Here is a 56,767-nt window from a genome sequence, read left to right as displayed (position 1 = left end):
GCCTATGTTGCGCAACCCGTCACGATAGACGCATGAGAAGACAGGGCCTAGCCGCGGCGCTTCATCTTCTTGCCGCCCTCGCCAGGCATGATGCGGCGAGCGTCATACACGCTATCGACGCGGCTGATGGCGGCAAGCAGGGGATCCAGGCCGCTCGCATCGGAAATCTCAACCAAGAAGCGCAACGTGGCTATACCCTCGCGGCTGGTCGCCGTGGCGGCGGAGAGGATGTTTCCACCCGCATCGCCAATAGCGATGGTGACGTCTTTGAGCAAGCCCATGCGGTCGAGGCACTCGACCACGATCTCCACCTGGAATAGGGCGTCCGCAGCTCCGTCCCACTCGACCTCGATCATACGCTCCGGATGCTCCATCAAGCCCTTGACGTTGGGGCAGGTGGCGCGATGCACGGAGACGCCACGGCCGCGCGTGATGAAGCCCACGATGTCATCGCCCGCCACCGGGTTGCAGCAGTGAGCCAGACGCACCAACAGGTCATCCCCGCTTGAACCCACCACGCTCACGCCGGAGCTGGCGCGGCGCTGGGGACGCGTCGCGGGGCCGCGGGAGCCATGGGTGCGCTTGGCGGCCTCTACCACCGCCTCCTCGCGCTTTTTCTTGGCGCTCTCTTCCACGGGCTTGGGATCGAGAATGGCCTGCACGCGATTGCCCACCATACGCGGGGCGACCTTACCGGCGCCGATGGCGGCGAACAGGTCCTCCAGATGCTTGTAGTTCATCTGCTCCGCCACGGCGCCCAGCGCCTTGGTAGATCGCTGCGTGGAGATGCCGTAGCCGCGCTTGCGCAGGTCCTTGGCAAGGATGTCGCGGCCAGCCGTCGCGTCCTCGTCCTTGGTCGCCGCCGCAAAATACCGGCGGATCTTGGACTTAGCAGACGGGGTCTTAACGATGTTGAGCCAGTCGCGAGAGGGCTTGGACGCCTTGTTGGTAAGGATCTCGATGCGATCGCCCATGTTGAGCTCATGGGTAAGCGGGGCAACCGCGCCGTTGACCTTCGCGCCCACGCAATGGTTGCCCACCTCCGTGTGCACGGCGTAGGCGAAGTCCAGCGGCGTGGCGCCGGCGCGCAGGCTCATCACCTCGCCCTTGGGCGTGAAGACGAAGATCTCCTGGTCGAAAAGGTCGACCTTGAGCGAATGCAGAAACTCCTTGGGATCGTCTATCTCGTCGGACACCGCCCAGTCGAGCGAGCGCTTGAGCCAGCTGATCTGGTCATCCAGGCGCTGGGCATCGGAGGTCTTGGTGGCGCTCGAGCCGCCGCTGCGCTTGTAGAGCCAATGCGCCGCGATGCCGTACTCTGCCTGCTCATGCATCTCAAAGGTGCGGATCTGGATCTCGAGCGGGCGCGCCGTGGGACCGATGACCGTGGTGTGCAGCGACTGGTAGTTGTTGAGCTTGGGCATGGCGATATAGTCCTTGAAGCGACCCGGCATGGGGTGCCACAGGGAGTGGACCGCGCCCAGAGCTGAATAACAATCGCCCACGGTCTGGGTGATGACGCGCAGCGCCACCAGATCGTAGATCTCGGAGAACTCCTTGCCCTTGCGCTTCATCTTCTGGTAGATGGACCAATAATGCTTGGAGCGTCCCTTGATCTGGAAGTCTTTCAGACCCACGCGCTTGAGTTCATCGGTCAGCGTCTTGATGGTCTCGGTCAGATAACGCTCGCGAACCTCGCGGCTCTCGGACACCATGCGGGCGATGCGCTGATACGCCTCGGGCTCCAAATAGAAGAACGAAAGGTCTTCGAGCTCCCATTTTATGGACGAGATGCCCAGGCGATCCGCCAGCGGAGCGTAGACGTCCATGGTCTCGCGCGCCTTGAACAGGCGGCGGTCCTCTCGAAGCGCCGCCAGCGTTCGCATGTTGTGCAGGCGGTCTGCCAGCTTGACGATAACCACGCGAATGTCACGGCTCATAGCAAGGAACATCTTTCGCAGGTTGAGCGCCTGCTTCTCGTCCATGCTGTCGACTTCGATGTTGGTGAGCTTGGTCACGCCGTCGACCAACTCGGCCACGGTGGCACCGAACAGGTCGGTCACGTCGGCAAGCGATGTCTGCGTGTCCTCGACCGTGTCATGCAGCAGCGCAGCGCACACCACGTCGCAATCCATCTTGAGCTCCGCCAGGATGATGGCGACCTCTACGGGATGGTTGATATACAGCTCGCCGCTGCGGCGCTTTTGATCGGAATGCTTCTCCGCCGCAAAGCAGTAGGCGCGCTCCGCCTTCGCGGCGTCCTCGTCGCCCATATATCTCCTGCAGAGCGACGAGAGCTTGCTCCAATTGTCCGCGGAGATCTCCGAGGGCAGGTCATCCGCCGTGGCGTAATGCACCATCTTTTCAGTGGGAACCAACGGGACGCCCTGGATGCTGCTGCGCACCTTGGCTATCGGGGCGCTCTCCTTATGCTGGGCGTGTCGCTGCGACGAAGTATCCATTGTTCGTCCCCCTATCGAACCCGGGGTGTGATCGGTCGGTTAACGTTGGCAAGCATATCATGTGCGGACGCCGAGAGCGCCCACCCACGGAAAGCCGAGAACTCCACGCGCGCCCGGATACCCTCCAGATAGCGTATGGACTGGGAAAGGTCCACCTTACCCGGGCTTTGCACCATCTCGATTGATCGGGCGCTGTCGAAGCCCGAAATCGTTAGGAAACCAAGCTCTTCAAAAATCGCCAGCGCGCAGGGCACCATGCGTTCCTCTACAGGGGTTCGAGCATCGATTGCCAGGCACATCTGCGAGATATCGATATCGCTTGCGCTGATGCGCCTGTCGCCCGTCTGCCCCTGCTGGCGGCGAGCCATGGTCTGCAGGGCGCGATACAGCGTCACCAGCTCGTCGCGCTGGGGCGCCGCGGCATCGAGCAATCGCTCGTTGATGCGCGCGTCCCTGGACGAGTACAGCAGGTGTATCCGCGCCAGGGACCCGTCGCGACCGGCGCGTCCGCTCATCTGGTTGAACTCCGTCGCGCAGAACGGCATATGGTACAAGACCACGTGGCGCACGTCGGGCAGGTTCACCCCCTCGCCAAATGCCGAGGTGGAAACCACGCAGGTCACCTCGCCGGCACGAAACGCCTCCTCCACCCGCGCGCGCTGGGCAGGGGTAAGCCCCGCGTTGTAAAAAGCGATCGACTGCCCAAGCTCTGGAATACGGCGACGCAGCGTGCGCGCAAGCGAGATGGACTGGTCGCGCGAATTAACGTAGACCAGGCATTTCTCCCCCTCGGCGACAATGGAGACCAGGCGGTTTTCGCGCGATGAAAGGTCGCGCTCATCATCCAGGCGCAAATTATCTCGCACGGCATCGTCCACGACCACGTTTTCTATGCCCAGCAACTCGCCGACCTGACGGACGGTGCGATCGGTCGCAGTCGCGGTAGCGGCGAGCACGCAAGGGGACCCGAGCTCTCGCAGCACGCGGGAAAACTCCAGATAAGCGCTTCTGGTACCGCCCAGGCCCTCCTCCACATGATGGGCCTCGTCAACCACCGCAAACCCCACGCGGCCCGTCGCCGCAAAGCGCCCCGCGTGGATGGCGAGGAATTCGGGCGTGGTGAGGACGATATCGATGGATCCGCGGGCGATACCGCTAAACACGCGGTCGCGCTCCGCCCGGTCCGTGGCTCCGGTGAGGACGGCGACCCCTATGCCCAGTTTGGCGAAAAACGAACGCAGGTGGAACGATTGGTCCGCCACGAGCGCGCGCAGGGGATACACAAACACGCTGGCGCGGCCGCGCAGCACGGCCTCGCGCGCGGCGTGAACGTGGAAGACCATGGATTTGCCGCGACCGGTTCCCATGACGATAAGGGTGTTTTCGCCGGCGGCAAGGGCATCGAGCGCCTGCATCTGGGCGCGGTGCGGGCGAGCGGACCCGATGCACGCGTGGATGAGGGAGCGGGTGAGCTCCTCATAGGAAAGCCCGGACAGGCGCGCCCGGCGGTCGCGCTGGGGCTCGAGCACCGTTCGAGCCATGGAGTCCGCACCCGAGGAGACCGATGACGGCAGGGGCTCCTCGTCCAAAGAACCCGCACCGCCCGCGGCAGGCGCTTGATCGGAAGGGACCCGGGGTGGCCGCTGGCAAGTGCGGCAAAGGATATCTTTGACCATGAGCTTGGGCTTGACGCGGCCCTGCCAGCGCTCGGCGACAGCCTCTACCACCAAATCGACCACCGAATCGCAGTTGACCAGCTCATCGATGTGAGAGACGCGGAACATGATAGCGGGCACGCTGGAGGACCCGTCCGTAGCCGTGAAGCGCATATGGTCGCCCGTCTTGCCCACTGCGGCGCGATCGCACATGGTGACGCCGGAGATGCCCAGCAACGGAACCTTGTTTCCCTGGCCAAACGGCTCGAGAAGGGAAAGTTGCTCGACCGTCTCTATATTCAGCTCCGCCAGGCTCACCATGGCGGCGACCTCGCCGGTGTCGACGAAAGCATCGTCCGGAAGGTCCGAGAGCACGGCGTCCAGGCGCTCGCGCAGAGCCGGCAGGTTCTCTGCCGCGCACGTCACGCCCACCGCTCCGGCGTGCCCGCCGAATCGCATGAGGAGGTCGCCGCACTTCTCGACCGCCTCGAACAAATTGACGGAGCCCACGGAGCGGCCCGAGCCTCGCGCGACGCCGTCCTCGATGGAGAACAAAAGCGAAGGAACGTGGTAGCGATTCACCAGTCGGCTGGCGACAATGCCCTTAACGCCCTCATGCCAACCCTCGCCGCCCACTACGATGACACGGCCGCCATCATAGGTTGACTCGACCATGGCGAGCGCTTCCTCGGTAAGAGCGGCCTCGATATCGCGACGCTGCCGGTTGGTCTCTTCAAGCTGGGCGGCGAGCCTGCCCGCCTCCACGGGGTCTTGCGCGAGCAGTAGATTGAGCGCCAGGCTGGGATCTGACATGCGGCCCGCGGCGTTAAGGCGCGGAATCAGCGAGAACGAGAGCGAATCTGCCGTAATGCTCGAGAGGTCCGTCTTCGTAAGGGCCGCCAGGGCCACATAGCCCGGTCGCGCGGTCGCGCGCATATGCGCGATGCCGTCAGCGACCAGGGCGCGGTTTTCCGGCGTGAGAGGCATCATATCCGATACGGTACCGAGCGCCGCGACCTCGGTGTAGGCGCGCCAAAGCCCCGGCTTACCCAGGCGCTCGCCTAGAATCTGCACAAGCTTGAGCGCCACGCCGGCGCCGGCGAGCTCACGAGAAGGACCTTCCGCGGCAAGTTTGGGATCGGTGAGGGGAACATCCCGCGGGACCATGTCCGCCGGCTCGTGATGGTCGGTCACCACCAAATCGATACCGCGTTGCACCAGGTAGGCAACCTCGTCCCGAGCGGCGATGCCGTTGTCGACCGTCACCACCAGCGAAGGCGTGCACTCCGCCACCACGCGATCGAGCGCGTTTTGGCTGATGCCGTAACCCTCTTCGAACCTATGGGGAATGAACGGGTGGACGTTTGCGCCAAGCTCGCGCAACGCCTCGGTGAGAAGGCAGGTCGAGGTGATGCCGTCGACGTCGAAGTCACCAAAAACCGCTATGGACTCGCGTTCCTCGATCGCGCGCTGAACGCGGTCTGCGACCTCGCGCATGCCCGGGATGATCAACGGGTCGCACCAATCCCGCTCAAGCGAGGGGGTAAGGAACAGCCTGCCCTCGTCCACGGACGAAATACCGCGAGCGGCCATGATGCGGGCGACGAGCGGGGCGACCTGCAGGCCGTCTGCAAGCTGCTTCTCCATAGCGGGGTCGCTTTTTGCAACCTCCCAGCGAGGCGTGGTCTTAAGAGAGCTCATGGCGCACCCCGTATCCAAGGACGGGCGCGTCGGCGCGGGAGCTTGCAAGAGAGAGGTTGCCGTCGACTAGGCGGCGGCACGCAATATGGACACCAAACATGGCGATCAAATCCTTACGGAAGGCCCGCTGCGGCGAGCCGAGCTGTTGTTCGCCATCCATTATATGCATCGTTTGGACATCGAAGTGCCACGCGCTCGGCTAACGGTGCCGACCGCGGACCTGCGATAGCGCGGACCCGGGGCACCCCGAGATATCTTAGCCGCCCGATGAATCACCAAAGGGCAGCTAGGGGCTGCAGAGACGCCGGTGCAAAATCGCGCCCCAAGCGGCGGCGCCGTTTCAGAAGCACAATGTTTCAACTTGAAGCTCGACCCCAAGGTCGGCTTGTCCTAGGGGTGTGCGCCTATACTGGAACGTTGAATAGAAAGGATGATCGCAATGATGGAACGCTGGACCGCCCTTGGAAACGGCATAGCGAAGAGAATGCCCTACCTTGTCCTCGTGTGCCTGGCAACGGGCGTCCTTCTTCCGGATGTCTTCTCCCCTTTTAAGGGAATCGTCCCCGTGCTCTTTGCGTTCATGACGTTTCAGGGCGCGCTAAGCAACACCTTCCACCAAATAATCGAGGTATTTCGCCGCCCCGTCCAGCTGCTCGTCATCCTCGGCATAGCCAGCGTCGCCATGCCCGTCGCCGCATCCGCCCTGGCCCACCTGTTCTTTGCTCACAACATGCAGATCGTCTGCGGCATCATTATTGAATACTGCATGCCGGTTGCCGTAGTGAGCATCATGTGGGTGGGAATGTTCGCTGGAAACGGCGCGCTGGGACTCGCAGCGGTACTGGTGTCGACGGTTATCTCGCCCTTCACCATACCTTTAACCCTTCAGTTGCTGCTGGGAGCGTCTGTGCAGATCGACGTTGCGGGAATGATGACGCAGATGATCTTTATGATCGCCCTGCCGGCGCTTGCGGGAACCGCACTCAACGACGTCACGCGCGGCTGGGGCCACAAGAGGCTATCGCCCGCAATCAACCCCGCGTGCCGCCTGCTGTTGCTGCTTATCATCACCACCAATTCAACGTCCATGAGCCCGTATGTGCTGCATATGACATGGGAGCGCGTTGCCGCGATGCTCTTCATCCTGCTATTCACAACGTCCGGGTTCTTCTGGGGCCTTATCGCAGCGCGCGTCTGCGGAGAGCCCTATCGCAACCTCATCACCATGAGCTTCTGCTGCGGGCTGCGCAACATCTCTTCCGGCACGGTCATCGCCGTGCAGTTCTTCCCAGGCGAAGCGGTCTTTCCGGTAATGTGCGGCACCATTTTTCAGCAAGTGCTCGCCTCCGCTTTTGGAAACGTGTTAGAGAAGCTCACTGCAAAAGAACGACAGCCTGAATCGCGACGAGTCGAGCAGGCTGCCGAGGGCTTCGCAAAGCTAGGCCCGACGCAAGAGGGAGACGGACGCCGGGCCTAAACGGCAGATAAGCCCGGCGGGTTCAACGATTCAAATCAACGATCTTGGTTCCGTGCGCCTCTTTAACGCCCAGCTCCTTCGCGATGCGCTTGACATTCTCATAGGTCACGCCGCCGCCCGGCAGAATGACCAGCTTTCCTTTAGCGTGCCGCGCCAGATCTGCCAAATGGGAAAGGTTCTCCTCGATGGGCGTTCCCGACCGTCCTCCATGGGTGAGGATATGGTCCACGCCCATATCCGCGAGCACATCGATCGCTTGAAGCTGGGCTTGGGGACCGAGCTCGTCAAATGCCATGTGGAAGGTGATACCGAGCTCGCGCCCGCGCATCTCGCCCACGCTGCACGCAACCGATATCAAGCGCCGGGTGCCCTCGGAATCAAGTTCAAAACCATCGCCACCGCGCTTGAGGCATCCCAGCACCACGCCGTCCGCTCCATTGGCGGCCGCGTAGCGGATATCGGTCTCCATGGCCTTGAATTCACTTTTACTGTATACAAAGTCTCCGCCGCGAGGACGAATGATGACGCGCACGCTCGCCCCCTCGTAGGCGTGGACGAGTGCGATCGCCTGCTCTATCACGCCGGCGGAGGGAGTTGTACCGCCGCACGCCAAGTTGTCGCACAACTCAATGCGGCGAGCGCCCGCATTGAGCGCGGCCTCGATATCGGTAAGATTTTCAGCGCAGAATTCTCGTAACACGGATCCGTCCTCCATTTTGCCGGCTACCTTCTAAGCGCGCGGCACGCTTTTGTCTCCGCGCGCTTCGCTGCGCAACAGCATAGCGCAGGCGTCGCCCGGAGTCGCCTGGAGTCGCTGCGACCGCCCGCGCTTTCATGCTCGAGGTCTTATCGAGGCGCCGTGAGCCCTCGCGTTCCGGTTTTTCCGCCGCGCCCCTCTTGCCGCACGGGGCCGGCGGGCAGCGGAAAGCACGCGGGACCAAATAATGCGTTAGTGCGGAATCGAGGTGTGCCAAATAATGGCTTAGTGCGGAGATTAGGACAAATAGTCGCTTAGTGCGGTCCCGTGAGTGACAAATAATGAGTTAGTGCGGAAAGGACGAGATATAGCAAGGGTACCTTATGAATAGGGCGTTTGCATCACCCAAGCTAGATGGCTCGGGCGATGATGATCGATGCATACAGAAGTCGCGCCTGGCCGCCTCCAGTCCGCACTAACGCACTATTTGACCAAACCTCCGCACTAACTCGTTTTTTGACACTCCTTCGGGCAGGGTGCGGACCGCCTCCAGGGCGCGGGCAAGCTCCTCGCGCGAGGGGCGCTTTGACTCAAGGCCCAGCTGGGAGCCGGTCAGCAAGCGCGCGCGGCAGGACCTGGCGCCCACAGCCACATGCCACTCGTCGCCCCAGTACGCAGCGGCAACGTTGACCACGGGAAAATCGGTTGCCTGGCGGCGCAAGCATTTGCACGAGGCCTGATAGGGTCGCCGATGGACCACGACGCGCTCCAACACGTCGCGGGGATACCCCTCTTCGCACAAATCAGCAAGGCTCATGCGGCCCGCGCCGGTGAACTTGACCTCGCATTCCAGGGCAAGCAGGGCGCAGAGCACGTCGGAAAAGCCAAAACGTCCGTACAGGCTACCGCCCACGGTCGCGAGGTTGCGAAACTGGGCCCCACGATATCGCGCACCACCGCCGTGAAGACGCCGTTGGTGGCGCGGGCAAAATCAGCATGCGACTCAAGCACGGAGAGCGGCGTCATGGCGCCGATCACAAAAGCGTCGTCGCTTTCCTCTATCTGGTCCAAGCCGCAAGCGGACAGATCGATGGCGCACGGGATGGTGCGATGCTGCAGACGCATCCACAACCCGCCCCCCCATAACGCACGCGGTCTTGCTCGACCGCAGCAGCTCGTACGCCTCGCGCGGCGTAGACGGCCGCTCGATCTTGGTGAACTTGGGCATTACTCCCCCTTCAAGCTTCTCATGCCGGCCCCCGTGGGCAAACGCACCCCAAGCGCCGGTGGCGCGCAACGGATGCCCATGCGACAATTAGCAGTTAACTATACGATAGTTGAACAGCTCTTATTTAGATGAGAGGTGCAAGAGCACCACGATAGGATGTTTATGATCGACCGTTCCCTTTTCAGCCTACCCGGCATACGCGCGGCCCTCGCCCAGCTCGCCGCCATCAACGCGGCGCTCGGCGCGCTCGCCGTCGCGCAGGCATGGGCGCTGGCACTCGCCATCTCCCGCCTCTGGGCAGGCGGCGCCCTCGCGAGCTCCCTTGTACCGGCGACCGTCTTTCTCGCCTGCTACGTGCTTCGCCAGGCCACGCGGACGCTGCAGGATTCCCGCATGGAGCGCTACGCGGGCGAGCGGGCGGGCGAGCTGCGCCGCAACCTGCTCGAACGCATCTACGATGAAGGCCCCGCCCTGGTGCAGAAGACGGGCTCCGGAGGCATCTCCGCGCTCGCGCTCGAGGGTATCTCCCAGGTAGAAACGTACCTAGAGCTCATACTGCCCAAGATGGTCGGCGTCGTGGCCATACCCGTCGTCATCCTCATCGCCATCTTCGCCACCGACTGGACCTCCGGCATCATCGCCCTTGCCTGCTACCCCATCACGGTCTTGTATATGGTCATGCTGGGCAAAACCGCGCAGGAGCGCGCGGCGCGGCGCCATGCGGAGTTCATGCGCCTTTCCAACCACTTCATCGACTCGCTGCGAGGCATCGAGACCCTGCGCCTCTTCGGCCGCAGCCGCGCGCACGCCGGCCGCATCTATTCGGTAAGCGAGCGCTTCCGCGAGGCCACCATGAAAACCATCGCCGTGGCGACCCTCTCCTCCGCCGTGCTCGACCTCATCGCCACCTTTGGCCTGGCGGGCATCGCCATCCTGTTGGGCTTTCGCCTGTCAGACGGCGAGGTCGCCCTGCTGCCAGCCCTCTTTGTCCTCATCATGGTGCCGGACTACTTCGCCCCGCTGCGCGCCTTCGCATCGGACTTCCACGCATCGCTGGACGGCAAAAACGCGCTCGCCGCCATCACGGGCGTCGTCTCCGGTGCGCGCGCCCATTCAACCAATCGCTCCTCGGGCACCGCGGCGGACGCGGATCCTTCGCAGGCGTCTGTGGACGATGACTTCTCTTGGGGGCCCCGCTCAACCCTGGAACTTAGCGGAGTCTGCTACTCATACGACAGCGGTCAGCGGGCACTCAGCGACATCAGCATCGTGCTACGCGGCGGCATGCGCGTGGGGCTGGTCGGCCTCTCGGGCGCCGGCAAATCGACCCTGGCCTCGCTTCTCGCGGGATTCATCGCCCCCAGCGCGGGCGGCATCCGCCTAGACGGCGCGGCGGTGTCCAACCTGTGCTCCCAGGGCTGGCGCCACCAGGTGGCCTACATTCCGCAGGCCCCCTACATCTTCCACGCCACGCTGGCGCAAAATATCGCCTTCTATCGACCGGACGCCACGCGAGAGCAGATAGAGGATGCCGCGCGCGCCATGGGCCTCATGGATTTGGTGGGCGATCTGCCCCAAGGCCTGCATACCGTCATCGGCGAGGCGGGCAGGCCGCTTTCGGGAGGCGAATCCCACCGCGTGGCGCTTGCCCGCGCGTTCTTAGACCCCTCGCGACGCGTTCTCATTTTGGACGAACCCACCGCGCATCTGGATATCGAAACCGAGATGGAACTCAAAGAGACCCTGCTGCCACTGTTTAGCGACCGGCTGGTCGTTTTCGCCACCCACCGCCTGCACTGGGTCGACCAGATGGATTTGGTGCTGGTAATGGAATCCGGGCGCCTGGTACAGGCCGGCAGTCCCGCCCATCTCAAAGGCACGCAAGGCTACCTGGCCCTTGCCGGCGCCATCAACGGAAGCGAAACGGAGACGCACCATGCCTAGCAAAGCCGATCGACGCCATGCCGGCGAGCGCCGGGCGTTCAAAACCTGGGTCGCCCCCTATCTTGCTCGCCATCGGCTGCAACTTGGCGTAGCAATCATCTTGGGCATCACCGCCGGCGCCTTCGCTTGCGCGCTCATGGTCACGTCCGGCTACCTCGTCAGCGCGTCCGCCGCCCATCCCGACTCCATACTGCTGCTCTTCGTCCCCCTTATCTTGGTCCGCGTCTTTGGCGTGGGCAAACCCGTCATCGCCTACATCGAGAGGCTCGCCAGCCATGACTGGGTCCTGCGCATGACCTCTGATTTGCGCCGCCGCCTGTACCTCTCGCTCGAGCGCACCGCAGGCGCTAGCCGCCAGGTGGGCGACGTCATGGGCGCGCTGTCAGAAGACATCGGACATCTGCAAAACCTCTATCTGCGGTCCGTCTTCCCCCTCATCGTGGGAGGGGCGCTCTATCTCATGGCCGCCGTCTGCCTGGGCGCGATAGACCTGCGCATGGGCCTGTTCTTCGCCGCGGGCTGCGGCGTCGCCGCCATCATTGCGCCCGCGGTATCGCTGTGGGCGGGAGCCGAGCGCGAGCGCGACCGCAAGCAGGCGAAGCGAGATCTGTATACCGAACTCGCAGACAACGTGCTGGGCATCGCGGACTGGACCTGTTCCGGCAGGCGCCAAGATTACCTTGCCCGCCACCTGGATCTTCAACAACGCTCATCCGCCTGCGAAATAGCCGCCAGGCGCTTCGACCGCCGGCGAGACCTGCTGGTGCAGGCGTCCTTTGGCTGCGTCGCCTTTGCCATCCTCCTATGGGCGGCCGGCCGCTTTGGAGGGCAGCCCGCCGCCGTAAGCGATGCGGCCAACTGGATCGCCGCGTTCTGCCTTGGCTTCTTCCCGTTGACGGACGAGTTCTCGCAGCTGCCCGGCGCCGCCGTCGAGGGCGCGGGGCACCTGGGCGCCCTCGAACATCTCGCGAGCGTCGCCTCAACAAGCGACGCTCCGGCAGACAGGGCACCCATGCAAGAAGCCGCCCCGTGCGCCCCAGTTGGCAGCAAGCCCGCGATCGCCCTGCAAGACGCGGCTTTTCGCTACCCGGACGCCCCTGCAGACGCACTCGACGCCATCGGCCTCTCCATTCCCTATGGGCAGCACATCGCGATTCTGGGCAGAAGCGGCGCCGGCAAAAGCACGCTTAAGGCCCTTATCCACGGCGACCTCTCGCCCACGCGCGGGTCGATCGAGATCGACGGCGCACCGTCTTGCTCCCTTGGAGAGCAGATGCCGAGAATCATGAGCGTCGTGCATCAAGACCCCTACCTGTTTGGAACGACGCTCTACGACAACCTCTGCGTTGGCCGCGCGTCCGCTACGCGAGAAGAAGCCCTGGATGCCCTGGATAAGGTCGGCCTATCGAATCTGGTCTCCTCGCTCCCCCAAGGCATCGATACCATGGTGGACGAGGGCGGCCTGCGATTCTCCGGCGGCGAGCGCCACCGCATCGCACTTGCGCGCATCCTGCTAGCGGACGCCCCCATCGTCATGCTGGACGAGCCCTTCGCGGGCCTGGACCCGGTGACGGAATCCAAGTTGCTCGCGACCCTTCTTGATGTGTTCGCGGATAAGACCCTCATCATGATCACCCACCACCTCAAGGGGATCGAGCATATGGACCGCGTCGTCTTCCTGGAAAACGGAAGCATCGCCCTTGATGGCGCGCCGGCAGACCTAAAGCGCACCAGCGCGCGCTACCGCGATCTCGTCGCCTTTGACCAAGGGCTCTAGCGCAAGACCGCTTTGCGCCCCAATAACACACTCGGACATACTCGGCTCATAAGAAACGCCTCCGCGGGGAATCCCCATCGGAGGCGTTCTATTTATACATCGCCCCGTGTCCCGACGACCGGAGCGCTGTACCCGTGGTTGCTAGCCGCCCAGATATGCCTTGCGCACCTCGTCGTTATGCAGCAGCTCATCGCCCGTGCCGGAAAGCGTGATCTTGCCGGTCTCCATAACGTAGGCGCGGCTCGCAATCGAGAGCGCCATCTGCGCGTTCTGCTCGACCAGCAGGATGGTGGTGCCCGCGGCGTGCAGCTCACGGACGATGTCGAAGATCTGCTCGATCAAGATGGGCGCCAGGCCCATGGAGGGCTCGTCGAGCATGAGGAGCTTGGGGCTGCTCATAAGCGCGCGGCCCATGGCAAGCATCTGCTGCTCGCCGCCCGAAAGCGTGCCGGCGACCTGGCGGCGGCGCTCCTTCAAGCGGGGGAAGTGCGCGTAGACGCGCTCCAGGCCGGGCTCGATCTCTGAGTTTGGACGGGTAAAGGCGCCCATCTCAAGATTCTCCTCGACGCTCATCTGCGCAAATACGCGGCGACCCTCGGGCACGTGCGCCAGGCCGGCGGCGACCAGCTTATCGGCGGGCATATGCATGATGTTTTGGCCGAGGAACTCGATCGTGCCAGTCTGAGAACGCAGAAGGCCCGACATGGTCTTGAGCGTGGTGGACTTGCCGGCGCCGTTGGCGCCGATCAACGCGACCACCTCGCCCTCGTTCACCTCGAAGGAAACGTTCTTGATGGCGTGGATGGCGCCGTAGTAGACGTTAATGTCGGATACGGTCAGCATGCGTTCGCTCATAGCCGCTACGCCTCCTTCTGCTTGCCGAGGTAGGCCTCGATAACGGTTTCGTTGCTCTGAATCTCTTCAGGCGTACCCTTGGCGATGACCTTGCCAAAGTTAAGCACGCAGATGCCCTCGCAAATGTTCATGACCAGGTTCATATCGTGCTCGATGAGCATGATGGCGATGTTGAACGTGTCGCGGATCTTGACGATGTTCTCCATCAGCTCGGCGGTCTCGGAGGGGTTCATGCCGGCGGCGGGCTCGTCCAGCAGAAGCAGGCTGGGGTTGGTGGCGAGCGCGCGCACGATCTCCAGGCGGCGCTGGGCTCCATAGGGCAGGCTGCCGGCCTGGTGGTTGGCCAGGCCCTCCATGCCAAAGATGTGCAGCAGCTCCATGGCGCGCTCGTGCGCCTCGGCCTCGCGACGCCAGTAGGCGGGCGTGCGCAGGATGCCGGAGAGCGTGGAGTAGGCCTTGGTGTTGTGCAGGCCCACCTTGACGTTGTCCTCGACCGTCATGGTGTTGAACAGGCGGATGTTCTGGAACGTGCGGGCGATGCCCATGCGGTTGACCTGGTAGACGGTCTTGCCGCTGGTGTCGTTGCCGTTGAGCAGGATGGTGCCGCGCGTGGGCGCGTACACCTTGGTGAGCAGATTGAAGACCGTGGTCTTGCCGGCGCCGTTAGGGCCGATAAGACCCGCGATCTCGGTCTTGCCGATGGTGAGGTTGAAATCGTCGACCGCCTTGAGGCCGCCGAAATCGATGCCCAGGTGCAGCGCCTCCAAAACGGGAGCCTGCTCGACGTCGCGCTCGGGGACAATGGAGTGGCTGGGAACCGGCACCATCTTGCCGCGTTCGAATTCAAACTTAGGCATCGGCGCCCACCTCCTTTTCGGCTGCGTCATCGGACTTGCGCTTGGGATTGAAGCGCGCGAAGAAGTTCTTGATAGTGGGGTTGTTGCCAACGATCATCACCAAGATAAGGACGATGGCGTAGACCAGCATGCGGTAGTCGGAGAACTGGCGCAGCGCCTCGGGCAGAATGGTGAGCAGCGTTGCGGCGATGATGGAGCCGCGCATGTTGCCAAGGCCGCCAAGAACCACGAACACCAGGACGAGGATGGACGTGTTGAAGTCGAACTTGGTAGCGGACAGTTGCGAGAAGGCGTTGCCGAACAGAGCGCCCGCTGCGCCGGCAAGGGCGGCAGAGACCACAAAGGCGATCATGCGGTAGCGCACGGTGGAGATGCCCACGCTCTCTGCCGCGATGCGGTTATCGCGAACAGCCAGGATCGCGCGGCCGGTGCGGCTGCGGACCAGGTTGAGAACGATGACGAGGGCGACCATGACCAGCAGGAAGCCAGCGAAGAAGGACGAGATGGTATCGGTACCCGAAGCTCCCTGCGCGCCCTTGATGATAGCGGTGCCCGCCTCGGTAAGGCCCAGGTCGTCAACGGTAAGCTTGCCGGTGAGGTTGAACAGCACGTGGATGCCGTTCTCGTCCACGCCCACGATGAGGCAATTGACGACTTCCTTTATGATCTCGCCAAACGCGAGGGTCACGATGGCAAGGTAGTCGCCGGACAGGCGAAGGACCGGGATACCGATCAGGAAGCCCGCAAGGGCGGCGGACGCAGCTCCGACGAGCAGGGCGATGACGAGGCGAACGGCATCGTTGGGAACCGCCTCGGCCAGGCTCATGGCGGCGACGATGCCCGTGTAGGCGCCGACGCTCATAAAGCCGGCGTGGCCGAGCGACAGGTCGCCCGCGACGCCAACCACCAGGTTGAGCGAGATGGCCATGACCACGTAGGCGCAGATGGGAACCAGCTGGCCTACGATCATGCGCGGAATCATGCCGTTGGCGCGCATGAAGCTGACGACGATAAAGGCGAGGATGACCAGGGCGTACGTCACGAAATCATGACGGGTCTGCTTGTTCTTGAGAAACTTGAACATAGGGCACCTACACCTTCTCCGGGACGTACTTGCCAAACAGGCCGGCGGGTTTGACCAGAAGGACCACGATCAGAACGCCGAACACGATGGAGTTGGCAAGGCTGGTGGAGATATAGGCCTGGGCCATTGCCTCGATGATGCCGAGCAGGATGCCGCCGACGAAGGCGCCGGGAATGGACCCGATGCCGCCGAAGACCGCGGCGGTGAACGCTTTGATACCGGGCATGGAACCGGTGGTGGGCTGCAAGACCGGCGAGTAGGAGCACAGCAGCACGCCGGCGATAGCCGCGAGCGCCGAGCCGATGGCGAACGTCATGGAAATAGTGCGGTTCACGTTGATACCCATGAGCTGGGCCGCCGCCTTGTCCTCTGACACGGCACGCATGGCCTTGCCCATCTTGGTGTGGCCGGTAAACCACATGAGCGCCGCCATGATGAGCAGGCACGCCAAAACGGTCACGATGGCGACCGAAGAAATGTTGTAGGCGCGCAGGGCCTCGGGCACGGGGAAGTTCACGATCGAGGTGAAGTTCTTAGGCGTAGCGCCCCAGATGAGCTGCGCTGCATTCTGCAGAAAATAGGAGACGCCGATAGCGGTGATGAGGACCGCGAGCGGGCCGGCTTGACGCAGGGGCTTGTAGGCCAAGCCCTCGATGATCACGCCCAACGCCGTGCAAACCGCCATGGCGGCGATGACGGAAACCCAAGCGGGAAGACCGAGATAGGCTGTCGTGCAAAACGAGATATACGCACCGACCATGATGACGTCGCCGTGGGCGAAGTTGAGCATCTTGGCGATGCCGTACACCATGGTGTAGCCCAACGCGATGATGGCGTAGACGCTGCCCATGGAAAGGCCGTTCGCCAGGTACTGAAGAAAGACCGTCATGTGCATATCCCCCTTTCGGATGTTAGCGGGCCGCATGTTGGCCCAAAACTACAAAACGGGGCGGCTCCCTATGAGTACCGCCCCGTCTTTTACATTGCCATGCACCGGCGGCCCATACCGCTAAGGCGCAAACGTACCGGGCGAAAAACTACGCCGCTACGTACTTTCCGTCCTGGATGACGTAGACCATGGGATCCTTCTCGACCTCGCCCTTATCGTTCCAGGTAAGGGCTCCGGTAAGGCCCTCGACGGTGATCTTGGTCATGGCCTCGGGCAGCTTCTCAGCGACCTCGGTGGGATCGGCGTCGGCGCCAAGGCCCGCCTCCTCGAGAGCGGCGGAAATCGCATGGACCGCGTCGTAGGCGTCGGCGGCGAACTGGTCGGGAGTCTCGCCGTAGGCGTCCTTATAGGCGGTAACGAAATCGGCGTTCTTCTCCTCGTCCGCGGAGAACGGCGTCATGAGGTAGAGACCCTCTGCCAGGCTGGTGTCGAAGTTCTCGACGCCCAGGATGCCATCCATTCCGTCGCAGCCCATCATCTTGACGTCATAGCCCATGGCGGCGGCGTTGGAGAGCAGCACCGAGGCGGGGGTGTAGTAGATGGGAGCGAAGATCATGGTCGCGCCCTTGTCCTTGGCCTTGGTGAGCTGGTTGGTGAAGCTGGTCTGGGAATCGTCCTTGAAGGTCTCCTCGTCCACAATCTCAAGCTTGAGCTCTTCGGCCTTGGCGATGAAGGCGTCGCGGATGCCGGAGGAGTAGGTGTCGCCGGAGTTATAGAAGACGACGAACTTCTCGTCGGGGAACATCTCGGCCAGCTTGGTGGCGGCGTTGGCTCCCTGGTTGGGGTCGCTGAAGCACGCCTGAAAAACGCAGGTCTTATCAGCGGTGACGTCCGGGCTGGAAGCGGACGGGGTGATCATGAAGATCTTTGGATCGGAGTTGGCGACCTCGGCGACCGCCAGCGAAGCACCGGTGGTGGTGGGGCCGACGAGCGCCTGCATGCCCCAGTCTGCCAGGGAATTGAAGGCGTTGACGGACTTCTCGCCGTCAGCGACATCGTCCTCGCACTTGGAAACAAAGGTGATGGCGTCGGTGGAGAAATCCTTGCAGCCCAGCTCGGCGCCGTTCTTGACGGAGGTGCCGTAGGATGCGGCGGCGCCGGTCAGCGGTCCGATCGAGCCGATCTTGAACTCTCCGGCACCGGACGCGGAGCCGGAGCCCGAGCCGCCGCCGTTGGAAGAGCAACCGGCAAGAATGCCCGCGGCCCCCAGACCTGCGACACCAGCGATAAGATTCCTACGGGTTACAGCAGGATTGAATGCGTTCTGATACGTCATTGCGGCTCTCCCCTCGAGTGCAAAGCCGGAGCCTCCGCTCCGGTCAACCTATATGGCCGCGCCCTTCGACCAACGGTCCATCCGTCGTTTAAGAGCGTTGCTCTAGAGTACTCGCTTTGATTCGCTAAAGCGAGTACTTTATACATTGGAAACATTCATTTGCCCATATAACCGCTTTTCTATAATAAAGTTATCCTATGGCAATCGCAGTTCAGGAAGGCAAGGCGATTGTACGGGATGCATTGTAACGAGACCGTTTCGCATCCCGGCTCATTCACCACGCTAGAATGATAAGGGGAATTACCAAAAGAGGTGTATGCCACGTAAGAAAGGAGCCTGGCATGAACGAGGCAACTCGCTCGGTTGGAATTGGCATTGTGGGCCTGGGCACCGTCGGCGGCGGTGTGGTCCGCTTGATTCAGAAGCACCATGACGACTACGTCGCCGCATACGGTGCCGACCTGCGCATCGTCCGCGCATGCGCGCTCGAGCAATCGCGCGCCGAGGAGTTGGGCACTGGCGCCGAGGCGTTCACGACCGACTGGCACGACGTGGTCAGCGACCCCGCCGTAGACATTGTGATCGAGCTCATCGGCGGCGAGCACCCCGCGACCGAGATCTTTGAATCCGCGTTCGCCGCGGGCAAGCACGTGGTCACCGCCAACAAGGCCCTGTTGGGCCGCCATGTTGAAGCGCTTGGCGCCAAGGCGGCGGCAGCCGGCGTGCAGATTCGCTGCGAGGCGGCTGCGGGCGGCGGCATCCCCATTGTGGGAACCCTCGAGCACGATCTGGTGGGCAACCAGGTGCTCACCATCGCCGGCATCATGAACGGCACGACCAACTATATTCTCACGCGCATGGCCGCCGAGGGCCTGGACTACTCCGACGTCCTCGCCGACGCCCAGCGCCTGGGCTACGCCGAGGCGGACCCCACCGCCGACGTCGACGGCTTTGACGCCGCCAGCAAGATCGCCATCTTGGGCTCAATCGGCTTCCGCACCCGCATCACCACCGATGACGTCTATATGCAGGGCATTCGCGACATCACTTCCGAAGACATCGCCGTCGCTCGCGACATGGGCTATGTCATCAAGCTCCTTGCCATCGCCCGCAACACCGACGAAGGCGTGGACGTGCGCGTGCACCCCGCGATGATTCCGGCTACTCACCAGCTCGCCGCGGTGAACGGCGCCATGAACGCCGTGTTTGTGGTTGGTGACGCCGTGGGCGAAACCATGTTCTACGGCGCCGGCGCAGGATCCTTCCCCACCGCGAGCGCCGTGGTGGGCGACGTGCTGTCGCTGTCCGAGCACATCTCGCGCGGCACCGCGCCCATGGCAGAGCCCGAGCCCTTTGGCCGCAACCTGTCCATCCGTGATATCGAAGACCTTTCGACCAACTACTACATCCGTCTTAAGGTCGCCGACCGCGTGGGCGCTCTAGCGGAGACGGTCGACGCCTTCGCGTCGAAGAACCTCTCCATCAAGCAGGTCATGCAGCTTGACGGCGGCAACGAGGACTCCTGCTCCGTGGTGTTCCTCACTCACACATGCTCGGAGCGCGACGTGCGCGCGGCCATCGACGCCCTCAAGGGCGCTAGCTGCCTGCAGAAGATCGGCAGCGTCATCCGCATCGAGGACGTCGACGCCTGGAGCGACGGCGTGATGGACAACTAGCCGGCGCGCCTTCACGTATAACGCGCACGCATGCAAACGCCCCGCCATCCACCTGGTACGCCAGGCGGGATGGCGGGGCGCTCTTGTTGCGCGTGGAGCGTTGCATGGCGGCCGATCGACGCGACCCTATCCAAGGTCGTCGTCCGCCACCTCGCCGTACGCGAAGAACCTGTACAGGGCTCGCGAATAGTAGAGCGACCCCGCATGCGACGGATGGTTGTCGTCGCGCAAGAAGAACTCGTCGTATTCATGGGACGAGAAGTCCGCCACCTTGGCGCCGGCGCGCCCGCAGGCATCGCGGACCATCCGGTAGTACCGCTGGCGCGCATCGAAGCCGTAGCGCGTGCGATCGTATAGGCGCCCGTTGACGGGCTGCAGCAGCACCATGGTCTCGATGTCCAGCTCGCGGCACACTTCAAGCGCCATCTCGAAGTCATCCAGCTCTTGCGAGCTCAAATCGTCGCCCTCGCGCTCGTCCCATTCCGATGCACGGCGCCAAAAATCGGAAAGTCCCTCTTGAGCCCATGTATCGAACACGCCCCAGGGATTGGACGCACAGGAGCGAGCGTCCTCGGCAAGTGCCCCGGTATACAGGGAGGACCAATCCGGCTCCCCCGCTTCGCTCGTTGCATCCCGGCCGTCTTCCAGGGCGTCCGCCCCGTTGACGACGACGCCGGCCACGGGCAGCCCGGACCCCGCGGGCGCGAATAGGCGTCGTGCGGTCTGCACCCCCTTGGTAACGGCCGCGTCCACGCCCGCGGCGATGCCCTCGAGCGAGGGGCCCGCAACGCGGGCGTCCACGTTGTAGGCAGCGAGCCGTTTGGTCACGCGGTCCTTGAGCGCCGCGGAGATGCGCGGGTTGGCCATAAACGCATCGTAGGCCCCTTGCGAGAACGTGGCCGGCCACTCCTGCGCCGGACGGCGGGCGACCGAGAACCAAATCAAGCTGGGAATGAGGACTATGCGGGCCGGGGCATCGCTCGACGCAAGCGCTCCCGCCTCGATCGCCTGCCACAAGCACTCGCAATTGGGACGGCCAAGAGCCATGATGTCAACATCGCTGCGTCCCGGGGCCAAAAGCTCAACCGGATGCTCGGACATACCGGCGGGCGGGTACAGCTCGCTTGACCCCAGCACCAAACCCGTCGCGACGCCAAGGCGCGCATCGGCCGCGGCGCGACGCCCGTACTCGTCCACGATATATGAGAAATCGAGCAGCTGCGCCCGAGTGGGATAGGCGGCTGCGGGCACACTCGCATCGAGGCGCTTCGCCGCACCGAACCCCCAGACGCCCAAGGCGCTCGCAAGAGCCGCGCCGGCAAGCATGAACGCCAGGCGACGAGCGCTCGTCCGAGCCTCGCTAGTACGCCGCATATGCAGGGGCCGCGGGCGCGCCGTACGGCGAGAAGACAAAGAACCAGCCCAAGGCGGCGACCAGCACGGTCGCGATTGCAAACCACGCGAGCGCCGCAGACCATGCATTGGAGAAGAACCAGCGCCTGACCGGAGCCAGGCGGCGCTGCGCGTCGCGTATGGGATGCGCTGCCGGCACCTTGGAAGACGCGTTGGCTATGCGCGCGTTGCCAGCCATTACAAGCGCTCCGCGATGCGGTCGATGATCTTGTTAACGGTATTCATGTCACCGCGCTCGACCTCGGTGGGCGCGATCTGCACGCCAAAGGCCTCCTCTATGGCGACCAGCACCTCGATGCCCGCCAGCGAATCGAGCAGGCCGGCGTCGAATAGGTCGATATCGCGCTCCTCGCGCACCGCGTCGTCGTCGCAGATGTCAGCCAAAAGGTCGATAACCTGCTCTTCAATCATGCCCTTATCCATTGATGATCCTTTCTACAATAAGGTGAAGCTGTCCGGAGAACAGCGCGAAACCAAAGAAAACCAGCTGCATGGTGATAAACCAGCTCAACAGGCGGTACCAGATGCGGTCGCGGTTGCGTCTATGGAACGACGACTTCTTTTGGTAGGCTTCCGTGGCGGCTAGAAGCGCGCCGTGGTAGACGCCGTAGGCCAGGTAGTCCGCCGTAAGGCCGTGCCAGGCGCCCATAAGCGCCATGTCGACCATGTACGCCGCGCACGCGCAGGACAGCCGGCTGCCAAAGACCTTGCGCTTGGTGGCCCAGCGTACAAAGCGCATGAAGACAAAGTCGCGAAGCCACGTGGACAAGGTGATGTGCCAGCGGTTCCAAAAGTCCTTGATGTCGACGGCGGCAAACGGAGCGCGAAAGTTGCGCGGGGTGCGAACGCCAAAGCAATAACTCGCCCCCATCGCCATCATGGAATAGCCGGCGAAATCGAAGAACAGGTAGATGCCGTACAGGTAGGCGTTGGCTACCTGGCGCGCTATGCCATAGGCGATGCTGGGGGTGGCGAGCGGGCGGGTGGGAACGTAGTAGTACTTGGCCACCGACGCGATCACCAGCTGAAAAACCGCGCCCAACAACAACAGGAGCATGCCGCGCGACAGCATGTCCAGGTATTCGGCACGCGTTGGCTGGCGCCGGATATCGTCCATAAACCGCCGCGAGCGATCGATGGGCCCGGAGGTGATGGTGGCGAAAAACGTAAGGAAATACAGGTAGTCCGCCGGACGCAGCTCCGTGATAAGGCCATCGCGAATCTCGATAAGCACCTGCACCGCCTTGAAGGTGACGTATGAGATGCCCGCGAAGGCGAGTATGTTCTGGTCGAATACGGCACCCACCTTGTAGGCCACCAACGGCGCAATGGTCGCGGCAAGGCAGACGCGATAGACAACCATGCTCTTTTTGCCGCTCTTCCAGCTTGCGAGCGTCGCATATGCGCAGGTGCAGGCGACGCAGACAAAAAGGGCGAACGCCGCCGCCTGCGCGGGCGAAGAGCCAAACAGAAATGCCAGCATGACCGCGGAGGCAACCATGCCCCAGGCTTTAAGGCCCCGCTCCATCACGCCGCACGCCGCCGCGGGGATCGCAAGCGCCGCCAGCACGATGAAGAACGATGGTGAGGTATAGAAGCCCATGCGTCATTCCTTCCGGGTCTCAAACGCCACCCCGCCCGACGGCGAGGTGTCTGCGACCCCCGTGGTGAGATAGGTGTAGATCGCCTTGGAGTAGTAGGCGCCGCCCAAATCGGACGGATGGGAGTACTCGCGCAAAAAGTACGTGTCGTACTCGTGGCTTGAAAAATCCGCCACGGGCACGCCGGCCTGCTCGCAAGCCTGCCGAATCATCTGGTAATAGCGCTGGCGCACCTCGGGACCGTAAATGGTCTGGTCGTAAAGCTCTCCTTTGACCGGCTGGATCAAGACCATGGGAAGCACTCCGGCCTCGCGGCACACGCGTAAGAGCAGCTTGAAGTCCTCAAACTCCTGCTCGCTGAAGTACTCGTTGCCCTCGACCTTCCAATCCTTGGTTCCCGCCTGCCAATCTGCCAGGTGCTTGGCATACCAGGAGTCGTTGATGCCCATGGCGTTGGACGACGCCTTCTCGCGCGCGGTCAGGTCCGCGTCACTAAAGATCTGATCCCAATTGGGGGCCGCATGCAAAGAGGAGCCCGCGGCATTGGACGAGGAGCCCGCGGCATGCGTCGTCCCGCCCCCGTCGGCGCCCCGCGACACGCCCCTCTCCCGCTTGCCGTCCGCAGCGGCTCTTGGCGCGACGGCGGTGGTCGACAGGCGCAAAGTCGCCAAGAGCTGGTCGCTCGCGCTATCGAGCCAAGCCGCGACCGCCGCAGACGGAGAAGACGGGCCCGTGCGGTCAACGCCGTAAACCGCCATCCGCTGGGTCACCTGGTCCTTGAGCTCGTCCGAAATGACCGGGTTCGCCATAAAGGCGTCATAGGCGCCCTGGGAAAACGACGCGGTAAAGTCACGCTTGGCGTTTCTGTAGCACATGAACCACTGCATGCTGGGGATAAGCACCACCCGGCGCGACGAATCTTCCTGGTCCATACGGCCAGCGAACGCGCCCACCTCGATGGCCTGCCATAGGTCTTCGCAAAACGCGCGCCCCGTGACCATGACGTCCACGCCATAGTCTCCCCCCTCGAGCAGGCTCGCGGGATGAGCGGGGCCCGCCGGACCGGGATTGAGTTCGGAAGAACCAAAGACCAAGCGCGGGTTGTCGCCCTGCTCTCGGCGGCGATCGTACGAACGCGCCATAACATCGAAATTGGTGACCTCCTGCAAGCTGGGATACCCTATCACCGGATCGCGGTCAACCGTTTGGTAGAGCCCTGCCAGCGACGCGCCGCCCGTAAAGACTGCAAGGGCAGCGGCCGCCCCCAGGGCAGCGAAGCGCCTCATGGCTCCCGCCTATCTGGACGATGCCGCGAGAGCGCGGCGATCGACCTTGCCGTTACCGGTCATGGGCAGCGAGCTGTGGAACATGATCTTTTTGGGAACCATGTAGTGCGGCAGCGTCTCTTTGAGCGCTTCCTTCATGGCGAGGCCGGCGCGAAACTCGGACACGCCCAGCTCGCCCTCGACCACCAGGTGCGCAACCAGGTGCGCAACCTTGTCGCCATGCATAACCGGAACCACCGCGGCGGAGGTCACCTGGGACAGACGGCGCAGATGCTGCTCGATCTCGCCCAGCTCGATACGGAAGCCGTTGAGTTTCACCTGCAGGTCAAGGCGTCCGCGGTAATGCAGCATGCCGTCTTGATCCAGATAGCCCTCATCGCCGGTGCGGTACGTGCGAACGGCGCGTCCGTCCATCATGGCGGCGCCAAACGCGCGCTGCGTAAGATCGGGCCTGCCATGGTAGCCCCTTGCCACCGTATCGCCCTCTATAACAACCTCACCGGGCTGCATGGCGCCCAGCTCGCGGCCGCGCGGGTCGACAATGCGCAGGCGGGTGCCAGGCCGGGGGGCGCCGACGGGCAGGGGGCTACCGGATGCGACCATCTGCGGCGTCACCACCACCTGCGTGACGGCGACCGTGGACTCCGTGGGACCGTAGGTGTTGACCACGCTGCACGCGGGAAAGCGCTGCATGAGCCTCTGCGCCGTGCGAACGGAAAGCGTCTCGCCGCAAAACAGGAAGGTCTCCAGCGCGAGCATCACCTGATCGTCAAAATCCTCGCTGGCAAGGCACAGGTCGGCAAAGGAGGGCGTAGATACCCAGACGTTGACGCCGGAAGCGCGCAGGGCCTCGAAGGTGGCGCGCAGCGACTGCTGGGTCTCGTGCTCGAGGCTAAAAAGGGATCCGCCGCTTGACAGCGCGCAGGCAAGCTCGAAGACGGACAGGTCGAAGGAGAACGGCGCCTGGTCAAGGTAGACGCGGCCCTCGCGGTACTCCCCGCCCAGGCCGCGCGCCCACGCCGTGAAGTTGTCGAAGCAAGAAGCGGTGATCTCCACGCCCTTGGGCGCACCCGTGGAACCAGAGGTGAACAGGATATAGCACAGGTCGTCGCCCGCTATCCAGCTGTCGCGGTCGCTCTGGCCGCCCATGGTCTGGGCGACATCGAGCTCCAGGCGATTGATGATGCGCGCGCCGTCCGCCTCTTTGGGCGAGAAATGGTCGACCGCAAGGACCGTAGGGGTTTTAAGCTGGCCGATGATGGAGGCAACGCGGGCTTGGGGCACGGAGTAGCGGTCCACCGGCACATAGGGCCGCCCCGCCTTCATGCACGCGATAAAACTGGCGACCATAAGAGGGTCCTTGTGGCCATACACCACCACGGGCGAGCTGGAACCATCGCGGGCAAGCAGGCAGGCGATGGCCTCGGACGCCGCCCAAAGCTCGCCGTAGGTCATGTGGCCGCCCATAGAGCTACGGACCGCGGGGGCGTTGGGCTGGCTGGCGGCAAAATGCTCGATTCTATCGAGGTACTTCATGGTGATTCCCTTCCGTTGGTGCGGATCGCTTGGGCGCGAGAAGCGCCCCCATCATCCATACGGGAAAACTGACGCGCCCGCGCTACCGAATGTGAGCAGGCGCGCACGGAGCGGGAAAGCAGCGCGCCCCACCCCGTTGACAACGAGGGTAGGACGCGCGGGCAACCTATTCCATATACGAACGGTAAGGTTGGGGTGACGGTATTGTCATTCAATTGTTCTTGCAGCTAAATATATGTGTTTTAGAGCTTAGAGCCACTTTTTTCATATGCGGGCGGGCGCCGGCGCCGCCAAAATGTGAACGATTGTCACAATCCGGCAACCGTGCCGGCGGCGCCCCTTAATAGCGCGCGCCAAACCATGGACGCCGATTCATCATCTGGTCCAACGGCAACAACATCGCCCCACGCGCCAACCAGGCGCTCGCGCGCGGCGGGGACCAGGTCGCGCCGCACCACCGCGATCGCGTGCGGCCAGGCCGCGGAAGGCCCGCGCTCGAGCAGCTCCAGGGCGTGAACCAGACCCCTCCCACGCAGCAGTTCCAGACGGCCCAACTCGTCCACCACCGTCAAGCCCGGGAGCAGAGGGGGCTCGAGGGCAAAATCCCCGCACCCCACGTCAGCCGGCGATGCATCGCCTTTCATGAGCTGGACAAAATGCGCGTCCACGCGGTCGAGGGCGTCATCGGCCATAGCCCACCCCAGGCCCGCGCTCTCAGACTGGCCGCAAGCGTCCAGGCAGCCGGACGCCTGCGCCAAATCGCGGCGGCGAGCAAGGTGCACCACCTCGCCCGATGGTAGCAAGACGTTATCGATTCCAAGCTTCTCGAACCCGCGGCCAACCCTTGTCCACACTCCCGGCGCCACCACGCCGCGAAGGGGCACGCCGCATGCGGAAAGGCCCCCGAGCACGCCCTGCAACCAACGGGTCTTGCCCGTTTGGATCTCGCCCGTGAGTATGAAAAGCACGTTTCCCCTCCTTATCCGCATGCCGCCCCTCACCCCGCGCCCATTTAGAATCGCTGGGCCAAAGCGCGTTACGAAGTCAGCCTGCCGTACTCGTCCTGCGAAAGATCGTACCCATAGAACGTCTTGTAATAGGACTTGGCAACGTCATATGCGCTGCCCTTGCCCTGGAACTGCGCGGGATAGAGCACGCGCGCCAGCCATTGCATGCCCAGCACCTGGTTGACGGTGGGCGGGTTGTTGAGCCACACGTAGGGCGTGTTGGGAACCTTGTGATAGCTGCCCTCTCGGATGGCGGTCAGCGTCTGCCATGCGGGATCGTCCGCCACGCCGGCAGCGAACGCGTCCGCGCCAAATAGGATCACCTGGGGGTCCCATACGGCGATCTGCTCCAGGTTGGACTCGTTGCCCGCTCCGCTACCCGCGGGCGAATCGACCACGGCAACGTTGTCCGCCAGCATATCGACCACGTTGGACTGGAAGGACCCCTTGGCGAGCACGTTGGTACCCGTGGCGTCCACGCAATACAGCACGCGAACGCGCTCTGCCTGAGGAATGCCCGCCATAACCTCGCTCACCTGGTCGTAGGCATCCTGGCAATATGTCGCCAGCTCCTCGGCGCGGTCCTCGACGCCCAAAAGCTCGCCCAGCTTGCGGTAGGCGGCAGGCCACTCGTCCAGTTTGGTCTCGATGAAGACGCAAGGGATACCCAGCTGCTCTTGCAGCGAGTCCAGATCCTCCTCGATACCCTCCTTGTACTCGCCGGTATCGATGAGCACCTGAGCGCCGGTAGCGGCAACCGCCTCTTTATTGAAGTCGCCCTTGGAACCAAACGCGGCGCCTAAAACGGGAAGGCTTTCATCGGGCGCATCGGTAAGGTAGGCGCGCTGGTCCTGGGTTATCTCTTGGGAGAGACCAGCGAGTTTTTCCGGTGCAAGGGTGATGAGCACCTGGGTGGCCGTATGGCCGGAAGGCACCACGCGCTCGATGTTCGCAGGCACCTCGACCTCGCGCCCCGCGGAATCCGTAAAGACAACGGTCTTGGTCTCGCGCTGCGACGCCGAACCCGCTTGGGCATCCGAGCCCGCAGCGGGCGCGCCCCCGCAGGCAGACAGACCCAGCGCCAACGCAAGCGTCGCCGCTGCAGCCAGCGCACAGCCCAAAATGCGGCGGCGGCCCATGTTCTTCTGCATATCCATACCCTTCCTTTCCTACTTGACGCGCGATCGCGCATCCTGCCCTGTCACATCTATCTCTTGCGACGGCACGCATACCCGCATGCGGTCGCCAAACAGGGAGCAAATGGAGACGTCCACGCCGTAGAGCTCCGCAACAAGCTCCTCCGTTATCACGTCGCGCGGATCGCCAAAGGCGCGAACGCGCCCCTTGTTAATGGCCAGCACCTTATCGGCGAATAAAAACGCCTGGTCCGGCTGGTGGGTCGATTGGATGATGGAAAGGCCCTCGCGGGCCAGCTGGCGAACGCAACCCAGCACGCGCATGGTGTTGCCATAGTCGAGCGCAGAAGTGGGCTCGTCCATGATGATGGTACGCGCGTTTTGCGCCAGCGCCCGGGCGATAAGCACCAACTGCTGCTCGCCACCGGAGATTCGCGTCGCCGGACGATGCGCCAGGCGGGCTATGCCCACGCGCTCAAGAGCCTCCCAAGCGCGCTTCACCTGGTCGGCGCGCGGAACCCCAAAGGCGCCCGTCTGCGAAGCGGCGCTCATAAGCACCACGTCGAGTACGCTGTAGTCATACACGGACTCGTGCGTCTGAGGAATGTAGGCTATCGTGCGGGCACGCTCGCGCACGCTCATCTGGCGCAGGTCGCGCCCGTCGATAGCGATAGAGCCGGTATAGCCGTCCTCAAGGCAGAGCATGCAGCGAAACAGCGTCGACTTGCCCGCTCCGTTGGGACCCAGCACGTTGACCAAGCAGCCGTCTGGAAGGTCCAGGTCAATGTGCCGCAACACGTCATAGGGCACTTGCCCACGCCCCGCGCCAGCGCATCGACGCGTGCCATATGAGAAGGAGAGGTCCTTGATCTTGATACTCATGCGCCGCGCCTCCTGGTCATGATGAGGTACAGGAAGAAGGGGGCGCCCAAAAACGCTGTGAGGATGCCTATGGGAATCTCCGCCGTGTAAGCAAGGCGCGACACGTTATCGACCACAAGCAGAAACGACGCGCCCAGCAACATGCTGGCGGGAAGCAGACGGCGATAGTCGCACCCGATAAGCATGCGCGCCACGTGCGGGATCACCAGGCCGACCCAGCCGATCATGCCGCTTACCGAGACGCTCGCCGCCGTAAGAAGCGTCGCCGCGACCATGACCGCCATGCGAAGCCGACGCGCGTTGACGCCCATGGTGCGGGCCTCGTCATCGCCCATGGTCAGCAAATTGATGCGCCAACGCAGCGCCAGAAGCACTGCGGCGCCCGCCGCCATGGGAACGGCGGCGAAGAGCACATCCGCCATGCGCGCGCCCGTAAGACTACCCATCAGCCAATAGGTGATGGCGGGAAGCTGGTTTGACGGGTCCGCCACCAGCTTGGCAAAAGACACGCCTGCCTGGCACAGGCTGCTCACCATAACGCCCACCAGCACCACCGTAAGCGAGTGCTCAGATGCTCGGGCCCGGGCGCTAACCAGCATCACCACCGCCACGGTGGCCATAGCCGCGGCAAACGCCCATGCGGAAACGGCAAACGATCCCGCGCCCGCAAGCAGCGCCGCCGCCGCGCCCAGGGCGGCCCCCTGCGAAGCACCCAAGACATCCGGTGACACCAGGGGGTTTCTAAACGTGCCTTGAAAGGCGGCGCCGGCAGCCGAAAGGCTCGCGCCCACCATGCAGGCCAGCGCGATGCGCGGCAGGCGCACGTTGAAGAATAGCGTCGCCTGCTGGTTGGTCCACACCCGTTCAACCGGCACCACGCGATCAACCAGCATGAGCACCGCTTGAGCGGGGTCTATGGGATAGCGCCCCAGCATGAGCGATACCGCCGCCAGAACAAGAAGCAGCGCCGCGGCCGCGACGGTCACCAGGCGTGCACGGCGAATAGAGACCCCCACCAGCGCACGTGAGGACGCCTCGCCGCGAGCGGCGCGTTCGCATGCAGTCTTTGCCACTTCTCTTCCCATCTAGCAGGCATTACAACGCTGATTATTCTCGCATGAATATTATTCTCGTCAAGAAACAAACGGTAACGTCGAACAAGGGAGATTCCCTGAGATGGCCTTACCCGCGCAACCCCACCCGAAACCTGCAGCCTGCCACCACATTCCTGTCGTATCATGGTGAGGTTAATAAAGTCGCACGGTTAAAGGCGGTGCCGCTGCAGTTCTCAGCGCATCCGGACACCGGCCGCCGCCGTCGATTCGCACCGACCATCCAACAGGAAGGCAGGCATCAATGGTCTCTCGCGTCTACGTGGAGAAGAAACCCGGCTTTGATGTAGAGGCGCAGCAGCTTAAAAGCGAGCTCGTCACCATCCTCGGCGTAAAGGGGCTCGACTCCCTGCGCCTCATTAACCGTTACGACGTGGAAGGCGCGGACGAGGACCTGTTCCGCTCCTGCGTCCCCACCGTGTTCTCCGAACCCCAGGTGGACTTCGCCTACGACGAGCTGCCCGCCGGCGGCGTCGCCACGTTCGCCGTGGAGTTCCTGCCCGGCCAGTTCGACCAGCGCGCGGATTCCGCCAGCGAGTGCATCCAGCTCATCTCCCAGGGCGAGCGCCCCACCGTCCGCTCCGCCAAGGTCTATATCCTGGACGGCGAGCTGTCCGACGAGGACGTCGAGGCCATCAAGCGCTACGTGGTGAATCCCGTCGAGGCGCGCCTGGCCACGCTCGAGCTCCCCGAAACCCTTACCCAGGATGTTCCCGAGCCCGAGCCAGTCGAGATCATCGACGGCTTCCGCGAGCTCGATGAGGCCGGCCTCGCCGCCTTCATCGCCGAGCGCGGCCTTGCCATGGACGAGGCGGACATCGCGTTTTGCCAGCAGTATTTTAAGGACGAGGACCGCGATCCCACCATCACCGAGATCCGCGTCATCGACACCTACTGGTCCGACCATTGCCGCCACACCACCTTTGGCACCGTGCTCGAGAACATCGAGATCGATGACTCCGTGGTCCAGGCCGCCTTCGACCGCTACATGGAGATGCGCCACGAGCTGGGCCGCGACGAGAAGCCCGTCTGCCTCATGGACATGGGCACCATCGGCGCCAAGTGGCTTAAAGCCCAGGGCATCCTCACCAATCTGGACGAGTCCGAGGAGATCAACGCCTGCACCGTCAAGGTGACCGTGGACGTTGACGGCGAGGGCCAGGATTGGCTGTTCCTCTTCAAGAACGAGACCCACAACCACCCCACCGAGATCGAGCCGTTCGGCGGCGCGGCGACCTGCGTGGGCGGCGCCATCCGCGACCCGCTTTCGGGACGCTCCTACGTGTACCAGGCCATGCGCGTCACCGGCGCCGCGGACCCCACCGTCCCCGTCTCCGCCACCATCGCCGGCAAGCTGCCGCAGCGCAAGCTGGTCACCACCGCCGCTGCCGGCTACTCCTCCTACGGCAACCAGATCGGCCTTGCAACCGGCCAGGTCTCCGAGCTCTATCACCCCGGCTACATGGCCAAGCGCATGGAGGTCGGCGCCGTGGTGGGCGCAACCCCCGCAAGCCACGTCCGCCGCGAGTGCCCCGCGCCCGGCGACAAGATCATCCTGCTGGGCGGACGCACCGGCCGCGACGGCATCGGCGGCGCCACCGGCTCTTCCAAGGCCCATAACGTCGAGTCCATCGAGAAGGACGGCGCCGAGGTCCAGAAGGGCAACGCCCCCATGGAGCGCAAGCTGCAGCGCCTGTTCCGCCGCGGCGACGCCTGCCGCCTCATCAAGCGCTGCAACGACTTTGGCGCGGGCGGCGTGTCCGTCGCCGTGGGCGAGCTGGCAGACGGCCTCTACATCGACCTCGACATGGTCACCAAAAAGTACGACGGCCTGGACGGCACCGAGCTCGCGATCTCCGAGTCCCAGGAGCGCATGGCCGTAGCCGTCGCAGAGGCAGACGTGGACGAGTTCATGGGCTACGCCGCCGAGGAGAACCTCGAGGCGACCGTCATCGCCGAGGTCACCTGCGAGCCCCGCGTCCGCATGGCATGGCAGGGCAACGCCATCGTCGACCTCTCCCGCGAGTTCCTCAACTCCAACGGCGCGCCCAAGTTCCAAGACGTCCACGTTCCCGGCCAGGGCATCGCCCCCATCGACCCCGAAAGCGAGCTCGCCCACGCCGCGCTCGAAGAGTTCGGCAGCCTCGACAACGTCTACGAGAGCACCGTCCCCATGGTGCCCGGCGCCGAGGAGGTCGAGTCCTTCGAGAAGGCCATGCGCACCCTGGTGAGCGACCTCAACGTCTGCTCCAACAAGGGCCTCTCCGAGCGCTTCGACTCCACCATCGGCGCCGCGACCGTGCTCATGCCCTTCGGCGGCACCCGCCAGCTCACCCCCGCCCAGGCCATGGTCGCCAAGTTCCCGGTCGACGGCGAGACCACCACGGTCTCCGGCATGGCCTGGGGCTTCAACCCCTATATCATGGAGGCCGACCAGTTCCGCGGCGCCTACCTCTCCGTTGTCGAGAGCATCGCCCGCCTGGTCGCGACCGGCTTTGACCACAGATCGGCCTACCTCTCCTTCCAGGAGTACTTCGAGCGCCTGCGCGACGTGCCCGAGCGCTGGGGCAAGCCCATGGCAGCCGTCCTGGGCGCGCTGATGGCCCAGGTCGACCTGGGTGTCGGCGCCATCGGCGGCAAGGATTCCATGTCCGGCTCCTTCGAGGACCTCGACGTTCCGCCCACCCTGGTCTCCTTCGCCGTCGCCGTCGATAAGCTCGCCAACGTGGTCTCCCCCGAGTTCAAGGTCGCGGGCAGCCGCGTCGCGCTGATCCAGCCCGCCTATCGCGAGGACGACCTGCTGCCGCAGACCGACTCCCTGCTCGCCGCGTTCGACGCGGTCGAGGGCCTCGTCCGCGAAGGCAAGGCGCTTTCCGTCTCCACCGCCGGCTTCGGCGGCCTGGCCGAGATCCTCTTCAAGGCCTGCCTTGGCAACAAGCTGGGCTTCCAGCTCTCCGACGCCTATTACGAGGCCGAGGGCCGCGACCTGTTCGACCACTCCTACGGCTGCTTCGTCGTGGAGCTCGCCGAGGGCACCGAGCTGCCCGCAGCCGGGGGCGTCGAGGTCATCGAGCTTGGCTGCACCACGCAGGCATACGAGTTCACCGCCTACGGCGAGACGCTCGACATGGAAGACCTGCAGGAAGCCTGGGAAAGCGGTATCGAGGGCGTGTTCCCCTATCGCAGCGCCGCCGACGAGAAGCTCGAAACCGTCGCAACCGAGTCCTACTCCTGCGAAGAGGAGGGCCGCATCCGCGTGACCTACGGCGGCCTCAAGATCGCCAAACCCCGCGTGATCATCCCCGTCTTCCCCGGCAACAACTGCGAGCACGACTCCGCGCGCGCCTTTACCGCAGCCGGCGCCGAGGCCGATATCTTCGTCATCAACAACCTCACGCCCGAGAACGTCGCCGAATCCACCCGTGAGCTGGCGCGCCGCATCCGCGAATCCCAGATCGTCATGATCCCGGGCGGCTTCTCCGGTGGCGACGAGCCCGACGGCTCCGCCAAGTTCATCACCGCGTTCTTCCGCGCACCCGAGGTCACCGAGGCGGTACGCGACCTGCTGCAGGCCCGCGACGGCCTTATGCTGGGCATCTGCAACGGCTTCCAGGCGCTCATCAAGCTGGGCCTGGTGCCCTACGGCGACATCGTCGACGCCACCGCAGACGCGCCCACGCTGACCTTCAACCAGATCGGCCGTCACCAGAGCCGTCTGGTCCGCACCCGCATCTGCAGCGACCTGTCGCCATGGCTCACCCAGTGCGACCCGGAAGAGCTCTACACCGTGGCCATCTCCCACGGCGAGGGCCGCTTCGTCGCCAACGACGACGTTCTGTCCCAGCTGCGCGCCGGCGGCCAGATCGCCACGCAGTACGTCGACGTGGCGGGCATGCCGTCCATGGACCTCGACGTCAACCCCAACGGCTCCGTCGCCTGCATCGAGGGCATCACCTCCCCCGACGGCCGCGTCTTCGGCAAGATGGGCCACGTGGAGCGTCGCGGTGACGACCTGTACAAGAACGTCCCCGGCGAGAAGTTCATGCCCCTGTTCGAGAGCGGCGTCGCCTACTTCTCGTAAGTGACTCATTTTGGGACGGGGCATTTTGTCCCACCCCGCCCAGCGGCATGAGGGCCGCCGCCTGGAACGCATCCAGGCGGCGGCCTCTTTTCTCCGGCCTCAAAGAGCGCCCGCCCCCAAACCTCAAAAAAGTGCCTGTCCCCTTTTTGAGGCGGGGCGTATGCACATCTACCTCACATCGCACCGAAGCTCACGTATGCAGGAGGACGCGCAGCTCACAATAGCAACCAGCACGATCGCCACGACGACCGTCACCTCCCCGCCCACCGGCAGCCAGCCTGTTGAGAAGGGATTGGCGCTCCCCGGCACCGACCGCTCGCACAGCGCGTGGTCAAACAGCACGGGCGCAAGCAGCCACCCAAGACCCGCGAACACGGGCACGACGCGCAAGAGCATGCCAACATAGCCCGCACTCATCCGGGCAAGCACGAACGCCAAGATACCTGCAGCAAGACCCAGGCTCGCCATCAGCGTGACGCGAGCAGCTACATAAGCCCCCAGCGTCACGTCCCAGCCGCAGGCATAGCCGCTCAACGGACCCGTGACAACGCAGTCCATCAGGGCACCAATCCCAGTACCGGCAAGGGGAACCGCCCAGGCCAGCACGCTCGCAGCGAGAACGAGCAACGCCGACAGCACCGCAGCCACCAGCTGCGCGCCGAACACCTTGCGACCGATGCGCGAGGACCACTGGACCGCCCGCATGCGATGCAGCCGGTCGCTCGCCGCGGCAGGAGCCATCACAAACATGGGTGCAGCTACAAGCCACATAGAGAGACGGTTGAGATACGTCTCGATATCCTGCAACCACATGTGCGAGAGGTAGCCGCGTGCGTATCCTTCTCCCTCTAAAGCTTGAAGCCAAAGGTCCATCTCATACGCCCGCTCATGAGAAGGCAAGGCAAGGATCCGCTCGCACAACGCGATATCCCCCTTGAGCGCATCATCGGGCTCGCTCCCCGCCTGCTGCACCTCATGTTCGCGATCGAGTACCTCGCTCGAAAAGGCATCGAAGTCCGCCCGCGTGCGAAGGTCGCGCTCGACAGCCCCGCCAAGCGTCGCCAAATCAGACTCGAACGCCGCCTCCGCATCGCGCGCTTCGGTGCGGACCTCACGCATCTCGGCGTCATCGATCGAGGCTCCGAACCTATCCGCCCACTCCTGGGCAAGCTCGAAATGAAAGGTCGCCTGACTCCCGTTGGGAAAGACGGCTATCCCCGGTCCCTGTCCGACAAGAAGCCAAAAGGCAAAGCCGGACACCAGCAGCGCCGCAAAGATGCCGGGGCGCCATATCCTATTCAGCTCCTGCGCAAACAGACTCATCTATGCCACATCCTTATCGAACCACATGCGCCGCAGCACCGGATGCATGCACCACAGGACGGCGATGCCGCAGATCACAGCTGCAACTTCTTGGAATGGAATGAACGAACGAAGCCCCAAGTCGGTAAACCACTGGCCGCTCACGGAAAGCAGGGGCGCCGGAAAGACGTGCATGAGCGCACGGGCGGTGTGCCATCCGTTGAGTGCGCATACCGCCTGCGCCCCCAGCGGCGCGATCAAGAGCACGCAAGCCGTTACTGCGGCACGGACCGCGCTATAACCGGTTGCCAGCAGGACCGCTTGGAGCGTGAGGCACAGCAGCACCACGAAACCCGATCCCAGCAGGAGCGACCACACAAGGTATGAGCCGATCGAGCAATCGAACCACGTCACGAACGGCCGCGCAGAGCCTCCGTCCACCACGACGTTGAACAAGCTCGAAACGCTGCTCTCCCACGCGGGACCGATTCCCCATTCGGACAGCACGGCAACCGCTCCGAAGGTCAGCGCCGCGAGCGCTGCGTACATCATCAACGACCATATCAAGGATGCGGCAAGCCTTGTTGCAACGACGCCGCGCCCAACGGGACTCGACAGCACGATCGAGCGCGCCCCCGTTCGCTCGTCCAACTCGCACAGGGCGAGCAACGCGGCGGCGCCCGCAGCAAAAGCCTCCACGATCACCACGGGCACGAGCGTCCCGAATAAGAATTGGTGCAGGTCGAACGTGTAGGTGGCACCGTATACATCCCATTCCCGCCCCGACGCCCGCACCGCATCGACTCGACTCTCCCACACCGCATATTTCGAAGCCACCAGATGCGACGTCAACGACGCATCCATATCGCCCACCGCAGCAGCACCATATTCGTCCGCACCAAAACCAGCGAGTATGCCCTGGGCGTGGGACACGGACCATGCGAGCTGGTCGCGAACGCTGCTTGCTGGACGCGCCTCCACCGCATCCAGAAACCCATCGTCCATGCGAACCCCTGCCCGCTGGGCGACCGAAGCGATTTCCGCCATATGGGCAAACAGCCACGAGTTGCCAAAGATGAGCGCACCGTTCAAGACGAGGAAGACGAACGGCAACGCGATAAGCAGGGGCATGCGAACGATCCGGCGCAGCTCCTCCGCAAGCAGCGACAACCCAAGCGAGCGCGATACCGCCGCGCTCAGCGCCGTCATTCTCCTCACCGCCCCTCGCGATACCGCACCAGAAACGCATCCTCCAAGGTAGGGGAAACAACGCACGCGCCCTCGGGCTTCTGTTTGGCATACAAGCGAAGCACCGTGCGCCCATCCCTCTCCCGCTCTCCCAACACCTGGCAGGCACTTGGAAGCTCCGCATGAACCGGCATCTCGAATATCATCCCAGCAAGCTCGGCGCAGAGCTCCGCGCTACCCGGATACGCTTGCACGTGGCCGCCTTGGATGAATACGATCTGGCCGGCAATAGCCTCGATGTCCGACACGATATGCGTCGACAGGACCACCGTGCGCTCTTGCGCGAGCCCATGGATGATGTTGCGAAAGCGCACGCGTTCGCGCGGGTCGAGCCCCGCGGTGGGCTCATCAAGAATGAGGATCTGGGGATCGGCAAGGAGCGCGGTCGCGATGCCGATACGTTGGATCATGCCACCAGAGAACTCGCGCATGCGACGGTCTGCCGCATCGCCCAACCCTACCAGCTCGAGCAGCTCGTCGGTCCCGCGCGCGATGTCGCGCTTGCCCATGCGTTGCAGGGCGCCCACGTAGCGCAGGAACGCCCGAGGCGTATAGCTGGGATAATATCCGAACTGCTGGGGCAGGTAGCCCAGCACGGCACGGTAGCGCTCCCCCATCGCATGGATATCCTCGCCGTTCCAGCAGATTCTTCCCTCGGTTGGAAAGGTGAGCGTGGCGAGCATCTTCAGAAGCGTCGATTTACCCGCTCCGTTTGGCGCTATCAGGCCGGTTACGCCCGTGGAAAACGCAAGCGTCGCATCCTCGATCACGGCGTTGTGCTTGAATCGTTTGGTCACATGTTCGACGGTGAGCATAGTGCATCTCCCCTACGCGTATTCTGCGAACGGCATCGTGCAGACATCAGCAATAAGACGGACAAATAGGATCGTCGCGGCCGCTGCGACCGCGACGAACACCACCGCGGGAACGGCGAGCAGCGCCGCGGCGGCTGCAGGGAGCATTGCCAGCAGCATGCCCGCAAACGCCCAGGTGACAATCGGCATCAGCGAGATGACAACCGCCTGAGCTGCCCCGTACATTCGCCCAGCCACGCTAAGCCGGAAGATCAGAAGCGAGAGGGCGCCGAAAGTCGCGAGGCTCGCCGCGGCAAGGGACAACATCCACCAAAACGAGACCATGCGCTCGCTTGCAATCCAGGCCGCAACGGCAAGCGGCACGGTGAGCAGAATCGCTATCGCCCCAAACACCAGCATGCGGGCCGCATGGAACTCGAGAACCGTCATGCGACACGCCGCGCGCCAGGCGATTGTTCCGCTCTCGCGGTCCTTCCACGCAACAAGTCCCTGAAGCGCCGCGAAGAACAGCGGAGCCAGCATAAAGACCGCAAGCGCAGCATCCCCGGGTTCTGCCATGAACGCCAAAGGGGCCGCGCCGGCAAGGGTGATAATTCCCGCCAGAATCGCACAGTCCTCGATTCCAAAGAACAGCGCGCGCAAAGACAGGGCGGCGAAATTGCCCCGCATGCGGGCGCGCGGCGCTTCGCATGCAGGCAGTGCGTCGTCAAGAATCGATTCGATGGCGCGATCACGCTCCTCGCCGCTCAGCCCTTCGCGCCAATCCGCCTTGCTCATAGTCGCTCCTCCCGCTCAATGCATGCCCTCATCGCCTTGACCGCCCGGTAGTACTGGGCCTTGGCGGCTGCTTCGCCTTGCTGGGTCGCCTGAGCGATCTCGGCGAAGCTGCTCCCGGCGAACACCCGCAAGCGCACCACCGCCTGCACTCTGGGCTCAAGCCCCAACAAGAGCCCCATCGCCCGCCGCGCCCTGTCCTCGCTCCAAGAGCGATCGGCAAGCTCCTCGTATTCATCACGCATATCCGTGGGATCGATCTCTATCCCATCGAGGGAAAGCGGCGCGAAGCGCGACCGCGCGCGATACCAATCGATGACCTTGTTGGCGGCGATACGGTAGAGCCACGTTCGAAACGAGGCGCGCCGCTCGTCGAAGGATGGGAGCGCGCGCATCGCCGCCACGAAGACGTCCTGCGTCACGTCGAGCGCCCCGTCCTTATCTCGCATCTGATGGGCGACAAACCGGTAGATGTCGTCATAGTGCCTGCGGATCAACTTGTCCACGCATCGGCGCGATCCGGTCCGAACGACCTTGCGCACCAGCGCAGTATCCCTGCCCGCCATTCGACCACCCCCTCGCACGGCATCGCGGTCCCTTGCTATGAGACTATACGTGTGCCCCCTCCACTCGTTGCAAATTGACTGCACCCAATCTTGGCTTCGAGCCAATCGAGCAATAAAGGACGCCTCTGGTCACCAACCGACCAGAGGCGTCCTTCTTATAACTCATCCCGTGCCCATATGCCCTATGCCAGCGTATCCGCCCACGCTGCCAAGTCTCGCGCGCTCGCACCGCTTGAGAACCTGCGAGCGTCAAGCCACTCGGCCTGGGGAGCGCTGGGCTTAAGGTCGCTCATGGTCTTGCCCATGCCGCTTCCGCCCGATGTAGCGAACAGGGCGATTCGCGCGGACGAGAAGTTCCCCGCCTCCAAAAACGTCTTGATGATGTTTGGAGCGGTATACCACCAGATGGGGAAACCTATGAGCACGGTCTCGTATGCCCCAACCCCTTCCAGCATCGACTTCAAGGCGGGCCTGCACGCAGGGTCCTTGCACTCGCGCGTGCTCCTGCTCGAGGGGTCGGTCCAATCGAGGTCGGCGGCGGTATACGCCTCCCTGGGCGCGATCTCGAATATGTCTGCTCTGATCGCATCGGCAAGCCGGCGCGCAACGCGCTCGGTCTCACCGCTTGCGGAGAAGTACGCTACCAGTGTTTTTCCAGACATCGCTCTCTCCCTTACGTATCGAAACGCTATGCGTACAAAGCGAGCGTACGCCTTAGAGCGCACTCAAGCACAAGAGCCAGTTTTAGATTTCCGTCGTTCTTTGGCTCCTCGTAATAATGGACGAGGAGAAAGCGATGTTTTCCTTTGTCCACCCTTGCCTTAGAGTTAGCTTCAAGCCCTATGATTGGGCACGGGGCTTTAGAATCCTCACGTTCATGGAAGGCGGAGCCATCATGCGCATCGCGGAAGTATCCGAGCAATACGACATCAGCGCCGATACGCTGCGATATTACGAACGTATAGGGCTGCTGCCCCGCGCGCACCGCAACGCAAGCGGCGTGCGCGACTACAGTGACGAGGATTGCGCGCGCATCTCTTTTGTTAAGTGCATGCGCGGCGCGAACGTCTCCATTGAAGCGCTTATCGAGTACATGCAGCTCTTCGATCAAGGCGACGCCACGTATGAAGAGCGCAGGCAGATCCTCATCGAACAGCGCGAAATCGCACTCGAGAAGCTCGAGCGCGTCCAGGAGGGCCTCGACCGCCTCGACCACAAGATCGCTTATTACGATGAGCTCATAGCGGGGCGCGGTGCCCGCGCGGAGGCATGCCCGAACCAGAAGTAGCCCTCTCCGCACAACGCCCTCGGCCCCCCCTTGCCCTTCGCACGGTTTTGAACCGCGAGCAGGGGGCCGTTTGATGTATCTAGGCGCTCACCGCTATCACCTAGACCAGAGCAACGACGTTTGGCATCTCGCGGTTTTCGAGCAGCTTCAGCCGATACGTCATCTCCAGATTGAGCCAAAACTGCGGCGTTGTTCCCAGCGCCGCCCCAAGCAGATACGCCATTTCCGGGGTAATCGCCCTCTTACCATGAACAATATCGGATATCGCAGACTGCGGCCTACCGATCGCTTTTGCAAGCCGATACTGACTGATGCCCAAAGGCTTAAGAAATTCCTCATCAAGAATCTCTCCAGGACTCGAAATGATGTCCTCAATGGTAATCACAAAGCTCCACCTCCTGCGCCTCGTTATCCGACCATACGAAGCATAAGCGCCATTGCCTATTAACACGAATACTATATTGGCCGAATCTGTCCCCTTGGAGCTTTTCAAGATGATTGCTCGGAGGAACCCTTAAATCGCATGTTGAACAGGCCGCATCCAACATCTGCAATTTGCGAAAAAGCACCTTCCGAACATCAGCGGGAATCCTTGGCGAAAGCTCAGAAACAGGGTCTCGCCAAAATGCTTCCAGCCAAGCATCTCGAAACTTCATCGAACTCACCAATACTTCTGCGTTACAGATATATTACTAGCTACCATAGATAATGCAAGCATAAAATAACCTCCCCGTTCTATTTTTCGTTATTACTATCGTACGTATGTTCGTATCGTATTTCAAGCCTCTTTTCTTCTACGCAGGAAGCCATCAAAATGCCCCGCGATCACCCCTTGCGCGGCATTCGCTTTTCTACTGCTATGAGACTATACGCACGCGCCCCCTGTTCGCTGCAAAATACCTTTCGCCTTTCCCATGAACCCACGCCGCAAGGGCAAGCTCTAAACTGGTGGCGCCAGGCAACCGCACCGAACCCAAGCTACCTCACGCTCAACAAGAAAGGACCCATCGTGCATCAACCCATGAAACAGCTGCCCGAACGCGCGATCTCCGAGGAAGAGGCGCGCGAGATCCTACACGACGCCGAGTACTGCGTGGTCGCCACCGTCGATGAGGACGGGCACCCCTACGCCACGCCCCTCTCATACGCGCTGGATAAAGATGCGCTCCTCATCCACACGGGGGCTGCCGGAGGCCAGAAGACCGAGGATTGGGAACGCGACCCGCGCGTCTGCGTCACCGTCGCCATGGATATGGAACCCGTCTTTGTGGAGGAGAACGGAGAGCCGGGGTTCTTCACCACGCGCTTCGCGAGCGTTATAGCCACGGGCACCGTGCGGCGCGTCACCGAGATGGCAGAGGTTCGCCGGGCGCTCGCCCTGCCCTGCCTAAAATACGCGCCCGAGTACAAGGATGAGATCGGGGGCGCTATCGACCGCGAGCTGCCCGTTACCGCAGTTTGGGCCATAGACCTCAACCATATCTCCGGCAAGGCGGGGCGTCGCGTACCCAACGGCAAGGGAGCGGTCTCGCACCGTTAGGATGGCGCCGTCCCGTTTCGCGAGCTCGCGGCACGGAGCGGCTATGCATGATTGCGGCGTAAAAAACAGCGCCACGCCACCGTGACTGCCACCAACTCAACCGCGGTCGCCGCGGCGATGACCCAAGCCGGCAATACGTCGAACAACGCCCCGTAGACGGCTTGGCCAAACGGCGTGGCGCAGTTCACCAGCGTCATAAAGAGCGCGATCAACTTACCTACCAGTTCCACGGGTGCACCGGACTGCAGCTCCGCCAGCATGCAGGAACCCATGAGGCCGCCGCTCATCGTCGCGAACGCGTAGCTCGCCACAAGGATCAAAAACACTGTCGCGGGCCCCATGGATCCCATAAAGCAAAGCGCCAGGGCTGCGACAGTCATAGCAGCTGCCACACCGCCCACGTAGGCGGACGATTTTCCCAACGAGAACAAGCGCGGCCCCACCGCAAGCAGGCTATGGCCCACAAGGCTGCCCGCGCCCATCGCCATCTGGGCAAAAGAGGCATATGCCGCGGCAAGCCCAAGCGTGATGGTCACCACGTACACGGTGCCCACGTTGATGAACGCGCCGGCAGAAACGTTCACAAACGTCGCCGTCGCCATACCGCCCAGAAGAAGGGGCTTGCCGCGGAGGAATCGAAAAGCCTCTGCAAGGTCGTCGCGCACCATGGCAAGCGCGCCGCCGTCCCACGGGGAGGGCTCGCAGGAAAACCTCACCGCAAGCGCCACCACCGCGCCGGAAAGCGCAAACGCTGCAAGCGAAATCCAAACCACCGGCACCAAGCCCGCGACGCCGTAGACCGCCGCGCCCACCGCCGGGCCGCTCAACGTGGTAAGGCTCCCGATCTGGCTCACCAGCGCCACCCCGCGGGGCACGTCCGCAGGCGCGAGGACGAAGGGAACCGTGGACTGGATAGACGGCTGGTAGAGCGCCTGCGCCACAAACGATGCCATGGTCGCGAACACTACCAATACAAATGGGTCGCCAACATCTTTGAGAACAAGGAACGTCAGCAGCACGGCGACCAGCGCCGCGTTCACGCCCATCATGATGCCGCGCTTGCGCGTGCGGTCCGCCAGCACCCCTCCCACGGGAGACAGCAGCGTGTAGGGCACAAAGCCGCATGCGATCGCCAAGCCAAAGCGCGCGCCCGACCCCGTTACATCCAGCAGATAGAGCGGTAGGACAAACTGCAGAACCTCCTGACCCAGCAATGAGCAGAACTGCGCCGCCAAGATGCACGCGAACGTGCGCCTATCCGACCGCACAACCATATCTTTCATATGCAGCCTTCCCTTCGTCCCCCATCACATACTAGCGGTATGTATTTTTGGGACGAGAAAAACCGCCGAAGCGGTCCCTCGTCCATACATGCATGCGTCCAAAGCTAGCGTCGAGCACGCGCGTCCGCACACGCATCCGCCCCGTCGTCCTCCTGGGCGGTCTCCCCGCACCGGCGCCGCCATGTTTCCAAGCTCACTCGCGGGTCCAGGGCTATCTCCAACCCCATGGCGGACAGAAAGTCGTTCATAAAGGCGACGCGACGCCTTTGCTCTTCCTCGTCGCGCGCAGGGAAAAACGCCGGCACGCACCATAAATTATTAAGAAGGGCGATTGTCTCGGCGAGCTCGCGGGGATAGTCGGTTTGGATGCTTCCATCCTCAACACCTTGCTCGATCGCCGGCAACATGAGTTCATGGGCGCTCACATCGAACAGGTCGCGATACTCGGCAGCAAGCATGCGCGGGTTCTTCATGGGATCAAGCTCGGGATCGGCCTGCGAGAAGAACGCCGAATCCACGCCGCGGGCTCCGTTTTCAAACATCGTTTGGATCTTCTCGCGGCCGGTCATGCCCTCCGCATCGCGAATCTTGCGCAGGCGCTCAGCACCGGGTGCCATCACGCGGTCCATCGCGGCGAGAAAGATCTCCTCCTTGCTCGAGAAATGGTGGTAGACCGCGCCCTTGGTAAGCCCGCCCAGCCCATCAATGATGTTCTGCATGCTGGTCTGTTCGTAGCCGCGCTCGACAAACAAGCGCATCGCGACGTCGAGGATCTTCACGACCGTCTCTTCGGGATGTTTGCTTCTCGCCATAGCGTCGGATTCCCCCTTATACATACTACTGGTATGTATAGTAGCTCCGCACAGCGCCTGGGGCAAGTTATCGTAGGCGCGGACGATTCTCCGCCACCACGCCCACCACCGCGTGCGGCACGTACGGCGACTCGATCGCCTCCATCTCATCTTGGGTAAGCTCGATATCGCATGCAGCGACGGCGCCGTCCAGATGGTGCGGCTTGGTCGCGCCGGCGATGGGCGCCGTGACCTTGGTGAGAAGCCACGCCAAGGCGACGCTTGCCATGGAGACGCCGCGGCTCCGAGCGATGTCGGCGACTGCTTGGATGACAGGCTCGTCGACATCGGCGGTGGCATCGTACTTACCATGGGCGTACGCGTCCTCGCGCAGGCGCCGACTGGTCTCCCCGGGCAGTCGGGTGAGACGCCCTCCTGCCAGCGCGGAATACGGCGTCAACGCGATGCCGTGGGTCGCAGCGAGGGGGACCATCTCGCGCTCGTCCTCGCGGGCGATAGCGTTGTAATGCCCTTGGTAGCTTGAGAATTCTGCCCAGCCGTTCGCGCGGGCGATGGCGTTCGCCTCCGCAAGCTGCCATGCATAGCAGTTGGAAATCCCCAGCGCGCGGATCTTGCCGGCGCGAACCTGACGGTCGAGGGCCGGCAGCAGCTCCTCGATGGGCGTTTCCCAATCCCACATGTGGTAGATATAGAGGTCGACGTAATCCATGCCCAGGCGCTCCAAGCTGGCACCCAGCAGCCGCTCGACCTTTTTGTCGACCGTCTCAGCACCGCCATGCCCGCCCTGCTCCATAGCGGGGGCGTGCAGCGAGCCTAGGACGAATTTGGTTGCCACCGCCACGTCCTCGCGGCGCGCCAACTCGTCCAGCGCTCGTCCAAGAAATTGCTCGCTGGTTCCGTTTTGGTAACCCATGGCGGTATCGAAAAACGTTACACCCGCATCGAGGGCGCAAGCGATAATCGCCTTGGAATCATCGTAGCCCAGCGTCCAGGAATGCTGGCCCGACGCAGGATCTCCAAACCCCATGCAGCCCAGGCAGATGCGAGATACTTCGATGTCTGTTGTGCCAAGCTTGGCGTATCGCATGGTTCCTCCAGCAGGCTACGGAATGAACAAGACGCCGACGGCGCGTCCGTGATGCGGCGCCGGGGAAGTAGGGAGCCCCTTGCGTCTTACCCTCAAGCCTAACAATCGAGCGCTCATCGGCCACTCAAGCGTATCGCGAAGCGCTTCATATAACAAAGACCTATACTGCATAGCTATATATGCATGAACGTTATAGCAGGGAGGTCACATGGACATCAGGGAGCTTCGAACCTTTATCGCCATCGCCCAGGCGGGAAACATCACCCGCGCGGCAGAGGAGCTGCACATAAGCCAGCCGGCGCTTTCCCGTCAAATCATCAAGATGGAAAACGAGCTTGGCTGCAAGCTGCTAGAACGCGGCGGCCATGGTATCTCCCTCACCAACGCGGGGCATCTGCTCCTCAACCGGGCGCGCGAACTCTCGGACCTGCTCGACAAGACGGAGGCGGAGCTCAAGGCGCCCGATGTCGCCAGCGGCGAAGTAAGCATAGCTTGCAGCGAGACGCGCGCCACGCTGGCGATAGCGCACGTAGCCAAGCGGCTCGAGCTCACGCACCCCGGCATCCGTTTTAAGTTTCGCAGCGAAAGCTCGGACGATGTAACGGAGCATCTATCGCGCGGCATCGTCGACTTCGGCATCGCGGTGGGCCCCGCCCGCACGGACGACTACCACGCGATCAGGCTGCCGGATACCGATAGATGGGGCGCTCTGGTACCGGCGGACGACGACCTTGCCGCGGCCGCGTCGCTTGGTCCCCAAGACCTTATCGACCGCCCCCTGATCATGCCCGAGAAGATCCTCGCCCAACAGCGCATCTGCGATTGGATGGGCTGCGACCTCACAAGGCTCGACGTGCGCGCCACGTACAACCTGCTCTACACTGCCTCTCTTCTGGTGCGTGCGCACGTTGGCGCGGCGCTCTGCCTGGACGGCATCGTTGCCCCCTCGCCGGAAAACAGCCTTGCCTTCATACCGCTCGCCCCCTCGCTCACATCGCATGTAGAGCTCATCTGGAGCCGCAGCCACCGACTCTCGCCCGCGGGGCAGGCGTTTTTAGACGCCGCCGCAGCGTATCTGGACGAAGATCGGGAGCAAGCGCTACAATGACCGCGACATACACGTCCCCTTCTCCGGATGGGGGCAGCGCGCGAGCGCTCACGTGCCGGCACCGTAGGACGCAAGAAGGGGGCCGGCCTGTGGGCGCTCGTTTAGTTTTCAGTCCCTCGTAAAGCGAAAGGTTTTGGGGCGGATGAATAGGAAGGGAGCCTACAGATGAAGAAGTTCGTCACCGAGGATTCGTTTTGGAACCTGTTTCCCGGCGCGTCGCTGGGCGTGGTGGTGGCCAAGGGGATGAGGTCCGCAGACCAGGTCTCGCCCGAGGACGCAACGGAGATCGAGCAGCTGCTCGCCCGCGCGAACGCCCAGGCAGAACGCCATCTGGAATCGCCCACGCTCTCCGAGAACGCGCCGGTTCGCGTATGGCGCCAGGCCTACCAGCGGTTCAAGACCAAGCGCGGCGCCCGCTGCTCTATCGAGAACCTGCTCAAGCGCGTGCTCAAGGGCAACCCCGTGGGAAGCATCTCCCCCGCCGTGGACATCTACAACGCCATATCGCTCAAATACGCGCTGCCCCTGGGCGGCGAGGACATCGACGCCTTCCAAGGCGACCTGCGCCTGCTCATCACCCAGGGTGGGGACGGGTTCATCCCGCTGGGAGAGAACGCTGAGAACGACCCCACGCTGCCCGGCGAGCTGTGCTATGTGGACGATGCAGGCGCGGTCTGCCGTTGCTGGAACTGGCGCGACGGCGTGCGCACCGCGCTGACCGACACCACCTCGAATGCCTTCCTTATTGTGGAGTGCGTCGACCCGGAGCGCATCGAGGACTGCCGCGCCGCCACGGACGAGCTCGCGAGCCTGGTGGAACGCTACCTTGGCGCCGAGATCGCCGTCAAGGCGCTCGTCACCCGCGAAGAGCGTGAAGTGGCTATCGAGGCGTAAGAGAACGACAGGAGCCCCGGGCGCAACGCATGGCACCCGGGGCCCGAAATTCAACTAGCGCAACCACCTGAGCATGATGGCGCGAACTATCTGTTTACGCCGTTGGTAGAAACTCCGCCTGCCAGGCCTCGTTTTGCCCATCCGTGTGATGCAGGTCGCCAGAAGCGCTCACGCTTGCAATCTTATCCGGCGTCAGCAGCTGCGTTGGACGATAAACGATCTGCAGGTTTACCCCATCCTCCCCGCGCAAACACGAACCAAAGATGTTGTAGGCGCGGGCATCATCGTCCGTGATCACCAGATTCGTGCCGTCTTCCATAGTTACTGACAGGTTATGGATTATCAACGGATCGACTCCGTATAGATTGTCATGGGCCTCCATCACGCTCTCGCCATCGATAACCAGCGCAATCGGACTCACCATCGCCCTCACGCCATCGGCCGTCTTGAATTCACGACTCTTGACGGTCTTCGCGGGTACAAAGGCGTCAGTCGCAACATCCCCATTGTTAAACGTAAGAACCCACTTGATGCCAGATGCCACAGAGCCCGCGCCGTTCCACGCGTTGAAGTAGATGGTGCCCCGCACCTTCGTATCGGTAGAATCATCGGCGTCGTACACCACAACGTCATTCGCAAACACACCGTCACCAAAGTCAACCCTCAAAAGACGCAGGTCAGAAGTGTCGTCAAACACCGCATCGCCGGGTACGCCGTACGCCGGGTTGATCTTGATGCCATCAGGGTTGCTCAAGGTAAAGGTCGCGGCGCCACAGCCAAGATCGTCAACAAGAACGCTCTCCACAAGCAGCGTGTAGCCACGGGCTTCAACCGCGCGGCCCGCATACTCGACCGACGCCTTCAACTCGTCGGAGAGCTCCCCTTCGTCAACCGTTCCAAACGTGCGACTGTATACGCCGTCTCCGTCCACCGTCCACGTGTTCACCTGACCATGTCCGTGGTCACCCCATCCGCGGAAGAAGAAGTCCCCGCCAAGGACCGCGTACGCCGTGCCGCCCGCCGCCAGCGCAACCGCTAGCGCAATCGTCGCCACCACGGCGATCTTGGGCACGCCACCGCGTTTGCGGCCGCGATGCGACGCGCGCGCCATCACCTTCTCATACATATCCTCAGAGGCGTGCATGCCTTCAAAGGCTCCCTGCATATCCGCACGCGAACGTTTTCCGGGCATCGTGTTCATCATCATCGCTTCTCACCCTCCAACATGCTCTTAAGACGAGCGCGGCCGCGCGCGAGTCGCGTGCGCACGGTCGCTGCGGGAACCTTGATCGCCCGCGCCACCTCGTCCGTAGAAAGGCCTATGTAGTAATGCAGCACCATGGGCACACGGTATTTCTCGGGCAGCCTCATCACGCGAACCAGCAAATCACGATGCTGCTCGCTTGGAGCCTGCAGCGTCTCCGCGTACGCCTCGATATCCTCGACGCGACGCCAGGGTTTTCTAAACAGCGACTTGCATTCATTGATGGTGACCCGCACCAGCCAATACCTCAGATGCTCATCGCCCTCAAACCGCTTGCCGCTGCGGAGCAGCTTCACAAACACGTCTTGCGTCACATCGTCGGCATCGGCCGGATCGCGCAGGTACGTGTAGGCAAGGCGGAACACCATATCGCGATGGCGCTCGACCGCCTCCCTAAACCACTTCTCCGCATCCATACCGTCTCCCGTCTGTTGCCGTGCTTCATTCAAGGGCCCTTCACCCTGAATACGCTCTCGTGCGACAGGATGTTTCAAACTCTTCTATTGTTTTTGGATAAGGACGAGGGCGAGGCGGAAGCCCGCGCCTAATCGGACCCCTCGCCCCTGTTCTTAAAGGTGGTGACCGCCAAAGCAACGCTAGGGCGCGCTTTCTTGATGGTTCCAGCGATGCCGCTCGCAGCGCCCGCCGCCTTCTCAACCGTCGCCGTCCTGGCAAAGGAGCGAAGCACGTCCCTAATAAACTGCTGCAGGTCCGGGTCAAGCCCCTCGACCGCCTCCAACATAAGGGGAACGTTGGTCTTGCGATCGGCCATGATGTCGGAGAAGCGCTTGGCGCCCGTCACGCGTATCACGTCGAACAGGGCGTCGACAAAGCGGGCGCGCTCTGCCAGCGAGTACTTGTCCATCCAGGCATCAAGCGTCGAGTCGAAATAGCGAGACGACGCCGTGAAGCCGTCGGCCTCCACAAACGCCGCGTTCTCGACGTCGACCTCCCACAGAAACGGATTGTGCTGGAACAGCGAGAAGCCGCCGCTCTCCACGATGATGGGATGGCAGTCGGGACCTTCGGAGAGCACCGCGCCTATCATGCTCGATTTGGGAACGGTCTTCACCATGATGGGAAGGATGTTGCGGTAGGCGTCCGATGCGCAGAACTCGCGATGGAATCCCGGGCCGTCATGCGAAAACACCCTGACAACGCGCTCGCGGCACGACTTATTGCAGGTAGCCACCGCGTAGACAGCGAGGTTGCCGCCCTTGGAGTGGCCTCCCACATACAGCGGACCGGCCGTGACGGACGCCACGTATTCAAGGTAGGCGCGCGCCTCCTCCTGGGCGGGGACGGGGTTGAGGAAGGTCATGTTGAAGTCTTCCTTCCAGCCCACAATGGTGGAATCGGTACCGCGAAACGCCACGTAGGAGCTGCCATCGGGCAGAATGAACGTCATGGCCGCGAACTGCTCCTCGGCGGAGCGGGCGGTCTTGAAGCGAAACTCCGTAAGGCGCGCATCGCGAAAACGCGGACTGGCGCAAACGGCGAACAAGAGGTCCCGGCTACCCTCCGGGTCCCAGGTGGATCCGAACATGTTGTCGAATTCCTCCGCACGCAGCATCTCATGCAGGGCGATGCCCTCCGGCAAGCAGGCATTTACCTGGTCCTCTCCCAAATGCGCGTAGGCAAGCCATGAGAAGACTAAGCTGTCGATGGCGCAAAGCGGGCGGTCGAGAAAGGTGTCCATCCGCTCGCGAACATAGGTGAGAAACGTAGCGACGCTTTTAGACCGGCGCGGCAGCGAGGATTTCTCGTCCATCACAGCGCATCGCCCCTCTTCTGCTCCCTATAGCGAAGGTAGGCGACCGCCGCCGCATCAAGGCCCTTGCCGGCGAGCCTGCCGCCCGCCTTGGCTGCTGCCGCACCGCCCTTTACCGCCACCTTAGCCGTGGCGGCCGCCACCTTGGGGGCGTTGCGCGCCACGGCCTTCGCCGCTTTGGCCCCCTCGCGCTTTGCCACCTCGGCAGCCTTGACAGATGCCTGGTCCAGCTTCTCCTCGACCGCAGTCGCCTCGCGGCCGGAATAGCGGCGCTGGCCTTTGCTCGCAAGCGCCGCACCGCCCAGCAGGGCCGCCGCACCGGGACCGGGCAGCACCATCATGGGCACGCCCGCCGCGGCGATAGCGACGCCGGCAGCCATCTCTATACCGCCCGCAACCTTCTCGGCGGTCGAGGGGACCTTGCCCCGCTCCTCGTCATCATGAATCGCCTCGTTATCCATAGCCCGGCACCACGCCTCTCGTATCCGCTCGCCCCTATCAATGCGCATCAATGCGCAACCATGCTTGTCTCCTACCCATAGTGCGCCACCAAGGCGCGCGCGGGCACGAGAAATGCAAACAGTTACCGACAAGCGCACCGCGGCCGCATCTCTGCTCCCGCGGTCGGGTATAGTCGAGTGGACGCCACGACGATCCCGTCACCTTATTCGACCACCCGCCAGAAGGGACGAGAATATGCAGAACACTCCTTTTAACGCTCCCGAGCAGGAGGCCATCTCCCCGTTCGACCCCTCCCGCGACCACAGCGCGCAGCTGACCCGCCGCACGTACAACCTCATCATGGGCGGGCTGGTGACCGCCGGCTTCGCCGTCATCGCCGCATGTGCCCTGCTCGCCCAGGCCCCGGCTTTCCTCTACGCGGTCGTCGACAACTACCTGGCGATCTCGATCGGGTCATTCATCGCCAGCATCGCCGGCATCGCCGTCATGCACATGGGCATGAAGCGCGAGGGCTACGGCGTCACGCTCGCAGGATACGCCCTGCTGGTCTGCTCCATCGGGTTCACAACGGGCATGGTCCTGCCCTTCTACAGCCTCCCCAGCATCGCCAACGCCTTTGTGGGTACCTTCATCATCTCGGCGCTATTCACCCTGTTGGGAACGAGCTTCCCTACGTTCTTCGCCCGCATCCAGGGCATCGCCGTAACCGCGCTGATCGCCCTCATCGTCGCCGGGATCGCCGGGAGCCTCATGGGCTTTGCGATGGCATGGTATGACTACGCCGTCATCCTGGTCTTCTGCGGGTTCATAGGATACGACACCTACCGCGCCCAGCAATGCGAGCCCACGGTCAAGATGGCCATCCTCAACGCAGCGGAGATCTGGCTCGACCTGGTCAACATCTTCATCCATCTGCTGCAAATCGTGGGCGACCGCGACTAGGCCGCGCAAGACACTAAAGAAAGGTTGATTGTGACGTCATCGCTTACGCCGGAACAGCGCGACCGGGCGGAGAAGAAGGGCTTCGACCGCCTCTTCGCCTCGCTTCCCGGCCTGCTCGCAACCTGCGCCGTTTGTTGCTTTCTATGGGGCTCGGCGTTCCCCAGCATCAAGATCGGCTACCGCCTCTTCGGCATCCCCGGTGATGACGTCTCATCTCAAATGCTCTTTGCCGGCGTGCGTTTCATCATCGCGGGAGCCATGGTCATCATCGGCATGAGCGCGGCGCGCAAAAAGCCGCTGATTCCGCGCAAGCGCGACGTCCGCTCCATCTTGTTGCTCGCGCTGTTCCAAACGGTGCTGCAATACGTGTTCTTCTACCGCGGGCTCAGCCAGGCATCCGGCGTCACCAGCTCCATCGTTACCGCAAGCAGCAATTTCATCGCCATCTTGCTATCCTGCCTGCTGTTTCGCACCGAACGTCTCACCGCCCGCAAGATCTTGGGCTGCGCCGCGGGCTTCGGAGGGGTCGCGCTTATCAACATCGCCGACATGGGCGCGGGCGAAACCTTGGGCTTCACCCTTGGTGGCGAGGGCATGATCTTGCTCGCCGCCGTCGCCGGAGCCATGTCGACCTGCCTTATCGGTGTGCTCGGCAAGCACCATGACCCCGTCATGCTCAGCGGCTGGCAGTTCCTTGCGGGCGGAACCGTCCTCGCTATCGCCGCCGCGGCAGCCGGAGGGCGCCTCGGCCCCGCCGAGCCGCTTCCCGCCCTCGCCCTGATCGTCTACATGAGCTTCATCTCCGCCATGGCCTACAGCCTGTGGTCGCGCCTGCTGGCCGTCAACCCGGTCTCGCGCGTCACCGTCTTCGGCTTCATGAACCCCATGTTCGGCTTTCTGCTCTCCATGGTCTTGCTGGACGAGGGATCGATGGTGAATCCGGGCGTCGCGGCGTTAGCGCTCGCCCTGGTATGTATGGGTATCATCATCGTGAACATACCCGTTCGTCGCACGCATGCCGACAGCGTCCCAAACCGCTAACGGCCCCGGTAGCCCTAGGAGGACTCCATGACCGCACGCACGCCCCGCAACCGTACCGTTCCGCACGCCCTCAGCCGCCGCAGCCTCCTTGCCGCCGCGCTTGCCGGCGCCGGCGCGGCCGCGCTCTCCGGATGCGACGACACCGCACAGAAGGGAGCGGCCTTGACCGCAACCAACCTCACCGAGAAGATTCGCCACGAACTGGACACCTCGTCCAAAGAAAACATCATCGACTACCTCGCCGGCGATGAGGAACTCGCATCCGCCTACGGATTCGCAACCGCCCTGTTCAAGCAATGCCTTGCTGCCGCGGGCGATGGCGCAGAGGACAACGTACTGGTCTCTCCGCTCTCCGTGCTCCACGTGCTGGCCATGCTGCAAAACGGCGCAGCAGGAGAGACGCTTGCCCAGATAGAGCAAGCGAGCGGCTTTGACACCAACGCCCTCAACGCGTATCTCAACGCCTACGCCAGGCGCCTTGCCGGCGCGGATCCCTATGGCAGCGGCATCGAGCTGGATCCCCTGGAGCTGAGTCTCGCCGATTCCATCTGGTTGAAAAACGATGCCCTCTCCGTGCAAGAGGACTACCTGGAAACCTGCGCCAACACCCTGGATGCGCAGGCGTTCGAGGCGCCTTTCGACAACACCACCCTGCAGGATATCAACGCATGGGTGGACGAGAACACCCACGGCATGATTCCCCAGATCATCGACGACATCTCGCCCGATTCCCGCTTGTTCCTCATCAGCGCGCTGGCCTTCGAGGGCGCTTGGGACGATCCCTATGAGGACGAGAACGTATTGGACTGGGCCTTCACCGCGCAGGACGGCTCCCAAACAGATTGCCGCATTATGCGCTCGCGCGAGGATAGCTACCTGGAGAACGACTCCTTCACCGGCTTCATCAAACCGTATCGCGACTACAACTTTGGCTTTGTGGGCCTGCTTCCAAAAGAGGGGCTCACCTTGGACCAGGCGCTCGACTCGCTGGACGGCGCAGCGCTGGCAAACCTCATGACGCCCAAGGATTTCTCGCTCGCAGACGCAGGCCTGCCCAAGTTCACGCTTGAATACGCTACCAAACTCACCGCGCAGCTCCAAGCCATGGGCATGTTCGACGCCTTCGATATGCAGGCGGCCGACCTCTCCCCCTTGGGAAGCGCCGCCGAAAACCTCTATGTAGGAGAGATCGCCCACAAGACGTTTATCGAGGTGAACGAGACCGGTACGCGCGCGGCAGCCGCGACCTCCGCCGAACTCATGATGGGCAGCGCGATGGCGGAAGAGCCCGAAGTCCACGAGGTCATCCTGGACCGCCCGTTCGCCTACCTAATCATCGACCTGGTCACCATGACGCCCGTCTTCATGGGCGCGACCCGCAAACTGGGCTAATCCCCTCGCCGGCGCCGTCCGCGACGGCCCGGCGCAAGCATCCCGTATACCGCCACCCGAAAGGAGCCCCCATCATGAGCCTATGGCAAGATCTGGAGAAGCTGAAAGCATGCACGTGGGTGGAGCTCTCCCACCCCCTCAACAACCAAAGCCCGTATTGGGGCGGCATTCCGGACGGCTCCGTGGAGCTGTGCCGCACCGTCTTTGATTACGACGAGGAGATGCTCTCCTGCCGCATCCATACTTACAAGTTCCCTGGGCAGTTTGGCACGCACGTCGACTTTCCCTGCCATTTCACGCCGGACCACCTGAGCTCCCAGGCATTCGGAGGCAAGCAGATGGCGATGCCGCTGGTGGTTATCGACCTCACGTCCAAGATAGCCGCAAACGGCCCGGATACCGCCATCGAAGTCGAGGACATCCTCGCCTGGGAAGCCGAGCACGGCCGCATACCGCAGGGCGCCTTTGTAGCGCTGCGAACCGACTGGTATAAGCGCTGGCCCGACAACGACGCCCTCAACAACTTCGACGAGGAAGGCGGCGAGCACTGCCCCGGCTGGTCCATCCCGGCGCTGGAGTTTTTGTACGAGCAGCGCGGTATCGCCATGAACGGACACGAGACGTTCGATACCGACGCGTCCTACCTGGCGGTGGAAGCCGACGACCTGGCCGCCGAGCGCTGGGTGCTTGACCACGGGCACCTGCAGGTAGAAGTCATGTGCAACCTGGACAAGGTCCCCGCAACCGGCGCCATCATCTTTGTCATGTGGCCGCGAATCGAGGACGCCACGGGCATGCCCGTACGCGCCGTCGCCGTTTTCGAGGAGTAAGAGGACGGACTGAGAAGCCGCCTCCATTCGCCGCCTGTGCGACCTACGCCTCCTCGAGGTACTCGACCAAAACCTTCGCCATGCGCGACCAGGTCTCACGCGTCTGCGCCAACTCGAATTCATCCTGCACGCCAAAAGGATGGACGAGCATGCGCTGTAGCTGGCCCGCGTCGCGCATGATTCTTTTACTGGCGGGATAGACCAGCTCAAAGACAAACAGCGCCATTCCCACCAGGTAATCCGCCGGATACAGCCGTTCCTCGCGCGCCAAGCACCGGCGTTCCTCAAATGCACGCACCGCGCCGGAGCCAATCTCGCTTTGCAAAAACTCCCGCTGGGACACACCCAGCACGGTCTGCACCGAGTTCTCGCAATTGACCCGAAGGATATCGATCTTATCGGCGTCACGAACAATATCCACTAACATGCGAGTGCGGTTGTCCAGCCCTTGCGGAACACGCAGCAAGCTGTGGCACTCAACCGAAGCGAGAATCATATCGTCGAACGCGCGGTCTTGAAGAAAGGACTCGATGGCGCCGCTGCCTACGGCGGGCGCCGGTGGATGGGGCGCATCCCAAGGGTGCTCCGCGGGCGCGACGCGGGCGGGAACGGAGCTGGCAGAAAGTCCTCGTAACACGGCGGTGCCAATGGCAGCATGCTCGGCAGACGCCCCGTCGCTAAAGGTATCCCACAGGCGCAGCTGCTCAAAGCGTCCCAAATCATGAAGCAAGCCGCAGAGCCATGCCAGCTCGACGTCTTCCTCGTCCATACCCTCGCCCTTCGCGATCTGCTCGCACAGGTTCGCGACGCGATACGTGTGGGCGATCTTGAGGGCGATGCGCTTGTTGGAAACATCGTAGGCGTCCACATATGCCAGAAACGCCGCGCGAGCTCGTTTTCGATCGATGCAGACCATAGCCATTCCCCCGCATTCGATACGCGTATGAGTCGCGCCGGCACCCCGAGAGGGGCCGCCGGCGCGGATGCATCCTTATTGCCTTTGGTAGTCGACGGCTTTTTGCCTTACCAGGTTATAGCGAATGACCGACGTGTCCACGTACTCCACGGCGCAGACGACCGGCCTGCTATCCTGGTCGTAGTTGACCGAGCGTATGCACAGCAGCGGACGGCTCGCACCGCGCGGCGTCTGCGAGGTGAACACCGCGGGAAGGTCATCGGGTGCGGCGACATCGATCTCGACCTTATCCCATTCAACCCGGCGACCGCTGCAGTTATAGACAAACCGGTACAGCGAGTCATCGTAGCGCTCGAGCTCGTCCAGGCCGGCCTCGCCACCCGCCACGCTCGCTCCAAAGTAATCGCGGCAAAACGCACACGGCTCACCGTCCGCAAAGAATACCTTGTCATGCTCTATCAGCCGATCGCCCGCTTCGAGCTCCAACATGCGGCGCACGTCATCCATGGAGTACCTACCGGACGAGAACCCGGAGCTCTCGTCGGCGGCATGGGCGCTTAAGAGGCGAACAGAAGGCTCGAAACCGCTGTTGCGAATCGCCTGCATAAGCTCCATGCAGGGAGAGAACGTCACACGGATGCCGATCGAATCGACGTTTACAAACGTGCCCTTGCCCTGGCGCCGCGATACCACGCCCTCGGCTGCCAGGTTGTTCAGCGCCTGCCGAATGGTTGTGCGGCTGACGCCCAGCTGGGATGCGAGCAGCTCCTCGCGAGGCAGCTTGTTGTCCTGGGCGAGGTCCATGCCCTCGATGATCTGCATGATTGCCTCCTGCGCACGGGCAGAAAGCGATGTTGTCTTCAACGGGTCCATATCCCCAAGCCGCCTTCCCTTTAGTCGGCGTCCATCGTAGCGCAAATCACGGAGGCTGTTAAGAAAGACGGGTTCGAAAAGGCGCCCGGCCAGCAACCGCTAACGATCACATTGCCGAGCGCCTTATAGGAAGGGTTCTTTATAGAGAGGCGGCTGACCACCGGAACCGCCCCAGCCTCCTACTCGTCCACGCTCAAGGCCTTTTTACCGTTGAGCAGCAGATTGAAAACCACGGCGCTGAGCGTCACCATGAACAGGCCGTTGCTCATGACCATCGAGATGGCTTCGGGCAGGTTGGCGTACACCTCGGAGGCATACAGCGAACCCACGCCGATGGCGATGCTGGTGCCGACGATCTTGAAGTTATTGTTCTTGCCAAAATCGAGACGCGGCAGAATCGAGATGCCGGACGAGGTGATGATGCCGAACAGCGCAATGGTGGCGCCTCCCAGCACGCACTTGGGTACGGCGACTATGGCCGCGGCGATTGGCGGGCATACGCCCACGACAATCAACATGATGCCGGCAGCGATGAAGACCTTGCGATCCTTGATGCGGGTCAAATCGACCAAGCCGGCGTTCTCGTTGAACATAGTGGAGGGAATGGAATTGAAGGCTCCGGAAACCATCTGGCCCAACGCCTGGGCGCGGATGCCGCGCGACTCGATCTGAGGCGTGGACGTGGTGCCCGTGATTTCGTCCACCACCGAATAGACGCCGATGCACTGCAGCGTATTGATGACGCAGAACACCACCATAAACAGGATAGGGACGATATGGAACTCCGGCATGCCGAAGGCAAACGGGGTTACCGCCTGGAAGGGCGCCGCCTCCAGAACGGGCACGGGGTCGACCATGCCCAGGAAG

General features: G+C 62.9%; 51 protein-coding genes (1 of these 51 running past the window's edge). 13 read left to right on the top strand and 38 right to left on the bottom strand.

Annotated features, from left to right (window positions below):
• Positions 1 to 47 precede the first annotated feature (47 nt).
• From HMPREF9452_RS10985 to HMPREF9452_RS11895, 3 genes are all read right to left on the bottom strand, one after another.
• On the bottom strand, positions 48 to 2,360 hold the full coding sequence (locus HMPREF9452_RS10985) for a RelA/SpoT family protein (RefSeq protein ID WP_050797672.1): 2,313 nt from the start codon (positions 2,358 to 2,360) through the stop codon (positions 48 to 50).
• 113 nt (positions 2,361 to 2,473) lie between these two features.
• The gene (recJ, locus tag HMPREF9452_RS10980) at positions 2,474 to 5,818 is read right to left on the bottom strand and encodes a single-stranded-DNA-specific exonuclease RecJ (RefSeq protein WP_009142208.1); all 3,345 of its coding nucleotides are present in this window, start codon (positions 5,816 to 5,818) and stop codon (positions 2,474 to 2,476) included.
• A complete protein-coding gene (locus HMPREF9452_RS11895; RefSeq protein ID WP_156786185.1) occupies positions 5,805 to 5,978 on the bottom strand; it encodes a hypothetical protein in 174 nt (57 codons plus the stop codon). The genes recJ and HMPREF9452_RS11895 overlap by 14 nt, the downstream gene beginning before the upstream one ends.
• A gap of 279 nt (positions 5,979 to 6,257) precedes the next feature.
• On the opposite strand from HMPREF9452_RS11895, the gene HMPREF9452_RS10975 reads away from it, so the two are divergent.
• Positions 6,258 to 7,295 carry a bile acid:sodium symporter family protein gene (locus HMPREF9452_RS10975; RefSeq protein WP_009142206.1) on the top strand — a complete coding sequence of 346 codons (1,038 nt, stop codon included), beginning with the start codon at positions 6,258 to 6,260 and terminating at the stop codon, positions 7,293 to 7,295.
• Between the two features lie 22 nt (positions 7,296 to 7,317).
• Here the strand turns inward: HMPREF9452_RS10975 and HMPREF9452_RS10970 are convergent, their stop codons facing one another.
• Positions 7,318 to 7,995: a copper homeostasis protein CutC gene (locus HMPREF9452_RS10970; protein WP_009142205.1), complete on the bottom strand. Its 678-nt coding sequence runs from the start codon at positions 7,993 to 7,995 to the stop codon at positions 7,318 to 7,320.
• A gap of 472 nt (positions 7,996 to 8,467) precedes the next feature.
• Complete coding sequence (locus tag HMPREF9452_RS11485; RefSeq protein ID WP_009142204.1) at positions 8,468 to 8,905, bottom strand: hypothetical protein; 438 nt, start codon at positions 8,903 to 8,905, stop codon at positions 8,468 to 8,470.
• Positions 8,906 to 9,382: 477 nt separating this feature from the next.
• Here HMPREF9452_RS11485 and cydD point away from each other — a divergent pair, with 477 nt between their 5' ends.
• Both cydD and cydC read left to right on the top strand, forming a co-directional pair.
• Complete coding sequence (gene cydD, locus HMPREF9452_RS10960) at positions 9,383 to 11,164, top strand: thiol reductant ABC exporter subunit CydD (protein ID WP_009142203.1); 1,782 nt, start codon at positions 9,383 to 9,385, stop codon at positions 11,162 to 11,164.
• Positions 11,157 to 12,941 (top strand): thiol reductant ABC exporter subunit CydC, encoded by a 1,785-nt coding sequence (gene cydC / locus HMPREF9452_RS10955; RefSeq protein ID WP_009142202.1) that lies wholly within the window; start codon positions 11,157 to 11,159, stop codon positions 12,939 to 12,941. The genes cydD and cydC overlap by 8 nt, the downstream gene beginning before the upstream one ends.
• A gap of 141 nt (positions 12,942 to 13,082) precedes the next feature.
• Here cydC and HMPREF9452_RS10950 read toward each other — a convergent pair whose 3' ends face one another.
• The 5 genes from HMPREF9452_RS10950 to HMPREF9452_RS10930 form a co-directional block, all read right to left on the bottom strand.
• Positions 13,083 to 13,796: an ABC transporter ATP-binding protein gene (locus HMPREF9452_RS10950; protein ID WP_009142201.1), complete on the bottom strand. Its 714-nt coding sequence runs from the start codon at positions 13,794 to 13,796 to the stop codon at positions 13,083 to 13,085.
• 5 nt (positions 13,797 to 13,801) lie between these two features.
• A complete protein-coding gene (locus tag HMPREF9452_RS10945) occupies positions 13,802 to 14,653 on the bottom strand; it encodes an ABC transporter ATP-binding protein (protein WP_009142200.1) in 852 nt (283 codons plus the stop codon).
• Positions 14,646 to 15,737, bottom strand: a complete 1,092-nt coding sequence (locus tag HMPREF9452_RS10940) for a branched-chain amino acid ABC transporter permease (protein ID WP_009142199.1) — start codon at positions 15,735 to 15,737, stop codon at positions 14,646 to 14,648. The genes HMPREF9452_RS10945 and HMPREF9452_RS10940 overlap by 8 nt, the downstream gene beginning before the upstream one ends.
• Positions 15,738 to 15,744: 7 nt before the next feature.
• The gene (locus HMPREF9452_RS10935) at positions 15,745 to 16,626 is read right to left on the bottom strand and encodes a branched-chain amino acid ABC transporter permease (RefSeq protein WP_009142198.1); all 882 of its coding nucleotides are present in this window, start codon (positions 16,624 to 16,626) and stop codon (positions 15,745 to 15,747) included.
• Between the two features lie 148 nt (positions 16,627 to 16,774).
• The gene (locus HMPREF9452_RS10930) at positions 16,775 to 17,962 is read right to left on the bottom strand and encodes an ABC transporter substrate-binding protein (protein ID WP_009142197.1); all 1,188 of its coding nucleotides are present in this window, start codon (positions 17,960 to 17,962) and stop codon (positions 16,775 to 16,777) included.
• Positions 17,963 to 18,303: 341 nt separating this feature from the next.
• Here HMPREF9452_RS10930 and HMPREF9452_RS10925 point away from each other — a divergent pair, with 341 nt between their 5' ends.
• On the top strand, positions 18,304 to 19,638 hold the full coding sequence (locus tag HMPREF9452_RS10925) for a homoserine dehydrogenase (protein ID WP_009142196.1): 1,335 nt from the start codon (positions 18,304 to 18,306) through the stop codon (positions 19,636 to 19,638).
• 126 nt (positions 19,639 to 19,764) lie between these two features.
• Here the strand turns inward: HMPREF9452_RS10925 and HMPREF9452_RS11480 are convergent, their stop codons facing one another.
• From HMPREF9452_RS11480 to HMPREF9452_RS10870, 10 genes are all read right to left on the bottom strand, one after another.
• Positions 19,765 to 21,012, bottom strand: a complete 1,248-nt coding sequence (locus tag HMPREF9452_RS11480; protein WP_083821985.1) for a D-alanyl-lipoteichoic acid biosynthesis protein DltD — start codon at positions 21,010 to 21,012, stop codon at positions 19,765 to 19,767.
• Entirely contained in the window at positions 20,999 to 21,229 is a 231-nt protein-coding gene (locus HMPREF9452_RS12060; RefSeq protein ID WP_009142194.1) for a hypothetical protein, read from the bottom strand. The genes HMPREF9452_RS11480 and HMPREF9452_RS12060 overlap by 14 nt, the downstream gene beginning before the upstream one ends.
• The gene (gene dltC, locus HMPREF9452_RS10905; RefSeq protein WP_009142193.1) at positions 21,229 to 21,474 is read right to left on the bottom strand and encodes a D-alanine--poly(phosphoribitol) ligase subunit DltC; all 246 of its coding nucleotides are present in this window, start codon (positions 21,472 to 21,474) and stop codon (positions 21,229 to 21,231) included. Before dltC ends, HMPREF9452_RS12060 begins: the two co-directional genes overlap by 1 nt.
• Positions 21,467 to 22,654, bottom strand: a complete 1,188-nt coding sequence (gene dltB, locus HMPREF9452_RS10900; protein WP_009142192.1) for a D-alanyl-lipoteichoic acid biosynthesis protein DltB — start codon at positions 22,652 to 22,654, stop codon at positions 21,467 to 21,469. Before dltB ends, dltC begins: the two co-directional genes overlap by 8 nt.
• A gap of 3 nt (positions 22,655 to 22,657) precedes the next feature.
• Positions 22,658 to 23,938: a D-alanyl-lipoteichoic acid biosynthesis protein DltD gene (gene dltD, locus HMPREF9452_RS10895; protein ID WP_009142191.1), complete on the bottom strand. Its 1,281-nt coding sequence runs from the start codon at positions 23,936 to 23,938 to the stop codon at positions 22,658 to 22,660.
• A 9-nt stretch (positions 23,939 to 23,947) separates the two neighbouring features.
• On the bottom strand, positions 23,948 to 25,474 hold the full coding sequence (dltA, locus tag HMPREF9452_RS10890) for a D-alanine--poly(phosphoribitol) ligase subunit DltA (RefSeq protein ID WP_009142190.1): 1,527 nt from the start codon (positions 25,472 to 25,474) through the stop codon (positions 23,948 to 23,950).
• 308 nt (positions 25,475 to 25,782) lie between these two features.
• Entirely contained in the window at positions 25,783 to 26,442 is a 660-nt protein-coding gene (locus HMPREF9452_RS10885; protein WP_009142189.1) for a hypothetical protein, read from the bottom strand.
• Positions 26,443 to 26,510: 68 nt separating this feature from the next.
• Positions 26,511 to 27,638: an ABC transporter substrate-binding protein gene (locus tag HMPREF9452_RS10880; RefSeq protein ID WP_009142188.1), complete on the bottom strand. Its 1,128-nt coding sequence runs from the start codon at positions 27,636 to 27,638 to the stop codon at positions 26,511 to 26,513.
• A 12-nt stretch (positions 27,639 to 27,650) separates the two neighbouring features.
• Positions 27,651 to 28,499: an ABC transporter ATP-binding protein gene (locus HMPREF9452_RS10875; protein ID WP_009142187.1), complete on the bottom strand. Its 849-nt coding sequence runs from the start codon at positions 28,497 to 28,499 to the stop codon at positions 27,651 to 27,653.
• Positions 28,496 to 29,572: a FecCD family ABC transporter permease gene (locus tag HMPREF9452_RS10870; RefSeq protein WP_009142186.1), complete on the bottom strand. Its 1,077-nt coding sequence runs from the start codon at positions 29,570 to 29,572 to the stop codon at positions 28,496 to 28,498. The genes HMPREF9452_RS10875 and HMPREF9452_RS10870 overlap by 4 nt, the downstream gene beginning before the upstream one ends.
• A 283-nt stretch (positions 29,573 to 29,855) precedes the next feature.
• Between HMPREF9452_RS10870 and HMPREF9452_RS10865 the strand changes: the two genes are divergently transcribed.
• Positions 29,856 to 33,692: a phosphoribosylformylglycinamidine synthase gene (locus tag HMPREF9452_RS10865; protein WP_009142185.1), complete on the top strand. Its 3,837-nt coding sequence runs from the start codon at positions 29,856 to 29,858 to the stop codon at positions 33,690 to 33,692.
• Positions 33,693 to 33,860: 168 nt separating this feature from the next.
• On the opposite strand, the gene HMPREF9452_RS10860 is transcribed toward HMPREF9452_RS10865, so the two are convergent.
• The 6 genes from HMPREF9452_RS10860 to HMPREF9452_RS10830 all read right to left on the bottom strand — a co-directional run bounded on the left by HMPREF9452_RS10860 (position 33,861) and on the right by HMPREF9452_RS10830 (position 39,059).
• Complete coding sequence (locus tag HMPREF9452_RS10860; protein WP_009142184.1) at positions 33,861 to 35,015, bottom strand: hypothetical protein; 1,155 nt, start codon at positions 35,013 to 35,015, stop codon at positions 33,861 to 33,863.
• The gene (locus HMPREF9452_RS11475) at positions 35,016 to 36,203 is read right to left on the bottom strand and encodes a hypothetical protein (protein ID WP_009142183.1); all 1,188 of its coding nucleotides are present in this window, start codon (positions 36,201 to 36,203) and stop codon (positions 35,016 to 35,018) included.
• A gap of 5 nt (positions 36,204 to 36,208) precedes the next feature.
• Positions 36,209 to 37,057 (bottom strand): ABC transporter ATP-binding protein, encoded by an 849-nt coding sequence (locus HMPREF9452_RS10845; RefSeq protein ID WP_009142182.1) that lies wholly within the window; start codon positions 37,055 to 37,057, stop codon positions 36,209 to 36,211.
• Positions 37,058 to 37,069: 12 nt separating this feature from the next.
• Positions 37,070 to 37,834 carry a hypothetical protein gene (locus HMPREF9452_RS10840; RefSeq protein WP_009142181.1) on the bottom strand — a complete coding sequence of 255 codons (765 nt, stop codon included), beginning with the start codon at positions 37,832 to 37,834 and terminating at the stop codon, positions 37,070 to 37,072.
• Complete coding sequence (locus HMPREF9452_RS10835) at positions 37,831 to 38,397, bottom strand: RNA polymerase sigma factor (protein ID WP_009142180.1); 567 nt, start codon at positions 38,395 to 38,397, stop codon at positions 37,831 to 37,833. Before HMPREF9452_RS10835 ends, HMPREF9452_RS10840 begins: the two co-directional genes overlap by 4 nt.
• A 182-nt stretch (positions 38,398 to 38,579) precedes the next feature.
• Positions 38,580 to 39,059 carry a flavodoxin gene (locus HMPREF9452_RS10830; RefSeq protein ID WP_009142179.1) on the bottom strand — a complete coding sequence of 160 codons (480 nt, stop codon included), beginning with the start codon at positions 39,057 to 39,059 and terminating at the stop codon, positions 38,580 to 38,582.
• A 134-nt stretch (positions 39,060 to 39,193) separates the two neighbouring features.
• Between HMPREF9452_RS10830 and HMPREF9452_RS10825 the strand changes: the two genes are divergently transcribed.
• Positions 39,194 to 39,685, top strand: coding sequence for a MerR family transcriptional regulator (locus HMPREF9452_RS10825; RefSeq protein WP_009142178.1), 492 nt, complete (start codon positions 39,194 to 39,196; stop codon positions 39,683 to 39,685).
• A gap of 100 nt (positions 39,686 to 39,785) precedes the next feature.
• On the opposite strand, the gene HMPREF9452_RS10820 is transcribed toward HMPREF9452_RS10825, so the two are convergent.
• The gene (locus HMPREF9452_RS10820; RefSeq protein ID WP_009142177.1) at positions 39,786 to 40,070 is read right to left on the bottom strand and encodes a HigA family addiction module antitoxin; all 285 of its coding nucleotides are present in this window, start codon (positions 40,068 to 40,070) and stop codon (positions 39,786 to 39,788) included.
• A complete protein-coding gene (locus HMPREF9452_RS11690) occupies positions 40,057 to 40,341 on the bottom strand; it encodes a type II toxin-antitoxin system RelE/ParE family toxin (protein ID WP_083821979.1) in 285 nt (94 codons plus the stop codon). The genes HMPREF9452_RS10820 and HMPREF9452_RS11690 overlap by 14 nt, the downstream gene beginning before the upstream one ends.
• A 353-nt stretch (positions 40,342 to 40,694) precedes the next feature.
• Here HMPREF9452_RS11690 and HMPREF9452_RS10815 point away from each other — a divergent pair, with 353 nt between their 5' ends.
• Entirely contained in the window at positions 40,695 to 41,225 is a 531-nt protein-coding gene (locus HMPREF9452_RS10815) for a pyridoxamine 5'-phosphate oxidase family protein (RefSeq protein ID WP_198003600.1), read from the top strand.
• Between the two features lie 41 nt (positions 41,226 to 41,266).
• Here HMPREF9452_RS10815 and HMPREF9452_RS10810 read toward each other — a convergent pair whose 3' ends face one another.
• From HMPREF9452_RS10810 to HMPREF9452_RS10800, 3 genes are all read right to left on the bottom strand, one after another.
• Positions 41,267 to 42,508, bottom strand: a complete 1,242-nt coding sequence (locus HMPREF9452_RS10810; protein ID WP_009142175.1) for an MFS transporter — start codon at positions 42,506 to 42,508, stop codon at positions 41,267 to 41,269.
• Between the two features lie 104 nt (positions 42,509 to 42,612).
• On the bottom strand, positions 42,613 to 43,320 hold the full coding sequence (locus HMPREF9452_RS10805) for a TetR/AcrR family transcriptional regulator (RefSeq protein WP_009142174.1): 708 nt from the start codon (positions 43,318 to 43,320) through the stop codon (positions 42,613 to 42,615).
• 67 nt (positions 43,321 to 43,387) lie between these two features.
• A complete protein-coding gene (locus HMPREF9452_RS10800) occupies positions 43,388 to 44,407 on the bottom strand; it encodes an aldo/keto reductase (RefSeq protein WP_009142173.1) in 1,020 nt (339 codons plus the stop codon).
• A gap of 208 nt (positions 44,408 to 44,615) precedes the next feature.
• Here HMPREF9452_RS10800 and HMPREF9452_RS10795 point away from each other — a divergent pair, with 208 nt between their 5' ends.
• Both HMPREF9452_RS10795 and HMPREF9452_RS10790 read left to right on the top strand, forming a co-directional pair.
• On the top strand, positions 44,616 to 45,515 hold the full coding sequence (locus tag HMPREF9452_RS10795) for a LysR family transcriptional regulator (protein WP_009142172.1): 900 nt from the start codon (positions 44,616 to 44,618) through the stop codon (positions 45,513 to 45,515).
• 165 nt (positions 45,516 to 45,680) lie between these two features.
• A complete protein-coding gene (locus HMPREF9452_RS10790) occupies positions 45,681 to 46,409 on the top strand; it encodes a B3/B4 domain-containing protein (RefSeq protein WP_009142171.1) in 729 nt (242 codons plus the stop codon).
• Between the two features lie 94 nt (positions 46,410 to 46,503).
• Here the strand turns inward: HMPREF9452_RS10790 and HMPREF9452_RS10785 are convergent, their stop codons facing one another.
• The 4 genes from HMPREF9452_RS10785 to HMPREF9452_RS11470 form a co-directional block, all read right to left on the bottom strand.
• The gene (locus HMPREF9452_RS10785; RefSeq protein ID WP_009142170.1) at positions 46,504 to 47,616 is read right to left on the bottom strand and encodes a hypothetical protein; all 1,113 of its coding nucleotides are present in this window, start codon (positions 47,614 to 47,616) and stop codon (positions 46,504 to 46,506) included.
• The gene (locus HMPREF9452_RS10780; RefSeq protein WP_009142169.1) at positions 47,613 to 48,089 is read right to left on the bottom strand and encodes an RNA polymerase sigma factor; all 477 of its coding nucleotides are present in this window, start codon (positions 48,087 to 48,089) and stop codon (positions 47,613 to 47,615) included. Before HMPREF9452_RS10780 ends, HMPREF9452_RS10785 begins: the two co-directional genes overlap by 4 nt.
• A gap of 128 nt (positions 48,090 to 48,217) precedes the next feature.
• Positions 48,218 to 49,444 carry an Mbeg1-like protein gene (locus tag HMPREF9452_RS10775; protein WP_009142168.1) on the bottom strand — a complete coding sequence of 409 codons (1,227 nt, stop codon included), beginning with the start codon at positions 49,442 to 49,444 and terminating at the stop codon, positions 48,218 to 48,220.
• Complete coding sequence (locus HMPREF9452_RS11470; RefSeq protein WP_009142167.1) at positions 49,444 to 49,905, bottom strand: hypothetical protein; 462 nt, start codon at positions 49,903 to 49,905, stop codon at positions 49,444 to 49,446. Before HMPREF9452_RS11470 ends, HMPREF9452_RS10775 begins: the two co-directional genes overlap by 1 nt.
• Before the next feature lie 235 nt (positions 49,906 to 50,140).
• Between HMPREF9452_RS11470 and HMPREF9452_RS10770 the strand changes: the two genes are divergently transcribed.
• The 4 genes from HMPREF9452_RS10770 to HMPREF9452_RS10755 all read left to right on the top strand — a co-directional run bounded on the left by HMPREF9452_RS10770 (position 50,141) and on the right by HMPREF9452_RS10755 (position 54,111).
• Positions 50,141 to 50,848, top strand: a complete 708-nt coding sequence (locus tag HMPREF9452_RS10770) for a Bax inhibitor-1 family protein (RefSeq protein ID WP_009142166.1) — start codon at positions 50,141 to 50,143, stop codon at positions 50,846 to 50,848.
• A gap of 30 nt (positions 50,849 to 50,878) precedes the next feature.
• Positions 50,879 to 51,889: a DMT family transporter gene (locus tag HMPREF9452_RS10765; RefSeq protein WP_009142165.1), complete on the top strand. Its 1,011-nt coding sequence runs from the start codon at positions 50,879 to 50,881 to the stop codon at positions 51,887 to 51,889.
• 27 nt (positions 51,890 to 51,916) lie between these two features.
• The gene (locus HMPREF9452_RS10760) at positions 51,917 to 53,281 is read left to right on the top strand and encodes a serpin family protein (protein WP_009142164.1); all 1,365 of its coding nucleotides are present in this window, start codon (positions 51,917 to 51,919) and stop codon (positions 53,279 to 53,281) included.
• 74 nt (positions 53,282 to 53,355) lie between these two features.
• Entirely contained in the window at positions 53,356 to 54,111 is a 756-nt protein-coding gene (locus HMPREF9452_RS10755; RefSeq protein WP_009142163.1) for a cyclase family protein, read from the top strand.
• Between the two features lie 43 nt (positions 54,112 to 54,154).
• Here HMPREF9452_RS10755 and HMPREF9452_RS10750 read toward each other — a convergent pair whose 3' ends face one another.
• From HMPREF9452_RS10750 to HMPREF9452_RS10740, 3 genes are all read right to left on the bottom strand, one after another.
• The gene (locus HMPREF9452_RS10750) at positions 54,155 to 55,027 is read right to left on the bottom strand and encodes an HD domain-containing protein (protein ID WP_009142162.1); all 873 of its coding nucleotides are present in this window, start codon (positions 55,025 to 55,027) and stop codon (positions 54,155 to 54,157) included.
• 75 nt (positions 55,028 to 55,102) lie between these two features.
• Positions 55,103 to 55,900, bottom strand: coding sequence for a GntR family transcriptional regulator (locus HMPREF9452_RS10745; protein WP_009142161.1), 798 nt, complete (start codon positions 55,898 to 55,900; stop codon positions 55,103 to 55,105).
• A 179-nt stretch (positions 55,901 to 56,079) separates the two neighbouring features.
• Positions 56,080 to 56,767: the 3' portion of a uracil-xanthine permease family protein gene (locus HMPREF9452_RS10740; RefSeq protein WP_009142160.1), read on the bottom strand. 605 nt of this gene lie beyond the right edge of the window; 688 of the gene's 1,293 nt are visible here — the last part of the coding sequence; the start codon falls outside the window, past its right edge — the gene reads right to left on this strand; its stop codon occupies positions 56,080 to 56,082.

The organism is Collinsella tanakaei YIT 12063 (genome assembly GCF_000225705.1).
Classification (GTDB): domain Bacteria; phylum Actinomycetota; class Coriobacteriia; order Coriobacteriales; family Coriobacteriaceae; genus Collinsella; species Collinsella tanakaei.
Note: the sequence above shows the minus strand (reverse complement) of the source record. Positions and strands in the feature narration are given on the sequence as shown.

Bases quoted from the DNA above. Each gene is read 5' to 3' on its own strand.
- HMPREF9452_RS10985 (WP_050797672.1), bottom strand. From the start codon at position 2,360: ATGGTGCATTACGCCACGGCGGATGACCTGCCCTCGGAGATCTCCGCG.
- recJ (WP_009142208.1), bottom strand. From the start codon at position 5,818: ATGAGCTCTCTTAAGACCACGCCTCGCTGGGAGGTTGCAAAAAGCGAC.
- HMPREF9452_RS11895 (WP_156786185.1), bottom strand. From the start codon at position 5,978: ATGGATGGCGAACAACAGCTCGGCTCGCCGCAGCGGGCCTTCCGTAAG.
- HMPREF9452_RS10975 (WP_009142206.1), top strand. From the start codon at position 6,258: ATGATGGAACGCTGGACCGCCCTTGGAAACGGCATAGCGAAGAGAATG.
- cydD (WP_009142203.1), top strand. From the start codon at position 9,383: ATGATCGACCGTTCCCTTTTCAGCCTACCCGGCATACGCGCGGCCCTC.
- cydC (WP_009142202.1), top strand. From the start codon at position 11,157: ATGCCTAGCAAAGCCGATCGACGCCATGCCGGCGAGCGCCGGGCGTTC.
- HMPREF9452_RS10950 (WP_009142201.1), bottom strand. From the start codon at position 13,796: ATGAGCGAACGCATGCTGACCGTATCCGACATTAACGTCTACTACGGC.
- HMPREF9452_RS10945 (WP_009142200.1), bottom strand. From the start codon at position 14,653: ATGCCTAAGTTTGAATTCGAACGCGGCAAGATGGTGCCGGTTCCCAGC.
- HMPREF9452_RS10940 (WP_009142199.1), bottom strand. From the start codon at position 15,737: ATGTTCAAGTTTCTCAAGAACAAGCAGACCCGTCATGATTTCGTGACG.
- HMPREF9452_RS10935 (WP_009142198.1), bottom strand. From the start codon at position 16,626: ATGACGGTCTTTCTTCAGTACCTGGCGAACGGCCTTTCCATGGGCAGC.
- HMPREF9452_RS10930 (WP_009142197.1), bottom strand. From the start codon at position 17,962: ATGACGTATCAGAACGCATTCAATCCTGCTGTAACCCGTAGGAATCTT.
- HMPREF9452_RS10925 (WP_009142196.1), top strand. From the start codon at position 18,304: ATGAACGAGGCAACTCGCTCGGTTGGAATTGGCATTGTGGGCCTGGGC.
- HMPREF9452_RS11480 (WP_083821985.1), bottom strand. From the start codon at position 21,012: ATGCGGCGTACTAGCGAGGCTCGGACGAGCGCTCGTCGCCTGGCGTTC.
- HMPREF9452_RS12060 (WP_009142194.1), bottom strand. From the start codon at position 21,229: ATGGCTGGCAACGCGCGCATAGCCAACGCGTCTTCCAAGGTGCCGGCA.
- dltC (WP_009142193.1), bottom strand. From the start codon at position 21,474: ATGGATAAGGGCATGATTGAAGAGCAGGTTATCGACCTTTTGGCTGAC.
- dltB (WP_009142192.1), bottom strand. From the start codon at position 22,654: ATGGGCTTCTATACCTCACCATCGTTCTTCATCGTGCTGGCGGCGCTT.
- dltD (WP_009142191.1), bottom strand. From the start codon at position 23,938: ATGAGGCGCTTCGCTGCCCTGGGGGCGGCCGCTGCCCTTGCAGTCTTT.
- dltA (WP_009142190.1), bottom strand. From the start codon at position 25,474: ATGAAGTACCTCGATAGAATCGAGCATTTTGCCGCCAGCCAGCCCAAC.
- HMPREF9452_RS10880 (WP_009142188.1), bottom strand. From the start codon at position 27,638: ATGGATATGCAGAAGAACATGGGCCGCCGCCGCATTTTGGGCTGTGCG.
- HMPREF9452_RS10875 (WP_009142187.1), bottom strand. From the start codon at position 28,499: ATGAGTATCAAGATCAAGGACCTCTCCTTCTCATATGGCACGCGTCGA.
- HMPREF9452_RS10865 (WP_009142185.1), top strand. From the start codon at position 29,856: ATGGTCTCTCGCGTCTACGTGGAGAAGAAACCCGGCTTTGATGTAGAG.
- HMPREF9452_RS10860 (WP_009142184.1), bottom strand. From the start codon at position 35,015: ATGAGTCTGTTTGCGCAGGAGCTGAATAGGATATGGCGCCCCGGCATC.
- HMPREF9452_RS11475 (WP_009142183.1), bottom strand. From the start codon at position 36,203: ATGACGGCGCTGAGCGCGGCGGTATCGCGCTCGCTTGGGTTGTCGCTG.
- HMPREF9452_RS10845 (WP_009142182.1), bottom strand. From the start codon at position 37,057: ATGCTCACCGTCGAACATGTGACCAAACGATTCAAGCACAACGCCGTG.
- HMPREF9452_RS10840 (WP_009142181.1), bottom strand. From the start codon at position 37,834: ATGAGCAAGGCGGATTGGCGCGAAGGGCTGAGCGGCGAGGAGCGTGAT.
- HMPREF9452_RS10835 (WP_009142180.1), bottom strand. From the start codon at position 38,397: ATGGCGGGCAGGGATACTGCGCTGGTGCGCAAGGTCGTTCGGACCGGA.
- HMPREF9452_RS10830 (WP_009142179.1), bottom strand. From the start codon at position 39,059: ATGTCTGGAAAAACACTGGTAGCGTACTTCTCCGCAAGCGGTGAGACC.
- HMPREF9452_RS10825 (WP_009142178.1), top strand. From the start codon at position 39,194: ATGTTTTCCTTTGTCCACCCTTGCCTTAGAGTTAGCTTCAAGCCCTAT.
- HMPREF9452_RS11690 (WP_083821979.1), bottom strand. From the start codon at position 40,341: ATGAAGTTTCGAGATGCTTGGCTGGAAGCATTTTGGCGAGACCCTGTT.
- HMPREF9452_RS10810 (WP_009142175.1), bottom strand. From the start codon at position 42,508: ATGAAAGATATGGTTGTGCGGTCGGATAGGCGCACGTTCGCGTGCATC.
- HMPREF9452_RS10805 (WP_009142174.1), bottom strand. From the start codon at position 43,320: ATGGCGAGAAGCAAACATCCCGAAGAGACGGTCGTGAAGATCCTCGAC.
- HMPREF9452_RS10800 (WP_009142173.1), bottom strand. From the start codon at position 44,407: ATGCGATACGCCAAGCTTGGCACAACAGACATCGAAGTATCTCGCATC.
- HMPREF9452_RS10795 (WP_009142172.1), top strand. From the start codon at position 44,616: ATGGACATCAGGGAGCTTCGAACCTTTATCGCCATCGCCCAGGCGGGA.
- HMPREF9452_RS10790 (WP_009142171.1), top strand. From the start codon at position 45,681: ATGAAGAAGTTCGTCACCGAGGATTCGTTTTGGAACCTGTTTCCCGGC.
- HMPREF9452_RS10785 (WP_009142170.1), bottom strand. From the start codon at position 47,616: ATGATGATGAACACGATGCCCGGAAAACGTTCGCGTGCGGATATGCAG.
- HMPREF9452_RS10780 (WP_009142169.1), bottom strand. From the start codon at position 48,089: ATGGATGCGGAGAAGTGGTTTAGGGAGGCGGTCGAGCGCCATCGCGAT.
- HMPREF9452_RS10775 (WP_009142168.1), bottom strand. From the start codon at position 49,444: ATGGACGAGAAATCCTCGCTGCCGCGCCGGTCTAAAAGCGTCGCTACG.
- HMPREF9452_RS11470 (WP_009142167.1), bottom strand. From the start codon at position 49,905: ATGGATAACGAGGCGATTCATGATGACGAGGAGCGGGGCAAGGTCCCC.
- HMPREF9452_RS10770 (WP_009142166.1), top strand. From the start codon at position 50,141: ATGCAGAACACTCCTTTTAACGCTCCCGAGCAGGAGGCCATCTCCCCG.
- HMPREF9452_RS10760 (WP_009142164.1), top strand. From the start codon at position 51,917: ATGACCGCACGCACGCCCCGCAACCGTACCGTTCCGCACGCCCTCAGC.
- HMPREF9452_RS10755 (WP_009142163.1), top strand. From the start codon at position 53,356: ATGAGCCTATGGCAAGATCTGGAGAAGCTGAAAGCATGCACGTGGGTG.
- HMPREF9452_RS10750 (WP_009142162.1), bottom strand. From the start codon at position 55,027: ATGGTCTGCATCGATCGAAAACGAGCTCGCGCGGCGTTTCTGGCATAT.
- HMPREF9452_RS10745 (WP_009142161.1), bottom strand. From the start codon at position 55,900: ATGGACCCGTTGAAGACAACATCGCTTTCTGCCCGTGCGCAGGAGGCA.